At 68.4% G+C, this 57,013-nt stretch carries 50 protein-coding genes, 1 pseudogene and 1 riboswitch (1 of these 52 only partly in view); of the genes and pseudogenes, 22 read left to right on the top strand and 29 right to left on the bottom strand.

Annotated elements, in window-relative coordinates; genetic code table 11:
• Positions 1–643 carry the 5' portion of an NAD(+) diphosphatase gene (gene nudC / locus ABD243_RS14975; protein WP_344367243.1) on the bottom strand. It extends 434 nt beyond the left edge of the window, so the window shows 643 of its 1,077 coding nt (coding positions 1–643); its start codon is at positions 641–643; its stop codon lies off the left edge, out of view.
• Between the two features lie 200 nt (positions 644–843).
• Here nudC and ABD243_RS14970 point away from each other — a divergent pair.
• Positions 844–2,031: pseudogene (locus tag ABD243_RS14970) on the top strand (macrolide 2'-phosphotransferase); the annotation flags it as partial.
• A 495-nt stretch (positions 2,032–2,526) separates the two neighbouring features.
• Here the strand turns inward: ABD243_RS14970 and ABD243_RS14965 are convergent.
• The 3 genes from ABD243_RS14965 to ABD243_RS14955 all read right to left on the bottom strand — a co-directional run bounded on the left by ABD243_RS14965 (position 2,527) and on the right by ABD243_RS14955 (position 10,021).
• A complete protein-coding gene (locus ABD243_RS14965) occupies positions 2,527–6,060 on the bottom strand; it encodes an ATP-dependent helicase (protein ID WP_344367392.1) in 3,534 nt (1,177 codons plus the stop codon).
• A 110-nt stretch (positions 6,061–6,170) separates the two neighbouring features.
• A complete protein-coding gene (locus ABD243_RS14960) occupies positions 6,171–9,479 on the bottom strand; it encodes an ATP-dependent helicase (protein ID WP_344367391.1) in 3,309 nt (1,102 codons plus the stop codon).
• Positions 9,480–9,604: 125 nt separating this feature from the next.
• Positions 9,605–10,021: an MGMT family protein gene (locus ABD243_RS14955; RefSeq protein ID WP_344367240.1), complete on the bottom strand. Its 417-nt coding sequence runs from the start codon at positions 10,019–10,021 to the stop codon at positions 9,605–9,607.
• A 107-nt stretch (positions 10,022–10,128) separates the two neighbouring features.
• On the opposite strand from ABD243_RS14955, the gene ABD243_RS14950 reads away from it, so the two are divergent.
• From ABD243_RS14950 to ABD243_RS14935, 4 genes are all read left to right on the top strand, one after another.
• Positions 10,129–10,839 carry a 3'-5' exonuclease gene (locus tag ABD243_RS14950; RefSeq protein WP_116767366.1) on the top strand — a complete coding sequence of 237 codons (711 nt, stop codon included), beginning with the start codon at positions 10,129–10,131 and terminating at the stop codon, positions 10,837–10,839.
• A gap of 383 nt (positions 10,840–11,222) precedes the next feature.
• Positions 11,223–12,158, top strand: a complete 936-nt coding sequence (locus ABD243_RS14945) for an ABC transporter substrate-binding protein (protein ID WP_344367390.1) — start codon at positions 11,223–11,225, stop codon at positions 12,156–12,158.
• 3 nt (positions 12,159–12,161) lie between these two features.
• Positions 12,162–12,926, top strand: coding sequence for an amino acid ABC transporter permease (locus ABD243_RS14940; protein WP_344367237.1), 765 nt, complete (start codon positions 12,162–12,164; stop codon positions 12,924–12,926).
• A complete protein-coding gene (locus ABD243_RS14935; RefSeq protein WP_344367235.1) occupies positions 12,923–13,660 on the top strand; it encodes an amino acid ABC transporter ATP-binding protein in 738 nt (245 codons plus the stop codon). Before ABD243_RS14940 ends, ABD243_RS14935 begins: the two co-directional genes overlap by 4 nt.
• A 114-nt stretch (positions 13,661–13,774) precedes the next feature.
• Here ABD243_RS14935 and hemL read toward each other — a convergent pair whose 3' ends face one another.
• The 10 genes from hemL to hemE all read right to left on the bottom strand — a co-directional run bounded on the left by hemL (position 13,775) and on the right by hemE (position 25,009).
• Positions 13,775–15,106, bottom strand: a complete 1,332-nt coding sequence (gene hemL, locus ABD243_RS14930) for a glutamate-1-semialdehyde 2,1-aminomutase (RefSeq protein WP_344367233.1) — start codon at positions 15,104–15,106, stop codon at positions 13,775–13,777.
• A gap of 30 nt (positions 15,107–15,136) precedes the next feature.
• Positions 15,137–16,243, bottom strand: coding sequence for an LLM class flavin-dependent oxidoreductase (locus ABD243_RS14925; RefSeq protein WP_344367231.1), 1,107 nt, complete (start codon positions 16,241–16,243; stop codon positions 15,137–15,139).
• Positions 16,240–17,223: a porphobilinogen synthase gene (hemB, locus tag ABD243_RS14920; RefSeq protein ID WP_344367228.1), complete on the bottom strand. Its 984-nt coding sequence runs from the start codon at positions 17,221–17,223 to the stop codon at positions 16,240–16,242. The genes ABD243_RS14925 and hemB overlap by 4 nt, the downstream gene beginning before the upstream one ends.
• Positions 17,220–18,137, bottom strand: coding sequence for a uroporphyrinogen-III synthase (locus ABD243_RS14915; protein ID WP_344367226.1), 918 nt, complete (start codon positions 18,135–18,137; stop codon positions 17,220–17,222). Before ABD243_RS14915 ends, hemB begins: the two co-directional genes overlap by 4 nt.
• Positions 18,138–18,175: 38 nt before the next feature.
• Positions 18,176–19,174, bottom strand: coding sequence for a hydroxymethylbilane synthase (gene hemC, locus ABD243_RS14910; RefSeq protein WP_116767359.1), 999 nt, complete (start codon positions 19,172–19,174; stop codon positions 18,176–18,178).
• Entirely contained in the window at positions 19,171–20,457 is a 1,287-nt protein-coding gene (locus ABD243_RS14905) for a ferrochelatase (RefSeq protein ID WP_344367224.1), read from the bottom strand. Before ABD243_RS14905 ends, hemC begins: the two co-directional genes overlap by 4 nt.
• Positions 20,454–21,200, bottom strand: coding sequence for a hydrogen peroxide-dependent heme synthase (gene hemQ, locus ABD243_RS14900; protein WP_344367223.1), 747 nt, complete (start codon positions 21,198–21,200; stop codon positions 20,454–20,456). The genes ABD243_RS14905 and hemQ overlap by 4 nt, the downstream gene beginning before the upstream one ends.
• 121 nt (positions 21,201–21,321) lie before the next feature.
• On the bottom strand, positions 21,322–22,008 hold the full coding sequence (locus ABD243_RS14895) for a hypothetical protein (RefSeq protein WP_344367221.1): 687 nt from the start codon (positions 22,006–22,008) through the stop codon (positions 21,322–21,324).
• Positions 22,009–22,425: 417 nt separating this feature from the next.
• The gene (gene hemG, locus ABD243_RS14890; RefSeq protein WP_344367219.1) at positions 22,426–23,967 is read right to left on the bottom strand and encodes a protoporphyrinogen oxidase; all 1,542 of its coding nucleotides are present in this window, start codon (positions 23,965–23,967) and stop codon (positions 22,426–22,428) included.
• Positions 23,968–23,971: 4 nt separating this feature from the next.
• Positions 23,972–25,009: a uroporphyrinogen decarboxylase gene (hemE, locus tag ABD243_RS14885; protein WP_344367389.1), complete on the bottom strand. Its 1,038-nt coding sequence runs from the start codon at positions 25,007–25,009 to the stop codon at positions 23,972–23,974.
• 302 nt (positions 25,010–25,311) lie between these two features.
• On the opposite strand from hemE, the gene ABD243_RS14880 reads away from it, so the two are divergent.
• A complete protein-coding gene (locus ABD243_RS14880; protein ID WP_344367217.1) occupies positions 25,312–26,685 on the top strand; it encodes a glutamyl-tRNA reductase in 1,374 nt (457 codons plus the stop codon).
• Between the two features lie 158 nt (positions 26,686–26,843).
• Here the strand turns inward: ABD243_RS14880 and ABD243_RS14875 are convergent, their stop codons facing one another.
• Both ABD243_RS14875 and moeB read right to left on the bottom strand, forming a co-directional pair.
• Complete coding sequence (locus ABD243_RS14875) at positions 26,844–27,866, bottom strand: SDR family NAD(P)-dependent oxidoreductase (protein ID WP_344367215.1); 1,023 nt, start codon at positions 27,864–27,866, stop codon at positions 26,844–26,846.
• Between the two features lie 98 nt (positions 27,867–27,964).
• Positions 27,965–29,188 (bottom strand): molybdopterin-synthase adenylyltransferase MoeB, encoded by a 1,224-nt coding sequence (moeB, locus tag ABD243_RS14870; RefSeq protein WP_344367213.1) that lies wholly within the window; start codon positions 29,186–29,188, stop codon positions 27,965–27,967.
• An 81-nt stretch (positions 29,189–29,269) separates the two neighbouring features.
• Here moeB and ABD243_RS14865 point away from each other — a divergent pair, with 81 nt between their 5' ends.
• The 3 genes from ABD243_RS14865 (at position 29,270) to ABD243_RS14855 (ending at position 30,636) form a co-directional block, all read left to right on the top strand.
• The gene (locus ABD243_RS14865) at positions 29,270–29,989 is read left to right on the top strand and encodes a TetR/AcrR family transcriptional regulator (protein WP_425547217.1); all 720 of its coding nucleotides are present in this window, start codon (positions 29,270–29,272) and stop codon (positions 29,987–29,989) included.
• Positions 29,990–30,050: 61 nt separating this feature from the next.
• On the top strand, positions 30,051–30,275 hold the full coding sequence (locus ABD243_RS14860; RefSeq protein ID WP_091249068.1) for a DUF3107 domain-containing protein: 225 nt from the start codon (positions 30,051–30,053) through the stop codon (positions 30,273–30,275).
• A 58-nt stretch (positions 30,276–30,333) separates the two neighbouring features.
• Positions 30,334–30,636 (top strand): cytochrome c-type biogenesis protein, encoded by a 303-nt coding sequence (locus ABD243_RS14855; protein ID WP_344367210.1) that lies wholly within the window; start codon positions 30,334–30,336, stop codon positions 30,634–30,636.
• Between the two features lie 681 nt (positions 30,637–31,317).
• Here the strand turns inward: ABD243_RS14855 and ABD243_RS14850 are convergent.
• The 3 genes from ABD243_RS14850 to thiO all read right to left on the bottom strand — a co-directional run bounded on the left by ABD243_RS14850 (position 31,318) and on the right by thiO (position 33,742).
• Positions 31,318–32,142 (bottom strand): thiazole synthase, encoded by an 825-nt coding sequence (locus ABD243_RS14850; RefSeq protein ID WP_116767348.1) that lies wholly within the window; start codon positions 32,140–32,142, stop codon positions 31,318–31,320.
• Between the two features lie 5 nt (positions 32,143–32,147).
• On the bottom strand, positions 32,148–32,384 hold the full coding sequence (thiS, locus tag ABD243_RS14845) for a sulfur carrier protein ThiS (RefSeq protein WP_116767347.1): 237 nt from the start codon (positions 32,382–32,384) through the stop codon (positions 32,148–32,150).
• A complete protein-coding gene (thiO, locus tag ABD243_RS14840; RefSeq protein ID WP_344367208.1) occupies positions 32,381–33,742 on the bottom strand; it encodes a glycine oxidase ThiO in 1,362 nt (453 codons plus the stop codon). Before thiO ends, thiS begins: the two co-directional genes overlap by 4 nt.
• A riboswitch (TPP riboswitch) is annotated at positions 33,736–33,856 on the bottom strand. Its footprint overlaps the gene before it by 7 nt.
• Before the next feature lie 26 nt (positions 33,857–33,882).
• On the opposite strand from thiO, the gene thiE reads away from it, so the two are divergent.
• A complete protein-coding gene (thiE, locus tag ABD243_RS14835; protein WP_344367206.1) occupies positions 33,883–34,590 on the top strand; it encodes a thiamine phosphate synthase in 708 nt (235 codons plus the stop codon).
• A 36-nt stretch (positions 34,591–34,626) separates the two neighbouring features.
• On the opposite strand, the gene ABD243_RS14830 is transcribed toward thiE, so the two are convergent.
• Positions 34,627–35,298 (bottom strand): ferritin-like fold-containing protein, encoded by a 672-nt coding sequence (locus ABD243_RS14830; protein WP_344367205.1) that lies wholly within the window; start codon positions 35,296–35,298, stop codon positions 34,627–34,629.
• A gap of 41 nt (positions 35,299–35,339) precedes the next feature.
• Here ABD243_RS14830 and ABD243_RS14825 point away from each other — a divergent pair, with 41 nt between their 5' ends.
• The 3 genes from ABD243_RS14825 (at position 35,340) to ABD243_RS14815 (ending at position 39,796) form a co-directional block, all read left to right on the top strand.
• Positions 35,340–36,836, top strand: a complete 1,497-nt coding sequence (locus ABD243_RS14825; protein WP_344367203.1) for an RNB domain-containing ribonuclease — start codon at positions 35,340–35,342, stop codon at positions 36,834–36,836.
• 303 nt (positions 36,837–37,139) lie between these two features.
• Complete coding sequence (locus ABD243_RS14820) at positions 37,140–38,906, top strand: DEAD/DEAH box helicase (protein WP_344367201.1); 1,767 nt, start codon at positions 37,140–37,142, stop codon at positions 38,904–38,906.
• Positions 38,907–38,914: 8 nt separating this feature from the next.
• Positions 38,915–39,796 (top strand): DNA-methyltransferase, encoded by an 882-nt coding sequence (locus ABD243_RS14815; RefSeq protein WP_116767341.1) that lies wholly within the window; start codon positions 38,915–38,917, stop codon positions 39,794–39,796.
• A 104-nt stretch (positions 39,797–39,900) separates the two neighbouring features.
• Here the strand turns inward: ABD243_RS14815 and ABD243_RS14810 are convergent, their stop codons facing one another.
• The gene (locus tag ABD243_RS14810; RefSeq protein WP_344367199.1) at positions 39,901–40,746 is read right to left on the bottom strand and encodes a PHP domain-containing protein; all 846 of its coding nucleotides are present in this window, start codon (positions 40,744–40,746) and stop codon (positions 39,901–39,903) included.
• 135 nt (positions 40,747–40,881) lie between these two features.
• Here ABD243_RS14810 and ABD243_RS14805 point away from each other — a divergent pair, with 135 nt between their 5' ends.
• Positions 40,882–42,465: an aminopeptidase P family protein gene (locus ABD243_RS14805; protein ID WP_116767339.1), complete on the top strand. Its 1,584-nt coding sequence runs from the start codon at positions 40,882–40,884 to the stop codon at positions 42,463–42,465.
• 161 nt (positions 42,466–42,626) lie between these two features.
• On the opposite strand, the gene ABD243_RS14800 is transcribed toward ABD243_RS14805, so the two are convergent.
• Positions 42,627–43,499: a YflT domain-containing protein gene (locus tag ABD243_RS14800; protein ID WP_344367196.1), complete on the bottom strand. Its 873-nt coding sequence runs from the start codon at positions 43,497–43,499 to the stop codon at positions 42,627–42,629.
• A gap of 77 nt (positions 43,500–43,576) precedes the next feature.
• Between ABD243_RS14800 and ABD243_RS14795 the strand changes: the two genes are divergently transcribed.
• The 3 genes from ABD243_RS14795 to ABD243_RS14785 are packed head-to-tail and all read left to right on the top strand — an operon-like array spanning position 43,577 to position 46,813.
• Positions 43,577–44,860, top strand: a complete 1,284-nt coding sequence (locus ABD243_RS14795) for a magnesium transporter MgtE N-terminal domain-containing protein (RefSeq protein ID WP_091249035.1) — start codon at positions 43,577–43,579, stop codon at positions 44,858–44,860.
• Positions 44,841–45,674 (top strand): DUF1003 domain-containing protein, encoded by an 834-nt coding sequence (locus ABD243_RS14790; RefSeq protein ID WP_425547216.1) that lies wholly within the window; start codon positions 44,841–44,843, stop codon positions 45,672–45,674. Before ABD243_RS14795 ends, ABD243_RS14790 begins: the two co-directional genes overlap by 20 nt.
• 11 nt (positions 45,675–45,685) lie before the next feature.
• Complete coding sequence (locus tag ABD243_RS14785) at positions 45,686–46,813, top strand: Mrp/NBP35 family ATP-binding protein (RefSeq protein ID WP_344367193.1); 1,128 nt, start codon at positions 45,686–45,688, stop codon at positions 46,811–46,813.
• A 106-nt stretch (positions 46,814–46,919) separates the two neighbouring features.
• Here the strand turns inward: ABD243_RS14785 and ABD243_RS14780 are convergent, their stop codons facing one another.
• The 3 genes from ABD243_RS14780 to sigE all read right to left on the bottom strand — a co-directional run bounded on the left by ABD243_RS14780 (position 46,920) and on the right by sigE (position 49,453).
• A complete protein-coding gene (locus tag ABD243_RS14780; RefSeq protein ID WP_116767336.1) occupies positions 46,920–47,315 on the bottom strand; it encodes a twin-arginine translocase TatA/TatE family subunit in 396 nt (131 codons plus the stop codon).
• 81 nt (positions 47,316–47,396) lie between these two features.
• Positions 47,397–48,791: an anti-sigma factor gene (locus ABD243_RS14775; RefSeq protein WP_344367406.1), complete on the bottom strand. Its 1,395-nt coding sequence runs from the start codon at positions 48,789–48,791 to the stop codon at positions 47,397–47,399.
• A gap of 8 nt (positions 48,792–48,799) precedes the next feature.
• Positions 48,800–49,453 carry an RNA polymerase sigma factor SigE gene (gene sigE, locus ABD243_RS14770; RefSeq protein WP_116767334.1) on the bottom strand — a complete coding sequence of 218 codons (654 nt, stop codon included), beginning with the start codon at positions 49,451–49,453 and terminating at the stop codon, positions 48,800–48,802.
• A 292-nt stretch (positions 49,454–49,745) separates the two neighbouring features.
• On the opposite strand from sigE, the gene ABD243_RS14765 reads away from it, so the two are divergent.
• Positions 49,746–50,378: an O-methyltransferase gene (locus tag ABD243_RS14765; RefSeq protein ID WP_091249026.1), complete on the top strand. Its 633-nt coding sequence runs from the start codon at positions 49,746–49,748 to the stop codon at positions 50,376–50,378.
• A gap of 126 nt (positions 50,379–50,504) precedes the next feature.
• Here ABD243_RS14765 and ABD243_RS14760 read toward each other — a convergent pair whose 3' ends face one another.
• From ABD243_RS14760 to ABD243_RS14745, 4 genes are all read right to left on the bottom strand, one after another.
• Positions 50,505–50,672, bottom strand: coding sequence for a DUF3117 domain-containing protein (locus ABD243_RS14760; protein WP_079550332.1), 168 nt, complete (start codon positions 50,670–50,672; stop codon positions 50,505–50,507).
• A gap of 299 nt (positions 50,673–50,971) precedes the next feature.
• The gene (locus tag ABD243_RS14755) at positions 50,972–52,153 is read right to left on the bottom strand and encodes a hypothetical protein (protein ID WP_344367387.1); all 1,182 of its coding nucleotides are present in this window, start codon (positions 52,151–52,153) and stop codon (positions 50,972–50,974) included.
• 101 nt (positions 52,154–52,254) lie between these two features.
• Positions 52,255–52,611 (bottom strand): DivIVA domain-containing protein, encoded by a 357-nt coding sequence (locus ABD243_RS14750; protein WP_344367186.1) that lies wholly within the window; start codon positions 52,609–52,611, stop codon positions 52,255–52,257.
• A gap of 48 nt (positions 52,612–52,659) precedes the next feature.
• Positions 52,660–53,559: an LOG family protein gene (locus tag ABD243_RS14745; RefSeq protein ID WP_237563450.1), complete on the bottom strand. Its 900-nt coding sequence runs from the start codon at positions 53,557–53,559 to the stop codon at positions 52,660–52,662.
• Positions 53,560–53,776: 217 nt separating this feature from the next.
• On the opposite strand from ABD243_RS14745, the gene ABD243_RS14740 reads away from it, so the two are divergent.
• The 4 genes from ABD243_RS14740 to ABD243_RS14725 all read left to right on the top strand — a co-directional run.
• A complete protein-coding gene (locus tag ABD243_RS14740; RefSeq protein ID WP_091249018.1) occupies positions 53,777–54,532 on the top strand; it encodes an amino acid ABC transporter ATP-binding protein in 756 nt (251 codons plus the stop codon).
• 63 nt (positions 54,533–54,595) lie between these two features.
• Positions 54,596–55,480, top strand: coding sequence for a glutamate ABC transporter substrate-binding protein (locus ABD243_RS14735; protein WP_116767331.1), 885 nt, complete (start codon positions 54,596–54,598; stop codon positions 55,478–55,480).
• A gap of 99 nt (positions 55,481–55,579) precedes the next feature.
• Complete coding sequence (locus tag ABD243_RS14730; RefSeq protein WP_091249013.1) at positions 55,580–56,230, top strand: amino acid ABC transporter permease; 651 nt, start codon at positions 55,580–55,582, stop codon at positions 56,228–56,230.
• Positions 56,227–57,013: amino acid ABC transporter permease (locus ABD243_RS14725; protein WP_344367180.1), on the top strand; the 787-nt coding region annotated here is incomplete at its 3' end. The genes ABD243_RS14730 and ABD243_RS14725, both read left to right, overlap by 4 nt.

The raw sequence follows: 57,013 nt of genomic DNA, 5'->3' as shown, positions 1-57,013 counted from the left end.
GGGGATAGTGCTCGGAGTTGTCGGCCGGACAGCGGCGGACCCAGCCGCCGGCTTCCGCCTGCGTGGGCGTGCCGCACCGCGGGCAATGAGTGTGGGTGGCATGCCAGTTGGCGATGGCGCTGGCTTCGATGAACAGTGCCGTGTCCGTGGGGTTCAAGCGTGCGGCGACCTCGCGGAAGCCGGCCCACTGAGCATCGGCGGGGATTCCGCTGATGTGGGTTTCGAATTCCTCGGCCCGCACTTCGAACTGGGCCGGCAGTACAAACAGGACCAGCTCCGTGCCGGCTTCAAGGTCCGAACCTGCCAGGGCCGAGCCGAGGTAGATGACGTGCTCCGGGGCATACGGGGTATTGGCCAGATGTTCGCCGAGTTCGGCCGCATTGAGCAGGACGAGGCTGTGATCGCTGACCAGGGCCTGGCGGCCGGAGAGCACCATGGCCCGCGCCGACCCCGTGCCGAGCACCTCCGCGAGCATTCCGGGTTTCAGCCGGGCCGCGGACCCGCGGTCGATCAGGGCCGGGCGCACCGGAAGGACCGTATCCATCAGGTGGTTTGCCGGCAGAAGCTGCACCGGGGGTGCCGCGGGTTCAGTGGGCGTATTCCCTGACTTCGGGGACGGGGTTGGTGACTCCGCAAGACTCATGTACCCACCGTACTGACTCGGGCCGACAATTGACATTTGCCGCCCACGCGACCGGGCACTCCCGGGGGACGCCCGGGATATGCCGTTTGCCCCGGTGCTGGCACTGTTTTGTCCCTGTTTTCTCCCTTGTTTTTGCACCGATCTCAAGACTCGCCGGAGGGCATCGCTGTCTTGGGCGCCGCTCAATCTACCGTGGGAGGGTGAGAAGGAAACCAATCGAACTGGCAGCTGTAGCGACTGCGGCGGTACCCGGCCTGACCCCGACCGCCGTCAGCTCCGCGCCCGACGATCCGGCAGACTTTGACGCGGCCCTCCTGCTGGACTCGGAGGGCAAGCGTTGGCGCGTCCGTTCTCCCCGGCACGCCGAGGCCAGCGCCCGGCTGGAAACAGAATTCCTGGTGCTGCGGGCCTTCGCCCCCGGTATCCGGGCCGAGCTGCCGTTCCTCATGCCCACGGTGGCGGGGACAGTCCGGCAGGGCCAGCTCAGCACGTTCGTGTACTCCCACCTCGCCGGCGCCACCCGCTCCCTTGACGACCTCAGCAGCGGCTCCCCCGCCCTCGCCCGGGAAATCGGGGCGGCACTGGCTGCAATCCATGACCTTCCGCGGTCGATCGTGAGCAATGCCGATCTGCCGAGCTACACGCCCAACGAATTCCGTCAGCGGCGCCTCAACGAACTCGATCAGGCGGCCACTACGGGAAAGATCCCCCCGCTGCTGCTGCGGCGCTGGGAACACGCCATGGAAGACGTCTCCCTCTGGCGCTTCAATCCCTGCGTTGTTCACGGGGACCTCCACGAGGACAATCTGCTGGTGGACGGCGACCGCGTGACCGCCGTTACGGGCTGGACCGACCTGCGCATCGGCGACCCGGCTGACGATATGGCCTGGCTGGTCGCCTCGAACGAACAGGATTTTGTGAACGCCGTCCTGGATCACTACACCTCCAGCCGGCGCGACGTTCCCGATGCCCACCTGCTGCGGCGTGCGGCATTGTCCGCCGAATTCGCATTGGCCCAGTACCTCGTCAAGGGCATGGCGGCCGGCAACCAGGACATGATTGACGAAGCAGAGTCCATGCTCGCCGCGCTGGCCGACGACGTCGCAGAATACGGTGGCCAGCCCATCAGTGTGGAACCGCTGCCGCGGCCGGTCGAGGCACCCGAAACGGGCGCGGAACGAGGCGGCGTCAGTGCCGGTGCGCCCACGACGGCGTCAGCGGCTCCTGCCGCGCCTGCCGCGCCGGGCGCAGGAACGGCGCCTGCCGTCAGCAAGGTCACGCTGCTTCCTTTGGAGCCGGCACCCGCCCCGGATGCCTCTCCCGCTCCCAGTGCTTCGGCGCCTGGTCCGGGGACCGGTGCCAAGCCCGCCGTGCACGTCACGCCCATCCCCCGCGATGCGGACGCCGCTCCCCCCGGCCCTGCCGTGCAGACTCTCACCAACGCAGGAACAGACTCCCGGCCCGATGCCGACACCCCGGACGTTTCCAGCACCCCGGACGCGCCCGGGCCTGGCGCCGGCGGACAGGCCGCCGGCGAGGGCACGACGGCCACCAGTGCCGCACCGAACGACGCAAGCCCCGGTGACAACGCCGCCGCAGCTGTCCCGCAGGCTGATGTGGCGACGGCTGATGTGGCGACGGCTGATGCCACGACGGCTGATACCCGGGACGACGCCGGCGCGGCCGGGGACGACGGCGCTCAGGCGGCAGCCCCCGCTGCCGGAGACGCGTCGACGCAATCAATCGCCGTCGTGCAGCCGAGCTCGGGCAAGGAGCCGGACTCAGTGAAGGAACCGGAGTCCGGCGACAACACGTCAACCGCCGCCATCACCGTAGTGGACGTAACGTCCCGCTAGCCCGCCGGAACCAGTGGCGGATCCCGGCTAGGAATCCTTCGCCGTCGCCACCGGTGTCCTGCCCAGCGCCGCGGCCACGATTTCCTCAAGCTTCTCCGCTGATCCGAGGTCATGCGGACGGACCACCTGGTTGTCGGCCACGTAGTAGAACGCCGCCCGGACGTCCTCGAGCGGGACCCCTTTGAGCCGGGCCCAGGCCAGGCGGTACACGGCGAGCTGGACAGCCTTCACCTTCAGCTGGGCTGCAGACGGGCGCCGCCCGGTCTTCCAGTCCACAAGGTCCCAGCCGCCGTCAGCATCGCGGAACACGGCGTCGATCCGGCCCCGGACCACGACGTCGCCAATCCGAGTCTCGACCGGGACCTCGACGTGGGCCGGGGCGCGGTGTGCCCATTCGGACTGGCGGAAGGTTTCCACCATGGAATCCAGGCCGTAGGCCTCGTCGATGTGGTCATCAGCCCCGGCCGCCTCGCCCAGGTCCAGCATGCCGGCTGCGCCGAAGTATTCCTCCACCCAGGCGTGGAAGGCCGTGCCTTTTCGGGCTGACATCCCCGGTTCGCGCGGAACCGGCCGCCGCAGTCGGGCCACAACCGAGTCCGCATCATCGTCCAGGTCCACGAGGGTGGACGCCGAGATATGGCCGGGAAGATGCACATCCTGGACCACCGAACGCCGGGACCGTCGTTCGAGCAAAGTGGCCGCCTCCTTGGCCCACCCGGCCGCCGGTCCGCGCAGGGCAGGGCGCCGTTCCTCGTCACCGCCGGAACGTTCCCGGACCGGATCCGGGACGTTTTCCGGGCCGCCGTCAGGGCCGTCATGGGCGTCGAAGGCAGGGCCGGCCCCGGGGGCGTCGAGCATCGCCTGCAGGACCCGCGCCGCGGCTGATTCCATGGCCGCACGGCGTCCCCTGACAAGCCTCAGCCGTTTGCCCGTCCGGGGGTCAGACGGCCCTTCGAGGGGGTCGTACGGCCACGCGGCGACTTCAAGTTCGGAGGTCAGGGGGCTTTCCGCCGGCAGCGCGTCCTCGCTGACGGACAACGGATGAATTTCGGCGGCGCCTTCCGCCGTGAGGCCCTCGAGCTCGGCAAGGAAGGGTGACATTTCAGCCAGTCCGGCGCGCGATCCCACCCATGCGGCACTTGAAATCCAGAGCACATGTTTGGCCCGGGTGTAGGCCACGTAAGCTAGGCGCCGTTCCTCGGCTTCGCCGTGCACCTGGACGGCGGACTTGAACTCTTTCTCGGCGTCAAGCCAGCCTTTCTGGTCCGGCTGATCCAGGTCCCATTGGGGGAGGTCGGCGCGGTCACCGCGCAGCGGCCACGGCAACGCCGCGCTTCCGCTGCTCCACCGCGAGTCCCTGCTGCTGGGAAACGCCCCGGAGTTGAGCCCGGGAACGAACACGACATCCCATTCCAGGCCCTTGGAGGCGTGCACCGTCAGGAGCTGGACGGCTTCGTGGTTCACCTCGGGCGCTGCGGCATCGAGACCGTTTTCCTCTGCAGCCGCGGCTTCCAGCCAGGCAAGGAAAGCCAGGACGTCCACCCGCTGGGAGGTGTGCAGGAACCCGGCGGCGGCGTCCTGGAAGGCGTCCAGATTTCGGCGGGCCTGGTGGATGCTGATCCCGGGCCGCGCCGCGACTTCGATGTCCAGGAGCATGGCCCGTTCGACCTCGCCGAGCAAGGTGGTGAGGTCGTCCCCCATGTAGCTGCGCAATTGCCGGAGCTCATCGGAGAGCCGCTGCAGGCGGTCGCGGGCCTCGGGGCTCAGCCTGCGGCCATGCGCCGAGGTCCAGCCTTCGCGGGGCAGCCAGTCCAGAGCTTCGACCAGGCTGGCGGAGTCCGTGATGTCGCCTTCAATCACGGCGTCGTCGTCAGTATCCTCGGCGGCATGCCCCGCGTCGTCGGTATCGGGGCTGCCGGGGCGGCCCCGGCGGCGGGCCAGGAAACTGGACCAGTCCCGCAGTGCCATCAGGTCCGCCGGGCCGATCCGCCACCGCGCACCGGCCAGCAGGCGCATGAGGGAGTCCGAGCGGCCGGGGTCGGCCAGGACGCGGAGCGTGGCGACAAGATCGATGATTTCGGGGGTGTCCAGCAGCCCGCCGAGCCCGACGATTTCGTAGGGTATGCCGCGAAGTTCGAACTCGCGCCGGATACATTCCATCTGTGCCCGCCGCCGGCAGAGGACGGCCATGGCCGGAGGCACCGGATCGGCCTGCGCGGCATCGAAGTCCGTCACCCGGAACTTCAGGACGTCCCCCGCGATGGCGGCCGCCTCGGACTCGTCCGTGGCGAACCGTCCCATGACGACCCTGCCCTGGACTGCTGCCGGGCTGGGCTGCAGGGGCGGGACCTCGACGGCGTCGGGGGTGTCCCGGGCCCCGGCAGGCCCGAGGCTGGCCGCGGCCTTGCTCAGCGGCGCCGAAATGAGGTTGGCCGTGGCGAGGATGTTGCGCCCGTTGCGCCATGCGGTGGTCAGGTACGACGTCGGCGCCACGGCAAAGCGCGGGGCCTCGCCGGCCGCGCCCCTGCCCTGGTCTCCGCCGGAGCCTGCGCTGCCGGCATCTTCACCGCTGACACGGATCGGGAATTCGCGGACGAAGTGGAAAAGCTGTCCCGCAGATGCTCCCCGGAAGCCGTAGATGGACTGGTTCGGGTCCCCCACCGCGGTCACGGCATGCCCGTCGCCGAAGAGCCGGGAAAAGAGGACCAGCTGGGCGTGCGACGTGTCCTGGAATTCATCAAGCAGCACCACCTTGTAGCGCTGGCGCTCTGTTTGGGCGGCGACCGGAATCTCGCGGGCCACCCGTGCCGCCAGGGCCACGAGATCGCCAAAGTCCAGTGCACCGCGGGCCCGCTTCGCCTCGGAATAGCGGCCCACCATATCCGCGACGCTGGCCCGCGTGCGCAGCATCGCGCTGAGGTCGCCGGCGGCCTGGGTGGGGTTCTTCTTGGCGTCGGCGACGTAGGGAAGCGACTCGAACGCGGCGATCCGTTCCTGCAGCCAGCCCCGGACCCCGGCCGGGTCCTGCAGGTGCTCCGCGCACTCCCCCGCCAGTTGGATCACGGCCTTGACGAGGGTCGATTTGGCGGACCGGAAGTGTTCGTAGTCGCCGTCGAAGGCTTCCACCACTTCGCTGGCGAGCTGAAACGACTGCGCGCCGCCGAGCAGCACGACGTCGCGTTCGACGCCGAGCCGGAGGCCATAGTCGGAGACAATGCCGCTCGCGTACGAGTGGTACGTGGAGACCTTCGGTTCGAGCGCATCTGCGCTCAGCAGTCCGGCAGGAAAAACGGCATTCCCCGTGTCGGCCGCCGCGATGCGCTGCAGCGCGGCCAGCTTGGCCCGGATCCGGGAGGCGAGCTCACCGGCGGCCTTGCGGGTGAAAGTCACGCCGAGGACTTCCTCCGGCCTGACCCAGCCGTTGGCCACGAGCCACACCACCCGGTCCGCCATGGTGGCGGTCTTCCCGGAGCCCGCCCCGGCAATGACGAGCCGCGGCGTGAGGGGCGAGGAAATGATCAGGGACTGTTCGGCCGTGGGGCTGTTCTTCTCCCCCAGCATTGCAGACAGTTCCTCCGGGCTGAACCGAGGGTCGGGAAGCGGCCCGGTATTGCGGGCCGCGTCCGGTGCCGCATGTGGGTCTGCCAGGCCGGTCGGCGGCGCCTCGGGGGTCATTCAGTTACCTGCTTTCCCCGCACGCACAGCGGGCACACTTCGGGGAGCCGGCAGCCGTGGCCGCCGTGGCCTCCCTTGGATGGATCGTGGCGGGCCTGGAAGGTGCTGCCGGACATCACCTGGGCGGCGTCGCCGACCATCTCCAGCGCCCAGTTGTCCTGGGGGTCGAGCGGGGCCTGGGCCTGGACGCCCGGGCTTTTGGTTGTCGTGCCGAGCTGGGCCAGGACGGCACCGCCCGGCAGCGGCGGCGGACCGTCGTCGGGGCCGGCAAAGCCGCCGGCCAGCACGGCGGCCTGGTAGGCGCCGAGCTGCGGATGACGCTCCAGATCCGCCTTGCCCGGCTGGCGCTTACCGGTCTTGAGGTCCACGATCACCAGGCGGCCCTCGGCGTCGATCTCCAGCCTGTCCACCTGGCCCCGGAGCACGGCGGGCCGGGCCGGGCCCGCGCTCCCGCCGTCGCCGGATTCAGGTCCGGCGACGGGCTCCGCCGGAAGGTCCGGCAGCTTCACCTCGAAGTCCTGCTCGACGCCGACCAGACTACGGCCTTCGCTCCGCATGATCAGGACATACTGGGCGAGCTTGCGGACCATGGACTCGGCTCGCTGAAAATCCAGCTTGCCCTCCCAGTTGTCCTTCATCCCCAGGGTGGGCCAGCGCCGGACGAGTTCCGCCACATATTCGCTTCCAGAGGCATCGGGGAGGTCCTGCGCGATGGCATGGACCAAGGTTCCCAGGCTGCGGGCAAAATCCGTGGCGGCTTCTCCGCCGGCGGCCTGCACGAACCAGTCGAGCGGCGATTTCTGCACGGTTTCGACCTTCGAGGGCGAGACGAAGACTGTTCCGCCGGCAGGAACAACCGGCTCGTCGGAAGACAACCCGGCCAGTCCCCACCAGCTCGCGGGGTGTGCGCCCGGAACCGGCGGACGAGCGGTGGCCAGGACGCCCAGCACGGCCGCGGCTTCGGCCGATTCGGCAGCTTTGGGGTCCAGCTGTGCATACTGGCGCAGCTCCGCGACCAGGGCCCTGAGGGTCAGCGGACGCTCCACCGGGGTGAAGCCCCGGCGGTCCTGCCCCGGGCGCAGCGGCGCCACATAGTCCAGGAAGGAGGACGGTTGCTCGTCCTCCGAGGACACCGCCGTGCAGATCAGCACCTCGCGGGCGCGGGACACCGCGGTGGAAAAGCTCCTCAGTTCGTCATAACGGATTTCGCGCAGCCGGCTCAGCGGATCCAGTTGCAGGGCATACTCGACGCCGTGTTCGACGGCGTCGGCGAACAAGGTGCTGCCGAGCAGTTCGCCACGCAACCGGGTATTGGGCCACACGCCCTCTTGGAGCCCTGGCACAATCACCACAGGCCACTCCCGGCCGGCGGCACTGGCAGGGGTCATGAGTTCCACAGCGTCTTCCAGCTGCGCCCTGGCGGCCAGGGTATCCATGGGGAGCTCCTGGCTGAGCAGGTACTCGAGGAACTGCTCCGGTCCGGAACCGGGCAGCTGGTCGACGAAGCGCTCCGCGGTATGGAACAAGGCCATCATGGCATCGAGGTCACGGTCGGCCCGGGCACCGGCTGACCCTCCGGCCAGGGCGGCCTCGGTCCAGCGGGCGGCCAGTCCGGTCGAATGCCAGAGCGCCCACAGCACCGTCTCGGCGTTACCGCCGGGGGCCTCGGCGGCGTCGCGCCCGGCCCGGATCATCCGGGCAATGCGGCGGGCCGAATGCCCTTCGATGCCCAGTGTCGCCAACGCCCCGGGCTCCAGCAGGGCCTCGACAAGGAGGGCGTCGCTGGTCCGTCCGCCGCCGCCGAGAAGTTCCTCGCGGCGGAGCGATTGCCGCAGCCTCCGCAACTCAATCGAGGTGGCGCCGCCGATCCGGGACGTCAGCAAGGACACGGCCGCCTCTGGCGTGAGCGCGGCCGGGTCAAGGGCCACGGCGTAGGCATCCAGCAGCGGACGCACCGCGACCTCGTCCCGGACCGCCGATTCGGCCACGGGAATCCGGACCGGAATGCCCTGGCCGGCCAGGTACCGCTGCAGCTGGCTCAACTGACCGCCGTTGCGCACGATCACGGCGATATCCCCGAGGTCCCGGGCGTCGTTCAGCTGGGCTTCGAGGATCCGCTGCGCCACATACCGCAGTTCATGGACCGGAGACGGCAGCAGGTGTGCCTCGACCGTCCCCGGATTGACGTCGGCGCCACGGGACGGCCCGCCCGGAGCGGGGTCCGGCGTGGGATCCGGGGAGGGGTCCTGCGCGGGAAGGGGCTCAGGCTGTTCGAGCCGGCGTGCGGACAGGCCACCGGACCGCAGGGAGATGCGCCCGGCCACCGACAGCCACGACTCCGCCACGGCTGGGGCGTGCCGATGCGCAATCCAGAGGGGACGTTCCAGGATCACTCCGTCGGCGGCCAGGAGACGGGGAAGCTCGGCCACGAGATCCGGGCGCGCCCCGCGGAAGCCCTGAACCACGGTGTCCGGCGAGGCGGTGATGATGGCGTCCTTGCCGGCTGCGATGTCGGCAAGCAGTTCGAAGACCGCGGGGTTCGCTTCCTGGATGTCGTCCACGAGGATCAGCTGGAGGCGCTCGCGTTCGGCCGCGAGGAAATCCGGGGCGTCCTGGAAGATCTGGCGTGCTGCGGTGATGATGCCGGCGGGGTCGAAGGCCTCCGGCATGCGCAGGTCCAGGACGTCACGGTACTCGGAGTACAGGGCGGCCGCCGGAATCCAGTCGGGCCGGTTGCACCGCCGGGCCAGGGCCACGAGATCCTCCGCCGTCCGCCCGGATTCGATGATGCGGTCGAAGAGTTGGCGAACTTCCTGCCGGAAACCGCGGGTCTGCAGGGCGGCGCCCAGATCCTCCGGCCATGGCAGCTCGAGCCCGGGCATCGCATGCCCTTCGAGCAGTTCCTTGATGATGAGGTCCTGCTCCGGGCCGGAGAGCAGCTTCGGCTGGCGCGGCAGCGGCAGGATGCCTTCCGCTTTGGCGCGGCGGATCAGATCGAAGGCGTACGACGCCCAGGTGCGGGCCGGCGTCGTGCTCAGGCTCCGGTCCAGACGGGCTGTGAAGCGGTCGCGGAGAGTATCGGCGGCGAGCCTGCCGGGAGCCAGGATGAGCATCCGTTCCGGGTCCAGGCCGTCACGTTGGGTGCGGTGGACGGCGGCTTCGACGAGGACCGTCGACTTGCCCGTGCCCGGCGCGCCCGGCACCAGAACGGGGCCAGAGCCCGGCGGGACCTCGACGGCGGCGAGCTGGTCGGGCGACAGCACCGGGACCGCGCTGTGGTGGGTCCGGGGAGGCAACAACCGCAGCCCCACACCCGCTGCCTGCCCCGTTCCCGTTCCGTTTCCCGTGCCAGTTCCCTGATGGGGACGGGACGCGGACCGCTGCAGGCCCGGATCGAAGCTTTCGGGCTGCTGAACCTCGGTCACTTTACTCACACAGTCATCTCATCATCCGGTACCGACAATTTATGCAACTCCCGCTCGAGCCGCTCAGCGATGGCATCTATCCGGTCGAAGTCGGCGTCGCTGGGCACCCATCGGCCGGCGGCCAGGTTCACGCGCCAGCGTCCCTCGCCGGTCCGGAGGAAATCGGCGTGACTCCCCAGCAGCGGCGTGCCTTCCTGCAGATAGAGCGTCAATGCCTCGCGCTCATGTCCGGGAGGCGCATCCCCGCTGGCCTTCAGGACCCGCCACCACGGCACGTGGCTGCCATAGTGGCTCATGACGGAACCGACCTGGCGCGGACCGCCGGAGCCAAGCAGTTCCGCAACGTCGCCGTAGGCCACCGCGGTGCCGGCCGGGATCAACGCCACCAGCTCCAGCACCGCCTCCACATACTCCGTTCGCATCGATCCAGCCTAGCTGGCCACAGGTCGCGTCAGTGCAGGCCCCGCACCCGGACGGCACGCGCCGGGAGCGGTCAAGAACTGTCGGAGGCAGCAGGTAGCGTTGAAGCATGAGCACCTGGAACAGCCTTCCCCGCGCAGCCTTCGACCTCGAAACAACGGGCCGCAACTCCCGCTCGGCGCGGATCGTCACCGCATCCGTCACCGTCGTGGACGCCGGCGGCGAGGTGATCAAGGAGCATGAGTGGCTCGCCGATCCCGGCGTCGAGATTCCCACCGAGGCCAGCGACGTCCACGGCATCACCACGGAGCAGGCCCGCCGCGAGGGCAGACCAGCCGCCGAGGTGACACGCGAGCTCGCTGCCGTCTTGCAGGAACTGTTCGATGACGGCGTACCCGTCATCGCCTTCAACGCCAGCTACGACTTCACCGTGCTCGCGGCCGAGTCGGCCCGCTACGGCGTCCCGCAGTTGAGCCGCTTCCCCGTCCTGGACCCGTACATCATGAACAAGCAGGTGGACCGGTACCGCAAGGGAAAGCGCACGCTCACCGCCCTGTGTGAGGAATACGGCATCAATCTGGACAACGCCCACACCTCGGCCGCCGACGCCCTGGCAACCTTGCGCATGCTCGACGCCATGGCCGGAAAATTCCCCAAGCTCAGGATGCCGGCGGCCAACCTGCACCAGCTCCAGGTCGAATGGGCCTCGGCCCAGGCCGCGGATTTCCAGAGTTACCTGCGCAAGACCAAACCGGCCGCCGTCATTGAAGGCGACTGGCCCGTCCTGCCCCCGGAAGACGCCAGCCGCGGCGACTTCTAAACTGCCGGTCTGCCCTTCGCGAAAACTTCTTAATACGAAACGTTGGGCGGCAAAAAGACTTACTTAGTCTTCCACGGCGCCCAATTCCAGCCATTGAGACGGAACTCACACGCCCCGGGGCCCCCAACGGCCCGGCCCTTCCACGCCAATGATTCCGCCGTACCCGTCCGGCGCTACCCGGAACACTGACCATGACGCAGGAAGATGAAGATACTTCGCGGTGGGCGCAATCCCCCGCTGATTAATTCGGATTGAATCCGCGTCCACACCGGATGACACAATTATCTTTCGCGGCTTGCCTGCCCATCCGGCGCCCAAGCCAGCAGCCGGGGCCCGATGAGTCGCCCCGCGCCCACTGAATTTCAGACGAAAGTGATTGCGTGATGAAAAGCAAAGCCTTGAAGTGGCTGACAACCGTTCCCGTGGCACTCGCCGTGGCGGTCTCCCTTGCAGCGTGCGGCGGCGGGTCGGCGCAGACCACGGCGTCACCGACGGATGCGCTCCAGGGCAGTGACCAGAAATCCCTGGACAAGTACACCACCAAGGACGTCACTCCCCTGGACAAGATTGACAAGTCCAAGCTCGGCCTGATCAGCGACGGAACGCTCACCGTGGGAACCCTTTCGGACGCCCCGCCGAACATCTACATCGACAAGTCCGGCAAATTCACCGGCTACGACAACGAACTTCTGCGCGCCATCGCGGACAAGCTGGGCCTCAAGGTGGAGTTCAAGTCGACCGGCTTCGCCTCGCTGCTCGCCCAGGTCCAGAACAAGCAGTTCGACCTCGGGTCCTCCTCGATCTCCACCACTGACGCCCGCCGCAAGACCGTGGGCTTCACCAACGGTTACGACTTCGGCTACATGGCCGTGGTGGCCAAGAAGGACTCCAAGATCAAGGGGTTCAAGGACCTGACCAAGGACACCCGCATCGCCGTGGTCCAGGGCACGGTGCAGGATGACTACGTCACCAACACCCTCCAGATCGAGCCCGTCCGCTTCGAGGACTACAACACCGCCTACGCCAACCTGAAGAACGGCCAGGTTGACGCCTGGGTCGCACCGTCCCAGCAGGCCACCGGCCAGGTCAAGGAAGGTGACGGCACGGTTATCGCCGAGTCGGTTGTGAACACCCAGAACTTCACCGCCTACGCCGTGAACAAGGAAAACCAGCCGCTCATCGACGCGCTGAACTCCGGCCTCGACGCCGTGATCGCCGACGGCACCTGGTCCAAGCTGACCAAGGAATGGTACCCGGACCGCGAGACCCCGGCCACGTGGTCCCCGGGCTCCAAGGCCGTCACCGTTCCGAAGTCATAGTCCATGGATGCACTCGATCAACTCGTAAAGACCTTCTTTGACTGGGAGGCGATGGCAGCCGTCCTGCCGAACATGATTATGTTCGGCCTGCCCAACACCCTGATCCTGGCGGTTTCCTCGGGTGTGCTCGGGTGCATCCTGGGCATGGTCCTGGCCGTCATGGGCACGTCACGCATCACTGCGCTGCGTTGGCTCTCCCGGATCTACACGGACGTGTTCCGCGGCGTCCCCGCGATTGTGGTCATCCTCCTGATCGGCCTCGGGCTCGGACCCGTGGTGCGGGTAACGACCGGCTCCACGAACCCGTTCCCGCTCGCCATCTTCGCCCTGACCCTCATGGCGGCGGCCTATATCGGCGAGATCTTCCGCTCGGGCATCCAGAGCGTGGAAAAGGGCCAGTTGGAGGCTTCCCGTGCCCTGGGCTTCAGCTATGGCTCCTCCATGCGCCTCGTGGTGATTCCGCAGGGCATCCGCCGGGTGCTCCCGGCCCTGGTGAACCAGTTCATCACGCTGATCAAGGACTCCTCCCTGATCTACCTGCTGGGCCTGATCGCCAGCCAGCGTGAGATCTTCCGGATCGGTAACGATGCCGCCGCCAACACGGGGAACCTTTCGCCGCTGGTTGCCGCTGCGTTCATGTACCTCATCCTGACCGTTCCGCTCACCCACTTGGTCAACTACATCGACAACCGCCTGCGCACTGGCCGTCCGGAGAAACGGCAACCGGACGATGCAGCGGCCCTGATCGGGAAGGGAGCACAGCCATGAGCGAGTTCGCCTCCGGTTCTCTGACCGGCAAGAATCTGCACCTGTCCTTCGGCTCGAACCATGTCCTCCGCGGCATCGACCTGCACGTCGAGAAGGGCACCACCGCCTCGGTGATTGGCCCCTCCGGATCGGGGAAGTCCACGCTGTTGCGCGTCATGAACCGCCTGATCGAACCTGATCAGGGCGACATCCTGCTGGACGGCCGCTCGGTCCTGAAGGACAACCCGGACGAGCTGCGCCAGCGGATCGGCATGGTGTTCCAACAGTTCAACCTGTTCCCGCACAAGACCGTCGTGGACAACGTCTCGCTCGCGCTGCGGAAGCTGCGCAAGCTGCCGGCCGAGCAGGCCCGGGCCGAGGCACTCGAGCAGCTCGACCTCGTTGGGCTCAAGCACAAGGCCGACGCGCGCCCCGCCAACCTCTCCGGCGGCCAGCAACAGCGCGTCGCCATTGCGCGCGCCCTGGCCATGAAGCCGGAGGTGATGTTCTTCGACGAGGCCACCTCGGCCCTCGACCCGGAACTCGTCAAGGGTGTGCTGGCGCTGATGGCCGACCTCGCCAAGGGCGGCATGACCATGGTGGTAGTGACCCACGAGATGGGATTCTCCCGCAATGTCTCGGACACGGTCACGTTCATGGACGGCGGCGTCGTCGTGGAGTCCGGCCCGCCGGAACAGATCTTCACGAACCCGCAGACCGAACGGCTGCAGGGCTTCCTCTCTGACGTTCTCTAGTCCGCCGGCCGCACTTCCGGCGCTGCCGGCGTTTGCAGCCTTAACGACTGATGGCACCCGCCGCTGCGGGTGCCATCAGTCGTTAAGGCTTCGGTCGGCTAACGATCAGGGACCCTACGCCTTCACGGCGGCGGCCGCCTTTGCCGCGGCCGGCAGGGCATCGAAGATCCGGTTCATCGCGGCGTCGTCGTGCGCGGCGGAGAGGAACCAGGCTTCAAAGACCGACGGCGGCAGGTAGACGCCCGAGTCCAGCATCGAGTGGAAGAAGGGGGCGTAGCGGAACACTTCCTGGCCCTGGGCGTCGTCGTAGTTGTGCACGCCCCGGGCGCCCGTGCCGAAGGCCACGGAGAACAGGTTGCCGGCGCGCTGGATGGAGTGGTCCACGCCGGCGGCGTCGAGGGCGGAAGAGAGGGCCGCGGAGAGCTCCAGGGAGCGCGCGTTCACGAAGGAATAGACCTCGGGGGTTGCGTGGGTCAGCGTCGCGACGCCGGCGGCCATGGCCACCGGGTTACCGGAGAGGGTGCCGGCCTGGTAGACGGGGCCCAGCGGCGCCAGATAGTCCATGACCTCGGCGCGTCCGCCGAGGGCCGCCGTCGGCATGCCTCCGCCGATGACCTTTCCGAACGTCAGCAGGTCCGGGGTCCACGGCTCGGCGGCGTCGGCGGCCCCGCCGGTCAGGCCCCAGTAGCCGGAGTAGCCGGTGCGGAACCCGGTGAGGACCTCGTCGAGGATCAGCAGGGCGCCGTGCTCGCGGGTGATCCGGGAAAGACCTGCGTTGAAGCCCTCGCCGGGGGTGACCACGCCCATGTTGGCCGGGGCGGCCTCGGTGATGACAGCGGCGATGCTGTCACCGTGCTTGGCGAAGGCCGCCTCGACGGCGTCGAGGTCGTTGTAGGGCAGCACGAGGGTTTCGGCGGCGGTGGCGGCGGTGACGCCGGCCGAGCCGGGCAGCGCAAGGGTCGCCAGCCCGGAACCTGCCGCGGCGAGGAGGCCGTCGAGATGGCCGTGGTAGCAGCCGGCGAACTTGATGACGAGGTTCCGGCCGGTGAAGCCGCGGGCCAGCCGGATGGCGGTCATGGTGGCTTCGGTGCCGGTGGAGACCATCCGGACGCGTTCGGCGGCCGGGACGCGCTCCTTGACGATCGCGGCCAGGTTGGCCTCGTCGGGCGTGGACGCACCGAAGGACAGGCCGCGGTCGACGGCGGCATGCACGGCGGCGATGACCTCCGGGTGGGCGTGCCCCAGCAGCGCCGGACCCCATGAGCAGATGAGGTCGACATAGTCCGCGCCGTCGGCGTCGGTGAGATAGGCACCCTTGGCGGACACCATGAACCGCGGAGTCCCGCCCACGGAGCCGAAGGCGCGCACGGGTGAGTTCACGCCGCCCGGCATCAGCTGGCGGGCGCGGTCAAAGAGTTCCTCGTTGCGAGGCATGCTGGAAGTCATGGTTCCTATTCTTTCAGTTCTGCGGCCGAGTCATTTTCCTGCGGCCTTGGCCAGCAGTGCGGTGACGCGGGGCGCCACTTCGGTGCCAAACAGTTCGATCGAGCGCATCATGGCCGGGTGCGGCAGGGTGCCGTTGCTGTATTTGAGGTCAAAGCGGTCCACGCCCAGGTTCTTCTTCAGCAGCGCGATTTTTGCGGCCACGGTATCCGGAGACCCCACGTAGAGTGCTCCCTCGGGCGTGCACATGGCATCAAACTCGGCCCGGTTGCCTGGGCCCCAGCCCCGCTCCGCGCCAATCCGGTTGCGCATCGCGATCCAGTGCGGGAAGAACTCCTCCCGTGCTTCCTCGTCGGTAGCCGCGATGTGGCCGGGTGAATGCGTGGCCATCTGCTGCATCGGGTGCCCGTATTTGGCCATGGCCTCGCGGTAGAGGCCGGCCAGCGGGGCGAAGGACCGCGGCTGGCCGCCGATGATGGCGAAGATGATCGGGTAGCCGTATTCTGCGCAGCGCAGCACGGATTCGGGGGTGCCGCCGACGCCGATCCAGGTTGGCAGCAGGTGGTGTTCCAGGGGCGGGTAGACGCTCAGGCCGTTGATGGCGGGCCGGGTGCGCCCTTCCCAGTGGACCGGCTTCTGCGCCCGGACCTTGTCGAAGAGCTCGAGCTTTTCCTCGAAGAGGATGTCGTAGTCGGCCAGGTCCAGGCCGAACAGCGGGAAGGATTCGATGAACGAACCGCGGCCCAGCATGATTTCGGCCCGGCCGCTGGAGATGGCGTCCACCGTGGCAAAGCGCTGGAAGACCCGGATGGGGTCATCGGAGCTGAGGACGGTGACGGCCGAGCCGAGCCGGATGTGCTTGGTGCGGGCAGCCGCCGCGGCGAGGAAGACTTCCGGGGCCGAGACCGCGAAGTCGCGGCGGTGGTGTTCCCCCACGGCGAAGGCGTGCAGGCCGACCTCGTCCGCGAGCTCGGCCTGTTCCAAGAGCTGCCGCAGGACCTGGGCGTGCGGGACGGGATGGCCGTCGGGGAACACGCCGACGTCACCGAAAGTGTTCAGGCCAAGGAGGATGCGTTCCGGCCCGACCGGGGCCGTGGGGTTCTCCCCGGGTGCCGGCTCAGGCGTAGTCGCGGTGTTCACCGGGATTCCTTCAGCCAGCCGGCCAGCTCGCTGGCCCAGTAGGTCAGCACCATGTTGGCGCCCGCGCGCTTGATGCCCAGGACGGATTCGGTGATGGCGGCCCGGCGGTCGATCCAGCCGTTCGCTGCGGCAGCCTCGATCATCGAGTACTCGCCGGAAATCTGGTAGGCGGCCACCGGTACCGGGCTCATGGCGGCGACGTCGGCGAGGATGTCCAGGTAGCTCATGGCGGGCTTCACCATGACCATGTCGGCGCCTTCGGCCAGGTCCAGGTCCACCTCGAGGATGGCTTCCCGGCGGTTGGCGGCGTCCATTTGGTATGTGCGGCGGTCGCCGGTCAGCTGCGAGTCGACGGCCTCGCGGAACGGGCCGTAGAACGCCGAGGCGTACTTAGCGGCGTAAGCGACCACGGCGGTGGTGGCGTGCCCGGATTCCTCGAGGGCCTGCCGGATGACGGCGACCTGGCCGTCCATCATGCCGGACGGGCCCAGGACGTGGGCGCCGGCGTCGGCCTGTGCGACGGCCATCTGGCCGTAGATTTCCAGGGTCGCGTCGTTGTCCACGTAGCCGTTGGCGTCCAGGACGCCACAGTGGCCGTGGTCGGTGAATTCGTCGAGGCACACATCGCTCATGATCACGAGCTCGTCGCCAACTTCCGCGCGGACGTCCCTGATGGCTTTGTTCAGCACACCGTTGGGGTCCAGGGAGGCGGTGCCGCGCGCATCCCGGACAGCGGGGACACCGAACAGCATGATGCCGCCGACCCCCAGCTGCACGGCCTCGGCAGCGGCCCGCTTGAGCGAATCGGTGGTGTGCTGCTGCACGCCGGGCATCGAGGCAATCGGGTTGGGCTCGGTCAGGCCTTCGCGGATGAAGGCGGGAAGGATCAGTTCCGCAGCGGAGAGGCGGTGCTCCGCGGTCAGGCGCCGCATGGCGGGGGTGGTGCGAAGCCGGCGGGGCCGGTGGGTCGGGAAGCTCATGTGTTGTCCTTCGCTGGATGCTGGGATGGTTGGGAGCGGACGACGGCGGCGACGAGGCCTGACGCGGTGGGAGCTTCGGCGACGGCGGCGACGGTGAGTCCAAGACCGGCCGCCTCGCCCGCCGTCGAGCGCCCGATCGCAACGAACCGGCACGCGCCGAGCGGGGCGAGGTCCGTGTGGATGCGGCGGGCCGCGCTCGGCGAGGCGGCGACGACGGCGTCGAGCCGTCCGGCCCGGATCTCACGTTTCGCGTCGGCGGCCGTGAGGACTTCGGCCGGCGGCCCGGCGTCGGCTTCCTCCAGCGGGGGCCGGCAGGCCGGGAGGCTCAGGCCGGGATCGGCCGGGTAGTCCACCGTCCGGTAGGCGGTGACGGCCTGCACCGACGCGCCGCGGGCTTCCAACCCGCGGCGGAGCCTGGAATCGGCGATGTCCGCCTGGGGCAGGAACACGCTGTTGCGGCCTTCGGGCCAGACGCCGAGCAGGCCGGCGCCCGACTGCAGTGCCGTCGGTGCGAGGTCCACGCTGACACCCCGGGACTCGAGGATCTGCCGCGTCGCGGGGCCGATCGTGGCCACCTGGACGTGCCCGGGCAGCCAGGCGCCCAAGGTGGAGCCACGCTCCGCGGCCTTGGCCTCCAGCACCTGGACGGTGGTCGCGCTGCTGATGACGAGCCAGTTGTAGGCGCCGGCGCCCAAGGCATCGAAGGCGACGTCGAGGGAGTGCTGGTCGCGTGCCACCTCGAAGTCGATCAGGGGCAGCAGCACCGGCTCGGCGCCCAGGCGGCGCAGGGCCGCGACCAGCTCGCCGGCGCGGTCCGGGCTGCGGGCGATCAGGATCCGGGCTCCCGCGAGGGCCCCCTGGTCGTGGGTGGCCGGCCCGCTGCTGCCCTCATTCAGGGCATTGTCCCGTCCCATGATGCGGTCCCGTCCCATAATGCGCTGGATCCCCCGGTTCAGGATGCGGTCAGGTCCGCGATGTCGGCGGCGCCGCGGGCCAGCAGGACTTCCGCCAGTTCGATCCCGAGCAGGGTGGCCCCCACCTCGGTCAATCCGTCGGTGGCCTTCCGGTCCCGGACGGTGGCGGTGCCGTCGACGGCGCAGACCACGGCTTCGAGGTGCAGCATGCTTCCCTTGCGGTAGGCGTAGGCGCCCACCGGTGCGGCACAGCCTGCCTCAAGGCGGGCCAGGAGCGCCCGCTCGGCGGTGACGGCGAGCCGGGTGTCGTGATCGTCGAGGGCTGCGAGGGCCTGGGCGAGGACGCCCTGGGACCCTTCGGTGGACCCGGCCTTGCGGGGCGCGTCGGCCGTGCGGCATTCGATCGCGAGGGATCCCTGCCCGGCGGCCGGCAGCATAATGTCCGTCTCGAGGTATTCGCTGACCGTGTCCAGCCGCCCGATCCGGTGCAGCCCGGCTGCGGCGAGGACGACGGCGTCGAGGTCGCAGGACTTGCCGTCCACCATGGCGTCGGTCGTGTTGCCCGGCAAGCCGGGGACGCGTCCGAGCCGGGTGTCGACGTTGCCGCGGATGTCCCGGATGTCCAGGTCCGGACGGGCGGCGCGCAGCTGGGCTGCGCGTCGCGGGGAACCGGTGCCCACGCTGGCGCCGGCGGGCAGGTCCGCGAGCTTGAGCCCGTCGCGGGCGCAGAGCACATCGCGGACGTCGACGCGTTTCGGCGTCGCCGCGAGCGTCAGGCCAAGCGCCGGCCCGGTGGGCAGGTCCTTGAGCGAGTGCACGGCGACGTCGCATGCGTTCTGCAGCAGGGCGTCGCGCAGGGCCGCCACAAACACGCCGGTTCCGCCCATCTGGGACAGCGATCCGGTGAGGACATCACCGTCGGTCCGGATGTGGACAAGCTCCACGGCGAACCCGCCGACGGCGGCCAACTGGTCCGCGGTCTGCTGCGTCTGGGTGAGGGCCAGTTTGCTGGCGCGGGTTCCGATCCGGACGGTCACGGCGTTGCCTGACCAGCCGCCGGGGTCGCCATATCCGCGGCTGCGGGCGTTGCGGCGGGGTAGGGATCGTGGCCCGTGCCGATGCTGGTGTCAGCGCCCGCGATGGTGGGCTTTTCGCCGCGGAAGTTGGCGCAGCAGCCGGGCCGGCAGACGTCGTACCAGGGGCCGAGTTTGGTCAGGTGGGGCCGGTCCGCGATGTTGTTCGCCGCGGTCCGTTCGCAGATCAGGTCCACGATCCCGCCGACGAACTTCCGGTGCGTCCCGGGGGTGGGGACGCGGGTGGCCGCCAGGCCCAGCTTGCCGCAGGTCTCCAGTGCCTCGGTGTCCAGGTCCCAGACAACCTCCATGTGGTCGCTGACGAAGCCCAGCGGCACGATCACGACGCCCTTGACGCCCTGGCCGGCGAGCTCCTCGATGGCGTCGTTGATGTCGGGTTCGAGCCACGGGACGTGCGGGGCGCCGGAGCGGGACTGGTAGACGAGGGACCACGGTGCGGTCAGGCCGGTTTCGGCCTCGACGCGGCGGATGACCTCGGTTCCAGTGGCGAGGTGCTGGGCCACGTAGGCGGAGTCTTCCTCGAAGTGGCGGGGCTCGCCCTCGGAGCGGCCGGCGGCTTCGGCGTCGCGGGTAGGGATGGAGTGGGTGGCGAACAGGATGTGCACCGGGGCGTCGGGGGTGCCGGCCGCGGTGAGCTGTGCGCGGACGTCGGCCAGGCCGGCGGCGGTGCCCTCGATGAACGGCTCGACGAAGCCGGGGTGGTCAAAGTACTGCCGCACCTTGTCCACTTCGAGTTTTCCGTCCAGCCCGGTTTCGGTCAGGGCCATGCCAATGTCCTCGCGGTACTGGCGGCAGCTGGAGTAGCAGGAGTAGGCGCTCGTGGTGACCATAAGGACCTTGCGGTGCCCGGCGTCGTACATCTCCTGGAGCGTCTGCGGGATGTAGGGATCCCAGTTGCGGTTGCCCCAGAAGACCGGCAGTTCGATGCCGCGGGTGGCAAGTTCGGCCTCCATGGCGGCCTTGAGGGCGCGGTTCTGCTGGTTGATGGGGCTGATGCCGCCGTTGGCGCGGTAGTGGTGCGAGACCGCTTCGAGCCGCTCGTCCGGGATGCCGCGGCCACGGGTGACATTGCGGAGGAACGGGATGACGTCCTCCTGGCCTTCCGGGCCGCCGAAGGAGGCGAGGAGGACGGCGTCGTACTCCTTGGGAGCCATCCGGCCTGCCTCGGTGACGGGGTTCACGGCGGTCACCGCCGTGGCGGTCTCCTGGGGATCCAGCGGGCTCATGCAAGGACCTCGGCGATCTCGGCGGCGCTGACGCGCCGGCCGGTGTAGAAGGGGATTTCCTCGCGCACATGGTGACGCGCCTCGGTGGCGCGCAGGTGGCGCATCAGGTCGACGAGGTCCACGAGTTCCGGAGCTTCCAGACCGAGGATCCATTCCCAGTCGCCCAGGGCGAAGGAGGAGACGGTGTTGGAGATGACCTGCGGGAAGTCGCGGCCCAGGAGGCCGTGGTCGCGAAGCATCGCGCCGCGCTCGGCATCCGGCAGGAGGTACCACTCGTAGGAGCGGACGAACGGGTAGACGCACAGCCACTCTGCCGGTTCGACGCCGCGGGAGAAGGCGGGCGTGTGGTTCTTGGCGAACTCCGCCTCGCGGTGGACGCCCATGGCGGACCAGGCGATCTCGGTCCCGGTGAAGAGCTTGCTGCGGCGGATGTCCCGGACGGCCCGCTGCAGGGCCTCGGGCTTGGGCCCGTGGAGCCAGATCATGATGTCCGCGTCCGCGCGCATGGCGGAAACGTCGTAGCTGCCGCGGTGGACCACGCCGGCGTCAGCGAGGCGTGCCAGCAGGGACTCGAAGTCCAGGGCAGCATCCGCGTCGCGGGCGGTGTCCGCGGACCGCTTGAAAACGGTCCAGAGGGTGAAGAACTGCTCGGTTGAATCGTCGGGCGCCGAGGCCCCGGCGACTGATTCTCCGGGGACGGGCATTCCGGTTTTAGTGACAGATTCGGCAGAAGTGTGGCTCATGGTTACCAGTCTGCCTCCTCTCTCCAGCTAAGTCGAAAAAAAGCACTTCTACAACGCGTAGAAGTGCTTTATTTCACAAGCCGGGGGCGACTGCCCTGGAATCCGGGCCGCCGGGATGCCGTCAGGTCCTGCGCATCCGGACAGCGATGACGCCGGCGCCGACTGACAGCGCCACCAGGCCGATGCCCCAGCCGATCAGCGGGGACGGTCCGGCCGGTTCCACAGCGGACGTGGCCTGCAGCGACGTGCTGCCGGAGTGGCCCGCGGCTGTGGCCGGTGCTGTTTTCGAACCGGCCGCGTTCGAACCGGTGGAGGAGGGCCGGGGCGTTGCAGTATTCGATGCCGGCGCCGGCGTGCCAGCGCCGCTTCCGGCTTGCCCGGCAGTTCCTGGCCCGGTCCCGGCGGCAGGGACGGCAGCGCTGCCAGCGTTGCCACCTGCGGACGGCTGGCCGGGCACGGATCCAGTGATGGGGACCGATCCGGCTGCGGCCCCGTCCGCGGCCGGCGCTCCCGGCGCCGTGACCGGCGTGCCGGGGTTTTGCGGCGCGGAGGGCGGGGCCACGTTGGCCGACGGGGTGCCGGATGGCGGCGCGCTGGTGCCGGGAGCCGTGGACCCGGGGTTGCTGGGCTCCGGGCTGCCGGACTCGGGGATCGTGGGTTCCGGACTGCTGCTGCGGGACGGCGGTTGCGTCGGCTCGGCCATTTCGTCCGGGCCGGAGGACGGCGAGGGGCTCGGTGTGGGCGACGGACTCCGCGTCGGCGAGGAGCCGAGCAGGCTGTCCAGCACGTCACCCAGGCCGAGGGTCAAGGAACCCTGGGTCGACGGCGGGGTGGACGCCGCTGCGGATAAACCGGTGGCAGCATTCGAAGCAGGAACTCCTGCGGAAACAGCCAGTACCGCCCCGAGCGCGGCTGCTGCTGCGCCGCGTCGAAGGCTCCTATGGCGCCGGGTCGTCGTTGTTGACACGTTGGACCTGAAAATAACCATGGTCATCGAGCCTAGCCGGAATCAACCGCGAGGAAAAACCGGCGGAATTCCGCGGAATACCGGCTAGTAACCCAGGAGGTTGGAGAGGTTCAAGGTGCATTTGGGGCCGCTGTGACTCCTGCGGCTGAGGGGGCGTCAGGGACTCCGGAGTGGGTCCCCGAAGTGGCTGCAGGCGACGGTTCGACAGCGGCGTTTGGGGCATCAGCGTGTATGGAAACAGTGGTCGGGCGGCACCCTTTAGGCCAGGAGGGTGCGAACCTGCCGGGGGGTGTCGGCCACGATCGCGGCCAGCCCGTTGCCGGACAGCCATCCCCCCACGACGGCGAGGGTACCGTCCGCGGCACAGACGCTCCGGACGGCGGCGACACGCTGTTTGTGGCCGAGGGACGCAAACGGCAACGCACCGGCCCAGCGGACCACGTCCCAGCCCACCACGTCCCCGGCGGTGACCGGGACCGACAGCAGGGCCGAGGCGTCGGCCAGGGCTGCGCGGAACAGTTCCTGGTCTGAGCGCGGCGGTTCCGAGCGCGGCACAGCCGCTCCCGGGCTGCCGTATTCCGTGGTCCCGACGGGCGCAACTCCCCGCCCGTAGGAGAGCCGGAGCACGTGCCTGCCCGGTCCGGTCCGGTCCGCCAGCCAAGCCCATTTGGCGGTGCCGTGCGTCAACGCTTTGGCCTGTACCCCGGGACTCTGCGGGGCCACGAGCACTCCCGTACCGCGTGGCGCCGCGTCGAGCGCCGGGAGATCCACCACGAGGGTGACCAGGCTGACATCGGGTCCGGCTTCGGGGCGGAGGCCCGCAAGCTCCGGCAGGGATTCTTCAAGCAGCCCGGCGGCGGCGGGGCCTTCGACCGCAACCACGAGCAACCCGGCGTCGTACGTGTCCTGATCCGTGGTGACCCGCCAGCCGCCCGCTGTGCGCCGAACGGACCGGGCCGGGGTGGCGCTGAGCAGGGTGACGCCGCGCCGGCGCAGGTCGGCCAGCAGGGCGGTCACCAGGGTGTGCATCCCGCCTCGCAGGCCGGCGACGGCGGCGCCGGCTTTCTGGAGCCCGGCGGAGCTGCCCGTCCCCGGCGCGGCTGCGCCGGCGCTCGACTTGGCTCCTCCCCTGCGTTGGGCCGCGACGGCGGCGGCGAGGGAACCGTGCCGGCGGATACCGGCCCGCAGCCCGGGGGCCACCATGTCGACGTCGAGCACGGCGGGATCGGCCGAGTGGACGCCGCCGACCACCGGTGCAACGAGTCTGTCCAGCACGCGCCTGCCCATTCGCGCGCGGACCAGGGCTGACACACTGGTGGCCTCGTCGGCGGTGCCAAGCGAGGCAGGCAGCACGGCGTCCATGGAGGCGCGGAGGGAGCCCAGCAGTCCCAGGGACCGGCGGACTTCCGGGTCCCATGGGCTGGCCGGGATGCCCAACACCCCGGTCTTGGGCAGTTCCCGCGGGCCGTCGGGCAGTTGCACCCAGGCACCGCCGGGGTTCGGTGCGACGATGTCGCCGGCAATCCCAAGCTCGGCGGCGAGATCGGCCACCGCGGCCGTGCGGGTAGCGAAGGACTCCGCCCCGCTGTCCAGGGTCAGCCCCGCCACAGCATGGCTGCCGACGCAGCCACCCCAAGCGTCGCTGGCTTCCAGGACTGTGGTGCGGAGGCCCGCCCGGGCGAACTCCCTGGCCGCAAGCAAGCCGGAGATCCCTCCCCCGACCACGACGGCGGTCCCGTCACGGGAGGTGCCCTCTGCGGCGGTACCCGCCGCGGACGTTACGGCGGCGCCTGCGTCCATGTTCCTACTCCGGTGAAATGGAGTGGATGAGTTCGACGACGTGCGTCAGCACCTCGGGATCCGTCTCCGGAGGCACGCCGTGGCCAAGGTTCAACACGTGGCCGGGCGCTGCGGAGCCGGCTGCGATCACGTCGCGGACGTGCGCTTCCAGGATCTCCCAGGGCGCGGAGAGGAGTGCGGGATCGATGTTGCCCTGCAGCGGAACGGTCCCGCCGAGGCGGCGGTTGGCCTCGTCCAGCGGCAGCCGGTAGTCGACCCCCACGACGTCGACGCCGACGTCGCGCATGGCGACGAGCAGTTCCGAGGTGCCGGTGCCGAAGTGGATGAGCGGTGCGCCGAGGTCCCGGACGTGGTCCAGAGCCCGGGACGACGCCGGGGCCACGTAGCGCTGGTAGTCGGCCAACCCCAGCGAACCGGCCCAGGAGTCGAAGAGCTGCGCGGCGGAGGCTCCGGCTTCCAATTGCGCCCGAAGGAACATGCCGGAGGCGTCGGCGGCCCAGTTGGCCAATGCCGTCCAGGTTTCCGGGTCGGCGTGCATCATGGTGCGCGGGCCGAGGTGGTCGCGGGAAGGCTTGCCTTCCACCATGTACGCGGCGAGCGTGAAGGGTGCGCCGGCGAAGCCGATCAGCGGAGTGCTGCCGAGCTCGGCCACGGTCAGCCGGACGGCTTCACGAATGGGTTCCAGGGCCTCCCACGTCAGCTGCGGCAGGGCGGCGACGTCCGCCGCCGTGCGCACCGGCACGTCCAGGACAGGACCGACGCCGGGCACGATGTCCACGCCGACGCCGGCCAGCTTGAGCGGAATGACGATGTCGGAGAAAAAGATGGCGGCATCGACGTCGTGACGGCGGACCGGCTGCAGGGTGATCTCGGAAGCCAGTTCCGGGCGCAGGCACGAGTCCAGCATGGCGACGCCCTCGCGGACCTTGAGGTACTCGGGCAGCGAGCGGCCCGCCTGACGCATGAACCAGACGGGACGGCGGGAAGGCTTGCCGCCGCGGTAGGCGGTGATTAGCGGTGAGTCCGCGGTGCGGCCGTCCATCAGCGGGTGTCCGGCGTCTAGGCCGCCGGCGCCGGCCACTGCGCCGTCTACTGCGGCGGCGTCATCGGCTGCGCCATGATCGGACGTACTAAATTTTGTCGTGCCGGCATGTGCCGCAGCGCTTGGAGTCATGACTTCGATTGTGCCCAAATTTGCGCCCAAAAGATAACGACAGCCTGTCACGCGGGCTGTCACACTGGCCACGAGGGCCGCGGCGTGGCGGGGATCACAGCCTTGGGTGCCGGACCCCACGCCAGGATAGTTGTTCTACACGGACGCGAAAAAGCTATGATGGTCGTGCTGTGGTTCTTTTCTCATTGGTGGCTACACACGCCGACATCGACCTCGAAACCGTTGCTCAGTTGAGCACCGGCGCTTCCGGGCTTGCCACATCCGCCCTCGCCGGATCGCCGGCCGTGGCGGGTGCCGTTGTCCTTGCCACCTGCAACCGCTTCGAAATCTACGGGGAAGCCCCGCATCCGGACGCCGTCGACGCGGCCCGGGCTGCCCTCATCACCCAGATCAGCGGAGCCAGCGGACTCAACGACCAGCTGGTCTCCCGCGCCTTCAGCACCCGCACGGGTGCCGAAGTCAGCCAGCATCTCTTCGCGGTGAGCTCCGGACTGGACTCCGCCGTGGTGGGCGAACGCGAAATCGCCGGCCAGGTCCGCCGCGCCTTGATCACGGCCCAGCATGAAGGCACAGCCAGCTCCGGACTGGTGCGGCTCTTCCAGGCGGCGTCCAAGACCGCCAAGGACGTCGGCGCCCAGACGGCGCTTGGTTCCCGCGGCCTCTCCATCGTCTCCGTAGCACTGGATCTTGCCACCGACCTGTCGGAAAACCCGGACTGGTCCGCCAAGAAGGCCGTCGTGTTCGGGACCGGCGCCTACGCCGGGGCCACCATGTCACTGTTGCGCGAACGCGGCTGCACCGATGTCTCGGTCTACTCCTCCTCCGGCCGTGCGCCCGGTTTCGTCGCCACCCGGGGCGGCGCCGCCTTGGATGAGGACACCCTTCCGGCTGCCGTCGCCGCTGCCGACGTCATGATCGGCTGCAGCGGCTCGGACAGCCGGGTCGAAGCGGACGACCTCGCCCGGATCCGGTCGGGCTCGGCCCAGCCGCTCATCGCGATCGACCTCGCCCTGACGCACGACTTCGACCCCGCGGTCGGCGAGCTCGACGGCGTCGAACTCCTCACGCTGGAATCCGTCCGGCTCGCCGCGCCCCAGGAACAGGCCGAGTCGCTCGCGCAGGCCAGCAGCATTGTGTCCGGTGCGGCCAGCGCCTTCGAGCAGGAGCGCGAGGCACGCTCCGTGGACTCGGCGATCGTCGCGTTGCGGCGCCACACGATGAACGTCCTGGATGCGGAAATGGAAAAGGTCCGCGCCCGGCACGGCTGCACCGCCGCCGCCGAGGAAGTCGAGTTCGCCCTGCGCCGCATGGTGAAGCAATTGCTGCATGTCCCCACCGTCCGGGCCCGCGAACTCGCCGCCAACGGACAGCAGGACGCCTACGTTGCCGGTCTTGAGGCGCTGTACGGGATTACGGTGGAGCCCTCCACCGCGACGACCGCTGCGACGGTCCCGGGTTCTGCAGCCTCCGAGGCCGACTGCCCTGTGGAGCACAGCCACGCGGAGCACGGCCCCGCCGCCGGCGACATCCGCGAAACCGCGTAACTGCCCGCGGCCCTCATTCCTGCCCCTCGGTTATTGCCCCGCGTATTGCCCCGCGGCGCTGGCTCGTGATGGCGACGCTCGTTGTTGCCCGTTGGCTAGTTGCCAGTAGGGCTAGTTGCTTCCGACGGCGCCACCACGGCTCATATCCCTTAGGCGGCTTACCCGGCGAACGCGTTAATGCCGGTCATGTCGGCCGACACTTGCCACAGCTGTGCGGCAGCCTCCCGGTCCACGGCATGGGCATCCACGCCCCTGATCCTCGCCTCCGGCGAGCCCGGCACGGTGGGTTCGGCAATGTCGCAGTCCTCGCAGTAGACGCCGCCCATGCCCTCAAGGGCCGGTGACGTTGCGGCCCAGACCGAGGTGGCCGCGCCTTGCGCGGGGGTCTTGAACCGGGCGTCGACGTTGCCGTTCTCATCCATCCAGCCGGCGGCGATCATTTCCTCGCGCGGCAGGTGCCGCTGCAGTTCCGTCATGATGCCGCCGGGATGCACGGCGAAGGCCCGCACGCCAAAGTCCCGGCCCAGGGCGTCGAGCTGGACGGCGAAGAGCGCGTTGGCCGTCTTGGCCTGGCCGTACGCCCGCCATTTGTCGTAGCCGGCGTCGAAGTTGATGTCATCGAAACGGATCCCCGAGAGCTTGTGCCCGGTGGAGGACAACGAGACCACGCGGGCACCCTCCGCCGCGGTGAGCGCGGGCCACAGCAGGTTGGTGAGGGCATAGTGACCCAAGTGGTTTGTGGCGAACTGGGACTCCCAGCCGGGCCCCGCCCGGTGCTCCGGACTTGCCATGATGGCCGCGTTGTTGATGAGGATGTCCAGGCTGCGCCGGGTACCGGGTTCCGCGCCGGTCAGGAAGCCGGCGGCGAACTCCTTCACGCTGGCCTGGTCGGCAAGGTCCAGCTCGGCCACGCTGACATCGCCTCCGCGGGTTCCCGGCGTCAGCCCGGCCGCAGCGAGGACGTCGCGGGCGTGCTCCGGCCGTCGGGCCGGCACCACAACGGTGGCGCCGGCCGACGCCAGGGCCCGCACGGTCTCCAGGCCGAGCCCGGAATAGCCGCCCGTGACAATCGCGGTCTTCCCGGTCAGGTCGATTCCGCTAATGACCTCGGCCGCCGTCGAATCCCGGCCGAAGCGGGAGCCGATCTTCTGCTGGGGTGTCAGGGTGTTTTCCTCGCTCATGACCAAGCCTTTCGCTGGAGGTGCCGTTCGACGGACGGTGCTTGTCAGGTGCCGTGGATGGACGGCCCGAAGGCCGCGGCACCTGAGGGCCGGAAGCCTCAGTACACCGGTTTCCCGGGTTCCACGTCCCGCACCCAGGCGAGGATGCCGCCCTCGAGGTGGCTGACGCGCTCGTACCCGGCCGCGCGGGCCGCGGCCAGGACGGCCGCGGAACGTGTTCCGGCCTTGCAGTGGAAGACGATTTCCACGTCCTGGGGCAGGTCCTGCCAGGCTTCGCCGGCCAGGATGCGGCCCTGCGGGATCAGCACCGAGCCGTCGATGCGGACGATCTCGTACTCCCCGCTCTCCCGCACGTCCACTAGGTGGAAGTCCTTGAGGCCGGCTTTGCGCGAGGCCAGCATCGTGGCGAGCTGGGTCGCCGTCACGGTGTGTTCGGTGCCCGCATCCGCCGTGGGGGTGATCCCGCAGAACGCCTCGTAATCGGTAAGTTCCGTGATGCGCTCGGCTTCGGGGTCCCGGGCCACCTTGATCTCGCGCCAGGTGCCGCCCAGCGCGTCATAGAGCGCCAGCCTGCCTAGCAGGGACCGCCCGACGCCGGTGATCAGCTTGACGGCCTCGGTCACCATGAGCGCTCCGACGGCGGCGCACAGCATGCCGAACACTCCGCCTTCCCCACAGGACGGCACGGAGCCGGCCGGCGGCGCCTCCGGGTAGAGGTCCCGGTAGGTGGGCCCGTACTGTTGCCAGAAGACGCTGACCTGGCCGTCGAAGCGGAAGATCGACCCCCAGACGTAGGGCTTGCCGAGGATGGCGGCGGCATCGTTCACGAGGTAGCGGGTGGCGAAGTTGTCAGCGCCGTCGAGGATGAGGTCGTAGCCGGCGAAGAGCTCCAGGGCGTTGGATGCGTCGAGGCGGACGTTGTGGAGCCGGACGTCCACTAGCGGGTTTAGGGCCGCGATGGCATCACGGGCGGACTCGATCTTGGGCCGGCCCACGTCCGCGACGCCGTGGATGATCTGCCGCTGGAGGTTGCTGAGGTCGACGTCGTCGTCATCGACGATGCCGAGGGTGCCGACCCCGGCGGCGGCGAGGTAGAGGAGGGCCGGAGAACCGAGGCCGCCGGCTCCAATCACCAGGACTTTCGCGTTCTTGAGCCGGCGCTGCCCGATTGCGCCGATTTCCGGAATGATCAGGTGCCGCGAGTAGCGTTCCACCTCGTCCGGGCTGAGATCGATTGCCGGGTCAACCAGCGGTCCAGGCTGCGTATCCAGCTGCGTCTGGAGGGTTGCGGGGGCGCCGGTGGCGGTGAACTTGGAAGCCATACTTCAATCTATGCCCGAAGATACCACCAGGTCATATTACCCGCGCGTAAAGTGTAGTTCAGTGCAATGTAGTTCAGTGCAATGCAGCTGAGTGTACTTGCGCGTTATTGGGTGAAGAGGGAAAGAAGGCCGACAGTGGTTCATCAGGCACCGGTGGAGCGGGACGAGACCGGCAAGCCGCCGGCCGGGCAGACGCGGAGCGGACAGCGCTCGGCACGTCTCCCCCGTGACGAACGCCGGGCGCAGTTGCTGGCGGCGGCGCAGGAAGTCTTCGTGGCGAACGGTTACCACGGTGCCGCCATGGATGAGATCGCCGAGACCGCCCACGTCAGCAAGCCTGTCCTGTACCAGCACTTCCCGTCCAAGCGGGACCTCTACCTGGCCCTGCTGGACAGCCATCTCAGCAAGCTGATCGATCTCCTGCTGGGCGCCCTGAATTCCACCAGCGACAACGACGAGCGCGTCCAGGCGGTCATGCGCGCCTACTTCCGATTCATCGCCAACGACGACCAGGCACACCGGCTCGTCTTCGAATCGGACCTGATCAACGATCCCGACGTCAGCGCACGTTTGGAAACGTTCAACAAGACTTTTGCCGACGCCGTCGCCCGCGTGATCGCGGAGGACACCAAGCTGCCGGAGCTCGAGGCCCAGCTCCTGGGCCGCGGACTCGCCGGAATGGCCCATGTGAGTGCCCGGTACTGGCTGGAAACCGACGGAAACCTGGACCTCGATGTGGCCAGCGACCTCATCTACCGTTTAGCTTGGCGCGGAATCTCCCGCTTCCCCAAAGAGACCTAGACTACAACTAGAGATTGACCTTAGACATTTATTCGACTTTGACTGGCTGGGAGGCCCCGCTGTGGAAGTAAAGATTGGTATTCAGAACATTGGCCGCGAAATTGTGCTCGAATCGGCCCAAGACGCCGACGCCGTCGCCAAGGTGGTGGGCGACGCGATCGCCAAGGGCAGCGAGCTGCGGCTGACGGACGACAAGGGCCGCCTCGTCATCGTCCCCGCCAATGTGCTGGGTTACGTGGAAATCGGCGCAGAAGAGGCCCGCCGCGTCGGTTTCGGCGCCCTCTAGCCCCCGTTCTTCACTGCGGTTTCCTTCACTGTCGTTTTCTTAGCCCGAGGGGTCCTGAATGCTTTCCCTGATTGTGGTCGCCATGGTCACCGTTGCTGTGGGCTTTGTGGTGTGGGCCAACGACAAGCGGCACACGAAGTACGGCATCAGTGTGCCGGCCGGAGTGGCCGCCTTCGTCGGCATGCTGAGCTGGATCATCTTCATGGCGGCCGGGTTCGGCTACCAGCCGGGCCTGACCTGGATTCCGTGGATCCTGCCGCTGATCCTGGGTGCCGCAGCCTCCATCGCGGCCGTGGTGTACCTCGGCAGGACCCGGGCCCGGCACGACACCGAGCGTCTCACCGCCATCCTGAAGCTTTAGCGGGTCCTGGCCGGGAGCCAGCAGGACGGGGCCCATTTTCTCGTCAGGGCGGGCCCTCGTCCGCCCTCGTTGGACAGGCTCAGCCGGTTTACCTGCACCTCCGTGACCACGCGCCCAGCAGGGTGCGTGGTCACGTTTCGTTGAGCACCGGCGGCTCCGGCAGGCCGCCCGCCTTGATGAAGTCCACTCTTGTCGTACGCGGAGTTACATTGCCCGGCATCGTGCCGCCGTTGCCTGCCGGGGCGGCAGCCGGATGCGGCGTCGCGTCGCGGCCGCACCGGTTCGGTCTTTTTTGTCGGACCCCTCTGGGATCGTTGAGACATGAAAGCCGTTGGAGCGTTCATCCCGGAGTTGGCCCCGTGGGCCGGCCCGGTCATGCCCTCGGGGCGTTCCCGCCCGGCCGGCGAGGCCGGGGAGTCTGAAGCATCACACATCGGTGGCGCAGACCATGCCGGGAACGGTACTTTGGGCCGCGCCGCGAACGCTGCCGTGTACGGCGCTGCAGGCCATGGTGCCGGCGGCGCGGTGGAATCGGCGCTGGCGTTGCTGCGGTCCATGGGCCCGGCGGCGGCCGACGCGGCCCGGTTCCGCCTGGTGATGAGGATCTGTGATGAAGCGGTCCTGCTGGCGGAACCAGGTCAGACCTGCCAGCCTCACCGGCCTTTCAGAGGAACGCAGACGTTACAGGAACTCGGCCCGGCCTTCCATCGCGGAGGACGCCAGTGCGTGCTCGCGCCGCGGGATCCTGCCGGCCGCTTTCGCCAGTCTTCCGGCGATGACGGCGTGTTTGAAGGCCTCCCCCATGAGCGCGGGATTCTGGGCACGGGTCACGGCCGTGGCCAGCAGCACGGCGTCGCAGCCAAGTTCCATCGCCAAGGCCGCGTCCGAGGCCGTGCCGATTCCGGCATCGAGCACCACGGGCACGGACGCCCGCGAGACGATCAGCTCGATGTTGTGCGGGTTCAGGATGCCCAGGCCGGTGCCGATCGGGGCACCCAGCGGCATCACCGCCGTCGCCCCGAGGTTTTCGAGCCGCAGGGCCAGCACGGGGTCATCGTTGGTGTACGCGAAGACCTTGAAGCCGCGGGCCACCAGCTGCTCAGTTGCGTCCACGAGCTCGACCGCGTCCGGCAGCAGGGTGTGCTCGTCGGCAATGACTTCGAGCTTGACCCAGTCCGTCTCCAGGGCCTCGCGGGCCAGTTCGGCGGTGAGTACGGCGTCCTTGGCGGTGAAGCAACCGGCTGTGTTCGGCAGCACTCGGATGTTGTGGTCCACGAGCAGCTGGAACAGCGATCCCGTTTCCGCCGGTGAATAGCGGCGCATCGCCACGGTGGTCAGTTCCGTCCCGGAAGCCAAAAGCGCCGCGCCCAGCCCGTCCAGGCTCGGCGCACCGCCGGTGCCCATGATAAGCCGGGATCCGAGCGTCACGCCGTCCACCACGAACGGATCGGCGAGGGCCCCGGCAGCCGGCCGGGCCGGCGATCCTGCAAGAGTCGTTTCGTTCATGCTGGTCATCCTCCCTGGACTGCCGTAACAAGTTCGACGTCGTCGCCGTCGGCGAGCGCGGTGGCGTGCCACTGGCTGCGGGGCACCACTTCGGCGTTGCGGGCCACCGCGACACCGAGCTTCTGCCCGTCGGCAGCCCGGCCGTCGGGGCCGATGCTCCGGCCCGTGAGCTGGCTGACGAGTGTGCTGACGGAGGCGCCGTCGGCGACGCTCTGCTCCGTTCCGTTCAGTCTGATGTTCATGCTGCTTCCTTGTTGGGGCTGTCCCCGGACGCATCCGGGGTGCGGGAGAAACGGTCGGGGCGGAACCCGGCCCAGCGCGGGTCCGGCATACCGTCCATGAGTTGACGACAGACGACGGCGGCTGCCGGGGTCAGCAGGACACCGTGCCGGAAGAATCCCGTGGCGATGATGAGGCCCGGGACGTCCCCGCCTTCCGGGCGCGAGACGCGCCCCAGCATCGGGGCGTTGTCCGGTGTGCCGGGGCGGCCGCGCGCCGTGGCTTCGAGTAGTTCCAGCTCGGCTACAGCGGGCACCAGCTGCTGAGCGTCTCGGAGCAGCTGGTAGACGCCGCCGGCGGAAACAGCGTGCGGATCCGACGGGCCGTCTTCGCGCTGGGTGGCGCCGATCACCACAGTGCCGTCCTGCCGCGGGACGATATACACCGGCACCCCGCGCACCATGCCACGCACGGTGGCCGTAAGCAGTGGTTGCAGGTGCGCGGGCACGCGAAGCCGAAGGATGTCGCCGTAGACCGGCCGCAGCGGGAGTTTCAGTCCAGCGGGCAGCCCGTCAAGGTCGGGGGCGCCGAGCCCGTTGGCGACCACGGTTTCCGCGGCCCGCACGGAACCGCCGCCCGCGAGCCGGACACCGGCGACGCGTCCGTCCTCCCACAGCAGCCCCGCCGCGCGCCGACGGACGAATCTGCAGCGGCCCTCCGCGTCGAGCAGCCTGGTAAGCCGGGCAATCAGCATGCGGGGGTCCACCTGGTGGTCGGCCGGGATATCGAATGCGCACGAGATACCGGGGCTGAGCAAAGGTTCCCGGCTGCGGGCCTCGCGCACGGTCAGGGGCTCCACGGTGAGGCCGGAGTCCTGCTGGACTTCCCTCAGGTCCGCGAGCGCGCGCCGGTCCGCCGCGTCGGCACCGACGGCGAGGGTCGGCGTCGTCAGGTAGCCGGTACTGGACCCTGCCCGGGATCCCGGGCCGCTGGCGGCACTGGCATCGGCGTCGATCCCGGCACCGGCATCGATCCCGGCCACGAAGGCGGGCCACAGCCGGGAGGACTCGAGCATCAGTTCCAGGAGCTGTTCTTCCTGATAGTGCAGTTCGCTGACGGGGGCCAGCATTCCGGCGGCGGCCCAGCTGGCCCCGCTGCCGGGCGCGTCATCGATCAACACCACGGACCGGCCCGCACGGCTGGCCTCGAACGCGATGCCGTGGCCGATCACCCCGCCGCCGATCACCGCAACGTCAACAGCGACGTCCTGTGCGGATGTGTCCTGTGCGGTGAGGTCCTCTGCGGAACCGGGGCCCGTGTCACAAACCCGGTAGGCGGCGTCATCTGCGGCTTCGGCTTCACGGCTGGTTCTTGTGCCCATAAAAAATTCCTTCCCTACGCCGGTACTAGCCGGATCAGGTCAAGCGGTCGGCTCTGACGCCCTCTCAGCCGTGCAGCGATGACGTGGCCGCTGCGGGCTCCCGCGGTATGCGCCCAGTTTAGAGGAACTAGGCTGGTGTCATGAGCCAGGACTCCCTCCACACCACCGCCCGCCTCTACTTGTGCACCGACGCCCGGCAGGACCGCGGCGACTTCGAGGACTTTGTGGACGCCGCATTCGCCGGCGGGGTGGACATCATCCAGCTGCGCGACAAGTCGCTTGAGGCGGCCGAGGAACTGGAGCTCCTGGAGGTCCTGCACACCGCAGCGCAGCGGCACGGACGGCTCTGGGCCGTCAATGACCGGGCGGACATCGCCTCTTTGTCCGGGGCTCCGGTGTTCCACATCGGGCAGAAGGATATTTCGCTCGACGCCGCCCGCGGCCTCCTCGGCAAGAAAACCATAGTCGGATTGTCCACCCACAGCCCGGAGCAGGTGGACGCTGCCATTGCGTCCTCCCCCGGCCGCAAGGGACTCGACTACTTCTGTGTGGGACCCGTGTGGGCCACTCCCACCAAGCCTGGACGCGCCGCCGTCGGCCTCGACCTGGTGCGTTACGCCGCCGAGGCGACCGGCCGGGCGGATGGGGAGGGAACCGGCACGGTCGACGGCCGGGTCGAAAGCTTGTTGCCGTGGTTCGCGATCGGCGGCATCGACCTCGGCAATGTTGAGCAGGTAGTCGACGCCGGTGCCCGCCGGATCGTCGTGGTCCGGGCAATCACCGACGCCGATGATCCGGCCCACGCAGCCGGCGCACTGCTGGCGGCGCTGGATGCCGCCGATTCCTGAACAGGTTCCGTTCGGGTTTCCGCCCCGGCGGCGGAGCTACCCCGCCAGTCCCAGCGCGGCCATCCGGCGCGAGTGGTTTGTGGCGAGTTCGGCCGTCAGCGCCCTGACCAGTTCCCTGGCGCCGGCGTCGTCCAGGCCTGAGAGCCCGCCGAGGAAGGCGTGTTCGAGACTGACCCGCTGGGCCTGGGTCAGTGCCTCGCCCAGCAGGCGCCTGGCCCACAGCGCCAGGCGCGACGCCAGCCGGGGGTCATCGGCCAGGGCCGCCTTGAGCCGCTCCTGCAGCACGGCCGTGGCCTCCTCGGCGGACTGGATCTGCTCGATCAGTTCCCCCGTCGCGGCGTCGACGTGCCTGGCGACGGCACGGTAGAAGTCCGCGGAGACGGTGTCGATCACGTAGGCCTTCATGAGGGATTCGTACCAGTCCGCCGGGCGTGTGCGCTCATGGAAGTGGTCCACGGACGGCTGGAACGGCAGCATGGCGGCCTCCGTGTCCAGGCCCATGGCCTCGAGCCTGGCCCGGACGAGTTCGTAGTGCTGGAACTCGACCACCGCGATCCTGCCCAGCACCGCACGGTCATGCAGCGTGGGTGAATAGCGGGCGTCCGAGGACAGCCGTTCGAAGGCCGAAAGCTCCCCGTACGCCATCACTCCCAGCAGATCCGTGAGGAAGCTGTTGTAGCGGGCAGGATCGTCCGGGATTGGGCTCATAATCCAAGACTAATAGCGGAAATCGGGCTAACCTGATTTTCGTGTCCCATCATCGCCTGACCCCGAGTATCCACGAGCAGCAGAACCAGCTTGCCGGGGCTCTCAAGGCGTTGCGCACCACGCTGGAACTGCCCGGTCCGTTCCCCGAGGACGTGCTGCGCGACGCGCAGGCGGCGGTGGCCGAGCACAAGCTGCCGGACCTGGACTTCACCCATGTCGAGTTCGTGACGATCGATCCGGCGTCCTCCACCGACCTCGACCAGGCGCTGTTTATCGAGCGCAACGGCGAGGGCTACAACGTGCTTTACGCCATCGCCGATGTCCCGTCCTTCGTCGCGCCGGGCGGGGCGCTCGACGCCGAGACCCGCCGCCGCGGCCAGACCTTCTACACCCCGGACGGGCGGATCCCGCTGCATCCGGAGGTCATCAGCGAGGCTGCCGGTAGCCTGCTCGCCGGGCAGCTGTGCGCGGCATTCGTCTGGGAGTTCGAACTCGACGCCGCGGCGGAGGTGACCTCGGTGCTGGTGCGCCGGGCCCAGGTCCGCAGCCGCGCGAAGCTCAGCTACAAGGGTGTCCAGGCCGAGCTCGACGCCGGCACCGCAACGCCCCTGCTGCAGCTGCTGAAGGAGGTGGGCATCAAGCGCGTGGAGCTGGAACGCCTCCGCGGCGGCGCGAGCCTGAACATGCCGGAACAGGAGATCCAACAACTGCCCGACGGCGGCTACCGGATCGTGGCGGCCCCGCCGCTTCCGGTGGAGGACTGGAACGCCCAGATTTCCCTCATGACCGGGATGGCGGCGGCCGGGCTGATGCTCCAGGGCAAGGTCGGCATCCTGCGCACCATGCCAGCCCCGGACGAGGCGTCGCTGCGGCACTTCCACCGCCAGACGCACGCTCTCGGCAAGCCCTGGGACGGCGAAACGCCCTACGGCGAGTACCTGCGGACCCTCGACCCCACGGATCCCCGGCAGCTGGCCATCGTGCACTCGGCCGGCATGCTCTTCCGCGGGGCCGGCTACACGCCCTTCGACGGCACAGTGCCGCAGGCCGCCGTGCAGTCCGCCATCGGCGCGGCCTACGCCCACTCCACCGCGCCGTTGCGGCGGCTGATCGACCGTTTCGTGCTGGTGATCTGCGAGGCCCTGAGCAACGGCACCGAGGTTCCGTCCTGGGCCCGGGAAGCCCTGCCGTCCCTCCCGGCCATCATGGCCACCTCGGACCAGCTGGCCGCACGACTGGAGCGGCTCGCACTGGACACCGTGGAAGCAGCGCTGCTCGTCAACCACGTCGGCCAGGAGTTCGACGCCGTCGTGATCTCCGGCTCCAGACCGGCAAAGAGCGCCAGCGGCAGCGGCACCAACGGGAACGGCGGCAAGTCCAACGGTAACGGGAACGGCCCGTCCGGAATCGTGCAGATCGCCGAGCCCGCGGTGACCGCAAGGTGCCCCGGCGAGCTCGAACCGGGCACCCAGGTCCGGGTCCGGGTGGTGTCCTCGGACATCGCCACACGCGAAATCCGGCTGGAGCTGGTCGGCTGACGGACCGCCGCCGGGGCCCCTCTGCGGCGCGATCGCGCCTCCAGTCGAGGATCCGGGTCTCGTACAGCTAGACTGGAGAGGTAGATATGGATGCCCGGTCGTTGATTTCCATGATTTTCGAATTCAACAAGCCCGCCCCTACGCGATCTTGAGATACACCCGCTGGTCCCCAGTGCCAGCATTTAGATAGCCCGCGATCGGCTTCCACTGGAATTGCTTGCGCGCCTGAGCGTGCTCCGGAACGGCCACGGCCGGCCCCGTTGAGCAAGCAGCGCAGCCCAAAATGAATAAGGAAACTCACCTGTGAGTGAATTGCACACGCACCAGCTTCTGACCGATGAGTCGGGCACGGAGACCATCGAGCCCGAAGAAACCATCATTTCGGACGAAAAGCCGCACGAGATTGCCGAAAAGACGTTCGCCGATTACAACGTCCGCGCGGACATCGTGGAGTCCTTGGCCGACGCCGGCATCACCCACCCCTTCCCGATCCAGGCAATGACGCTGCCGGTCGCCCTGGCCGGACACGACATCATCGGCCAGGCCAAGACCGGCACGGGCAAGACCCTCGGCTTCGGCATCCCGGCGCTGCAGCGCGTCGTTGGCCGCGACGACGCCGGCTTCGACAAGCTGGCCGTGCCCGGCGCCCCGCAGGCCCTCGTGATCGTGCCCACCCGCGAACTCGCCGTCCAGGTAGCCAAGGACCTCGAGAACGCGGCCAAGAAGCGCAACGCCCGTATCGCCACCATCTACGGCGGCCGCGCCTACGAGCCGCAGGTCGATGCCCTGCAGAACGGCGTCGAGATCGTCGTCGGCACCCCCGGCCGCCTGATCGACCTCTACAAGCAGAAGCACCTGAGCCTGAAGAACGTCAAGATCGTCATCCTCGACGAGGCCGACGAAATGCTGGACCTCGGGTTCTTGCCGGACGTCGAAACCCTGATCGCCGGTACCCCCGCGGTCCGCCAGACGCTCCTGTTCTCGGCCACGATGCCCGGCCCGGTCATCGCCATGGCCCGCCGCTACATGACCCAGCCGACCCACATCCGCGCCGCGGACCCGGACGACGAAGGCCTGACCAAGCGCGACATCCGCCAGCTGATCTACCGTGCCCACAGCATGGACAAGGTCGAAGTTGTTGCCCGGATCCTGCAGGCCCGCGGACGCGGCCGCACCATCATCTTCACCAAGACCAAGCGCACCGCTGCCAAGGTGGCCGAGGAACTCGTGGACCGCGGTTTCGCGGCTGCCGCGATCCACGGCGACCTCGGCCAGGGCGCCCGCGAACAGGCGCTGCGCGCCTTCCGTAACAACAAGGTGGACGTCCTCGTGGCCACCGACGTCGCCGCCCGCGGCATCGACGTCGACGACGTCACGCACGTGATCAACTACCAGTGCGTCGAGGACGAGAAGATCTACCTGCACCGCGTCGGCCGCACCGGCCGCGCCGGCAACAAGGGCACCGCTGTGACCTTTGTCGACTGGGATGACATGCCGCGCTGGGGGCTCATCAACAAGGCCCTGGGCCTGAACTTCCCCGAGCCCGTGGAAACCTACTCCTCCTCGCCGCACCTGTTCGAGGAACTCGACATCCCCGAGGGCACCAAGGGCCGCCTGCCCCGCGACAAGCGCGTGCTGGCCGGCGTCGACGCGGAGGTTCTCGAGGACCTCGGCGAGACCGGCAAGAAGAACACCCGCAGCAGCGCAAAGGACAGCGGAAGGGACGGCACCCGTGAGGGCAGCCGCACCGGCGCCCGCGAAGGTAACCGCACCGCCAGCCGTGACGGCGCCCGCGAAGGCAGCCGCACCGGCAGCCGGGACACCCGCCGCAGCGGCGCCGAGGCAGGCGGACGCTCCGGCGACCGCCGTCGTCGTCCCGCCGACGCCGAAGCCGCTACCGTTTCCACTGCCGGCGGGCAGGGCCCCGAGGCTGCTGCCGGCGCCGCGCCGGCGAAGGCCCCGACCGAGGTGGACCGTGCAACCCGTGCGCGTCGCCGCACCCGTACGCGCCGCCGCAACGGTGAAGTCGTGGCCGGCGGCGACGCACAGCCGAGCGGCGCCGAGGCCTAATCCCCTCCATGACTGACACCGTCTGGGCGCCGGACGGCAGCAACCTGGTGGTTCACGCGGACAACGCGGAATACCTCCCCACGCTGCCGGACGGCGCCTTCACACTGATTTACGTGGACCCGCCCTTCAACACCGGCCGGGTGCAGCGGCGCCAGGAAACCCGGATGGTCCTCAACGCCGGCGGCGAGGGTGACCGCGTCGGGTTCAAGGGCCGGTCCTATGACACCATCAAGGGCGCGCTGCACAGCTACGACGACGCCTTCAGCGACTACTGGTCTTTCCTCGAGCCCCGGCTCGTGGAGGCCTGGCGGCTCCTGGCCGACGACGGCACCCTGTACCTGCACCTGGACTACCGCGAGGTGCACTACGCGAAGGTCATGCTGGACGCGATCTTTGGCCGCGAATGCTTCCTGAACGAGATCATCTGGGCGTACGACTACGGTGCACGGGCCAAATACCGCTGGCCCACCAAGCACGACAACATCCTTGTCTACGTCAAGAACCCGGCGAAGTACCACTTCGACAGCGCCGAGGTGGACCGTGAGCCGTACATGGCACCCGGGCTCGTCACCCCCGCCAAGCGCGAGCTCGGCAAGCTTCCCACCGACGTGTGGTGGCACACCATCGTCTCGCCCACCGGCAAGGAGAAGACCGGCTACCCGACGCAGAAGCCGGAGGGCCTCATCCGGCGCGTGGTCGCGGCCTCGAGCCGGCCGGGCGACTGGTGCCTGGACTTCTTCGCCGGTTCCGGCACGCTCGGCGCCGTGGCTGCGAAGCTGGACCGCAGGTTCGTGTGCGTGGACCAAAACCAGGCGGCCGTCGACGTCATGGCCAAACGACTGGCCGCGAAAGCGCAGTTCACCGCGTTCCCGCCGGACCCCGGGGCCTGACCCGCGGTCCCGCCCGCCTTTCGTCGCGATGCGCCATCACTTGTGGCGGGTAACCGGGCCTCTGACCGACCACAAGTGATAGCGCAATCAGGTTCGGGAAGGGCTCAGCGCACCACGGCGGAGCCGGTGCCCAGTTCCTCGATCCGGGCAAAGACTTCGGGCGAGGTCAGGTTTTCCCCCAGCAGGTTCGGCTTCCCGGCGCCGTGGTAGTCCGAGGACCCGGTGACCAGCAGGCCGTACCGTTTGGCGATGCGGCGCAGGAAGACCCTGCCCTCCTCGGGGTTGTCCCGGTGGTAGATTTCCAGGCCGGCCAGCCCGGCGTCGATCATTTCCCGGTACGTCCCCTCCCCCACGATCCGTCCGCGGGCAGACGCGACGGGGTGCGCAAAAACCGGCACGCCACCGGCTTCCCGGACCAGTTCGACGGCGAGCGCCGGATCCGGCGCGTAGTGCTGGACCCAGTAGCGCGAGTGTGAGGTAAGGATGGAGCTGAAGGCCTCGGCCCGGTCCTCCACCACGCCTGCGGCCACGAGGGCGTCGGCGATGTGCGGGCGGCCGAGGGTGGCGCCCGGCGCGACGTGGTGGATCACGTCGTCCCATGTCAGCGGGTAGTCCTCGGCCAGCAGGGTGACCATCTTTTGGGCCCTCGTGTGCCGGGCGTCCTTGGCCTTGGTGATTTCCTCAAGGAGTCCGGGGTGGGCCGGGTCATGCAGGTAGCTCAACAGGTGGACGCTGATGCCTTCCCGGGTCCGGCAGGAGATCTCCATGCCCGGGACCAGGGCGACCCCCGTTTTCCGGGCCGCGACGGCGGCCTCCGCCCACCCGTCCGTGGAGTCGTGATCGGTCAGCGCGACGACGTCCAGCCCGGCGCCGGCAGCGGACTCAACGACGTCGGCCGGCGCCTGGGTGCCGTCGGAAACGTTCGAGTGCGCATGCAGGTCAATTCTCACCTCACCAGCCTAGTAGATGGCCCGGTCCAATGCCCCGGCCCCGCGCGTCTATGCCCTGCGCCCGCGCGTTGCAGTTGCCGTGCGGCGGGAGCGCGCCGTTGGCCTAAGCCGCGGCGCTGGTGAGACTATTGGACGGTGAACGATGCAGATAACACCCAAGTCTCCGCTTCCCAGCCCCTCGAAGAGCGCGTCAACAACCGCTCGCAGCGGCCCAGTTCCGACGCTTTCAAGGCTTTTATGGCCAGCAACTGGGCGCCGGCCATGCAGCAGCTCCCCGAGCGGGACGCCGTCGCCGGCCACGCAGCAGCCCGGCGCCGCGCCATTTCAGGCCAGTTCAAAGGTGAACGCCTGGTCATCCCCGCCGGCCCGCTGAAGGTCCGCTCGAACGACTGCGACTACCGCTTCCGGCCGCACTCGGCCTTCGCGCACCTCACCGGCCTCGGCGTGGACCACGAGCCCGATGCGGTCCTGATCCTGGAGCCGGTGGCCGAGGGCACGGGCGACGACGGCGGCAACCACCACGCCACGCTGTACTTCCGCCCGCTGGCAGGCCGCGACACCGAGCAGTTCTACGCCGACTCCCGCTCCGGGGAGTTCTGGATCGGCGCACGCCCCACCCTGGCCGAGTTCAAGGCCCGGCTCGGGCTGGACACCGCGGACATCAGCGAACTCGAACTCGCCATCACCAAGAACGTCGGTGCGCCCGAGATCGGCGGCATCTCCATCCGGCTGGTCCGCAAGGTTGACGAGAACATCGACGCCCTCGTGGACACCGCCCGCTACAACACGGCCAAGGATCCTGACAACCTTGACCTGAGCGTCCTCGACGCCCTGGACGAGAAGCTCAGCGAGGCCCTCTCCGAGCTGCGCCTGCTGAAGGACGAGTGGGAAATCGAACAGATGAAGACCGCCGTGGCCGCCACCGTGGCAGGCTTCACGGAGGTCGTCAAGGCACTCCCGCGGGCGCTGACCCACCACCGCGGCGAGCGCGTCGTCGAAGGGGCGTTCTTCGCCCGGGCCCGCGAGGACGGCAACGAACTCGGCTACGACACCATCGCCGCGTCCGGCAACAACGCCACCATCCTGCACTGGACCCGGAACACCGGAAAGATCGCTGCCGGTGAACTGCTGCTCCTGGACGCCGGCGTCGAGGCCGATTCCCTGTACACGGCCGACGTCACCCGCACCCTGCCGGCGAACGGCAAGTTCACCGAGATCCAGCGCAAGGTCTATGAGGCCGTGCTCGACGCCGCCGACGCCGGCTTCGCGGCCGCCCAGCCGGGCACCAAATTCCGGGACATCCACACCGCAGCCACCACCGTTCTCGCGGAGCGGCTCGCCGAATGGGGCCTCCTGCCCGTCTCCGTGGAGGAAGCCGTCAGCGCCGAAGGGCAGCAGCACCGCCGATGGATGCCGCACGGCACCAGCCACCACCTCGGCCTCGACGTCCACGACTGCGCGCAGGCAAAGCGGGACCTGTACCTCGACGGCGTGCTCACACCCGGAATGGTGTTCACGATCGAACCCGGCCTGTACTTCAAGAACGAGGACATCGGCATCCCCGAGGAATACCGCGGCATCGGTGTCCGGATCGAGGACGACATCCTCATGACGGCCGACGGCCCGGTCAACCTCAGCGCTGCGTTGCCGCGCAAGGCGGACGACGTCGAGTCCTGGATGGCGGGCATCTACCTGGAATTCGACGGCCAGACGCCGTAACGTCCGCCAGACGAGCCGAAGAAGCACAGAAAAGGGAGGGCCCCTGGGACCCTCCCTTTTCTGCATCTGCAGCTTCTTGTGAGGCTAGCTTCTTGTGAGGCTTCTTTCGCCGATTGTCTCGTGCAGGCCTCTTCTCTTCTGAAGCTTTCTTCTGCCGCGGGTTAGTGCTGCTGGCCGTCGTGGCCCGGCGCGGGTTTGTCGCTGTCCGTGACTCTGACCCCGTACTGCGGGCGGCCGTCCGGGAGGTCGGGGTAGGTCACGCCGGAGACCCGGCCTGCCGGGCGGGCCGGCTCTTCCTCCGTGCCCGGGGCCGCCGGGGCGTGGCCCGGGGTCCCGGCCTGCTGGGGCTGGCCGCCTTGGTACTGTCCGGCCGGCTCGCTGCCGGGCTCCGGCGTTCTCTGGCCGTAGGGATCGTTCCAGCCCGCCGGGCGCTGGGGTGCATGGCCCAGCTGGCCTGGCTGCTGCGGGCCCGGCTGCTGCGGGTTGTGCTGCTGGGGTTCCTGCTGCCGGTAGCCGGAGGCGTCATGCGGCGTCATGGGCAACTGGTGGAGCAGGCGCCGCGCTTCGCCGGCGGCCTCGAAGGAGACCACCACGTCATAGTTGGTCGCCACCACCTGGCTGGTTGAGGTGAAGTCGCGCTTGCCGCGCTGCATGGCGTAGGTGACGATGCCAAACAGCATGAAGAATGCGGCGCCCATCAGCACGGACGTCACAATCGAGAAATACCCGGGGGTCGTGGAGAAGAAGGAGAGCATGACGCCGACGAATAGGCCGAACCACATGCCGCTGAGGGCGCCGGACAAGGCGACCCGCGGGTAGGTCAGGCGGCCGGTCACCCGCTCGACCATCTTCAGATCGTTGCCCACGATCGACACCATCTGCACGGGGAACTGCTGGTCCGCCAGGTAGTCCACCGCCTTCTGGGCATCCAGGTAGGAGTTGTAGGAACCGACGACGTCGCCTCTCGGGACGGCGCGGGCCTCGTCCGAGCCGTTGGGGGCACCGGCCCTGGGAGCACCAAAAATGTTTGACATACGCCCATTCTCACCCATCCGGCTGGTATACGGCTGGAAATTCAGCTAAAAGAGAGCAGACTGGGTAGCCTGTATGAGTGAGCACAAATCTTACGCGGGTGTTTGTCGCGCGCCTCCTCGGACTGGACGTCTTTGACCCACTGGGCGACCGTCTGGGACGGTTGCGCGATGTCGTGGTGCTCTCCCGCGGAACCAGGGGCGCCCCGCACGTGGTGGGTATCGTCGTCGAAGTCCCCGGGAAGAAGCGCGTGTTTGTGCCGATGACCCGGATTACGTCCATCGACCAGACCCAGATCATCTGCACCGGCCTGGTCAATCTGCGCCGCTTCGAACAACGCGGTGCGGAAACCCTTGTGGTCGCTGAAATGTTCGACCGCCGGGTGACCCTCGCGGACGGCAGCGGAGACGCGACCATCGAGGACATCGCCATGGACAAGCACCGCTCGGGCGACTGGTTCGTGAGCAAGCTTTTCGTACGCCGCGGCCACTCCCTCTCACCGCTGAGCCGGCTGCGCCGCAACGAAACCATGATCATCGACTGGGCCGATGCCCAACAGGGCGCCAAGACCGAGCCCCAGGCCGCCACCCAGTTCGTGGCGACGCACGAGGACCTCAAACCGGCCGACTTCGCCGAAGCACTCCAGGAAATGAGCGACAAGCGCCGCTTCGAGGTCGCCAGTGAACTCCAGGACGAACGGCTCGCCGACGTCCTGCAGGAGATGCCCGAAGGCGATCAGGTGGAGATCCTCTCCGCGCTGGACATCAACCGCGCCGCCGACGTCCTGGAGGAAATGGATCCCGACGACGCCGCGGACCTCCTCGCCGAACTTCCCAGCGCGCAGGCCGAGGAACTCCTGCAGCTGATGGAACCCGAAGGCGCCGAGGACGTCCGCCGCCTGCTCGAATACGACGAGGACACCGCCGGCGGCCTCATGACGCCGGTTCCGGTGATCCTTCCCCCGGAGGCAACCGTCGCCGAGGCACTAGCACACGTCCGCCGGGAGGAACTCTCGCCCGCGCTGGCGTCCTCAATCTTTGTTGCCCGTCCACCGCTGGAAACCCCCACCGGGCGTTTCCTCGGCGTCGTGCATATCCAGCAGCTGCTGCGCTACCCGCCGCCCGAGCCGCTGGGCAACCTCGTGGACAAGAGCCTGGAACCGGTTTCCGACCAGGCCCATATCAGTGAGGTGGCCCGGGCCCTGGCCACCTACAACCTCAATTCGCTCCCCGTGGTCAACTCGGACGGACGGCTTGTGGGGGCGGTGACTGTTGACGACGTGCTTGATCACCTGTTGCCGGACGACTGGCGCGCCCACGAGGACGACGCCCCGATAAGGAAGCTTGGAGGCCGCATTGGCTGATCCCACCGCACCCCGGACCTCCAACGTCCGCCCCGGCAGCAGGACATCCGGCGGCCTGGACACGCCTCTCAGCGGCCGGCAACGTATCCTGCCCAATTTCCGTCCCGACCCCGACGCCTTCGGCCACGCCACGGAAGGCTTCGCCCGTTTCATGGGCACCCCGCAGTTCCTGCTCTACATGACCGTGTTCTGTGTCTTCTGGCTGGGCTGGAACACGTGGGCCCCGGTTGAATGGCAGTTCGATTCACGGGCACTCGGCTTCACCCTGCTGACCCTCATGCTCTCCCTTCAGGCCTCCTACGCCGCTCCGCTGCTGCTGCTCGCGCAGAACCGCCAGGACGACCGGGACAAGGTCTCGCTCCAGCAGGACCGGCAGCGGGCTGAGCGCAACCTCTCCGACACCGAGTACCTGACCCGGGAACTTGCGTCCCTGCGCATCGCGCTGCGCGAGGTCGCCACCCGCGACTACGTCCGCGCCGAGCTGCGCAGCCTGCTGGAGGACATGCTGGAGGCGCAGGAGGAACTGCGCACGCATGATCCTTCTGCCGGCGCCCACGAGACCCCGCGGGACAAGGTCAAGGAGAAGCTGAAGGAGCGTCGCGACAAGCAGCGCGGGCCCCGGACCCAGCAGATCCCCCGCGTCAAGACCGGCGGCAAGCGGGACACAGCGCAGGAGGACCGGAAAGCGAACCCGCCACTGAACCCCTCCGCGAACCCGCCACTGAACGCCTCCGCGAACCCGCCGTCGAGCCTCACTGCCGATGCTGCCGACCCCGCCCGCCTGCCTGCACACCGCACCTTCCCCGAAAGCTGAGCATCGCCCGCATGAGCACCCCGCTGGAACAGGCAGTGCACGAGGCACTTGCCACCGTGATCGACCCTGAACTCCGCCGCCCCATCACCGAGCTCGGCATGGTGGAGTCGGTGCAGATCTCCGACGGCGGCAGGGTGCGGCTTGTGGTGCTTCTGACCATTGCGGGCTGCCCGCTGCGCGGCACCATCACCGCGGACGCCCAAGCTGCCCTGTCCGCCGTCCCGGGCGTCACCGGCGTCGATGTTGACTTGAAAGTCATGACGCAGGCGCAGCGCGACGCCCTCAAGGAGCAGTTGCGCGGCTCCGGCGGCCAGCGCGGCATCCCGTTCAACGCTCCCGGCTCCCTGACCAGGGTGTACGCCGTCGCGAGCGGCAAGGGCGGGGTGGGCAAGTCTTCGGTGACGGTCAACCTGGCGTGCGCGCTGGCGGCCCAGGGGCTTCGCGTGGGGATCGTGGACGCGGATGTGTACGGTTTCTCCGTCCCGGCGCTGATGGGCATCACCCGGGCCCCCACGCGGGTGGACGACATGATCCTGCCGCCGGTGGCCTACGGGGTCAAGGTCATCTCCATCGGCATGTTTGTCACCGGAAACCAGCCTGTCGCCTGGCGCGGGCCGATGCTGCACCGGGCGCTGGAGCAGTTCCTCACGGACGTGTACTTCGGCGACCTCGACGCCCTCTTCCTGGACCTGCCGCCGGGCACGGGCGACATCGCGATCTCCGTAGCCCAGCTGCTGCCCAAGGCCCAGATCCTGGTCGTGACCACCCCGCAGGCGGCCGCCGCGGATGTTGCCGAGCGGGCCGGGGCGATCGCCACGCAGACCGGCCAGACCGTGGCCGGCGTCGTGGAAAACATGTCCTATCTTGAAATGCCCGACGGCGGCAGGATGGAACTGTTCGGCAGCGGCGGCGGCGCCGTGCTCGCCGAGCGCCTCTCCGCCACCGTGGGTGAGGACGTCCCGTTGCTGGGCCAGATTCCCCTCGAAGTCCTGTTGCGTGAGGGCGGAGATGCCGGGGTGCCGCTCGTGCTGGGCCGTCCCGAGACGCCGGCTGCCCTTGCCTTGGCCGGGATCGCCGGGAAGCTGGCGTCGGTGCCCCGCGGGCTCAAGGGCATGCCGCTGGGTCTGCAGCCCCGCTGACCGCGGCGGCAGGTTGAGGCAGACGGCTGGCGCCGCTGTTGGCGTCCTCAGACCGGGGCAGGATCATTCGGGCCGGGCCGCATATTGGGCGGGGCCGCGTGAGGTCCTAGGTCGCTTCTGAGTCGAAGGGCGCTGATTCGCCCGCGGGCAGCCGCTCAAAGACCCGGGCCGGGCGGTGTTCGGCGACGGCAGTGGCGGCCGCAGCCGCGGAAACCGTTACGGGCGCCCCGGAGCTCACCGGCTTGGTGTCGTCCTCCAGGAGCGCTTCCTTGATGATCCGGCGCGGATCGTACTGCCGGGGGTCATACTTCTTCCAGTCGACCTCGTCGATATCGATGCCGACTTCTTCCTTGATCTGTTCCCGCGCACCCGACGCCATCCGGCGCACTTCCTTGACGATATTGGCAAGTTTCTGGGTGTATTCGGGCAGCCTGCTGGGACCAATCACCAGAAGGCCGATGATCAGCAGAAGTAAGAACTCCGGTCCATTGATTCCAAGCACTTTAGGAAGATTACCCTCTCGTTCGGGCTGGCGACGACTTCGCGAAGTCGGGATGCCTACGATGTCGACCCCGTTGCTGCCTCACGGGGCCAGGTGCTCCAGGATTCGGCTCAGCCCGCGCTCGATCCGTTCCGGGATTCCGTCGCGTGACGCGGGCGCCGAGGCTGGGCTGCTTACCCGGGTGAGGGCGGCAGCGCCGTCGCCGGCCTGATCGGCCGGCAGGTCCGACACGTACGTGTAGGTGGCCGCGGCGGTCTGGTAGATGGCCCGGTAGGGCGGGCCGGGGTTGACCCAGAGCGCATTGTCCCCGGGTCCGGCCCCGGGCCGGGCGTCAGGCCCGGATTCCGGGGCTGCGGCCGTACCGGCCTTCGCCACCGTGAAGCCGTCCGTCATGGCGGTGTGGCCCGTCAGCACGTTGATTGGCGAAGCATCCGCCCGGGCCTGTGCCGCTGGCGTTCCGGGCACCCGCGGCGCGGAATCGTGCTGTTCCAGGACCGTGGCGAAGTGCCGGCCGTCCGTGAGGCGAAGTTCCAGGACCGCGTCCCCGGACATGACACCGGCCCGGGCCCACATCAGGTGGAATCCTAGGTCCCGCAGTTCCGGACATGTCCATCCCTGCGCCCGCAAAGCCGCAAGCTGCCCGGCGCTCAACGCCCCGGCCGGGGTGAAATCGGGTTCGCCGCCCGGGCCGAGTCCAACCCAGGGTCCGCTTCCCGCGTCCCCCGGGACGCCGGCGGTGCCGGTTCCGCCGGCACTGGAGCCGTCGACATCAGACAGGTTCCCCGTGGTAAGCGGCTCTCCGGTGGCGAGCTGCCCTGCGGTGTCGGGGTGGGAGAGTTTGGAGGTCTCTGCGCCGTCAGCCAGGACTGTGGCGTCGCCTCCCATGAAGTATGCGGTGCCGGCCATGAGGGCGAGGGCAGCTACGGCCCCTCCAGCCGCCAGTGCGGGCAGGCGCGGGCCGCGGCGGCGGCCGCCTTGGGGATGCGCGGCCTCCGCCGCCCAACCGCCAAGCGGCCGGTCCGTCCCTGGCCGATCTGTCGTGAAGTCTTCTGCGGGCAAACGCTCTGGCGCCCGATGCGTGCCTCCCGGCGCTGTGTCCGCCCAGGCCGATTCCGCGCCTTCCGTGTCCGCCCGCGCGCTGCCTGCAGGGGCTGTGCCTGCACGGGCTGTGTCCGCCGGTGCCGTATCAGCTCGTGCTGAGTCTGTGCCTTCTGCGGCAGCGCGTTCGGCGGCCAACTGCTCGGTCCGTGCCAGGAGCCGTGCGGTCAGGTCCTCGCTGGCCTCGGGCACGGCGGCGCCGCGGAGCCTCTCCAGGTACTGGCGCTCGCGCTGCTGCCGGGCGCGGCATTCGGCGCAGGTCTCCATGTGATCGTGGTGGCCGGCGGACAGCTTCCGGGTGGCGCCGATGCGGCTACGGCCGGTCCTGCCCGAAAACCTGCAGCCGGAACCGCCCAGCAAACGTTTCAGTAGACCCATGGACCGCTTCAGAGGAGGCCGGCGATGCGCGGCATTTTGAGCCGCGGCTTGAGGGACTGCTTGGCCTGCTGTGCAGGGCGCGGGTCGCGGTGCGCGAGCTTTTCGCGCAGCATCGTCCGGCCGCGGTGGATGCGGGACCTGACGGTGCCGAGTTTGATGTCCAGCGCGGCGGCGACTTCGTCGTAGGACAGGCCCTCGAGGTCGCACAGCACGACGGCGGCCCGGAAGTCCGGGGGCAGTTCTTCAAGCGCGGCCTGAACATCGACGTCGAGGTTGTTGAATTCGAAGCTCTGCTCCGGGCCGGGTTCCCGGCCGGGGAGCCGCGACTCGGCGTCGTCGGCCAGGGCGTCAAAGCGGATCCGGCTCTTGCGCCGGGCCTGGTCCAGGAAAAGGTTGGTGGTGATCCGGTGCAGCCAGCCGTCCAGGGTGCCCGGCCTGAAGTTCTCCAGCGAACGGAACACCCGGACGAACACCTCCTGGGTGAGGTCCTCGGCGTCGTACTTGTTTCCGGTCAGCCGGTACGCAAGGCGGTAGACCTTGGCGGAGTGGTTCGTCACCACTTCCTCCCAGGTGGGCCGTACCCATTCGGCTTCCGCCGCGGTGCCGGGCTGGCCGGTTGGATCAGTTGCCTCAGTTGCCGGGACAGGTGTCAGAACCGACATCGTCCGCTCCCCTCATGGATGGTACCTACGCCTGAACGGTGCCTGCTCGCGCAGGTTCCTGCACTCTTCATTCGACGCCGATCACCACGCGGATGAGCGGATACCCATCATTTCAAAATAAGCTGGGAATTTCCTGACGCGACGCAGTCTTCCGCCGAAGGCAGAACGTCTGCCCCGAGGCGGATCGCCTGCCCGTCTGCCGGGGCCACGGCCCCGCCGCCTCCGTGTCGCGTCCCGTCGGACACAGTACGCTGTAGGGAGTACTCCCCTGCCGCCCAGAAAGCGATTACCCATGAGCGCCGATAAGTCCACGAGCTGGTCCTACGCAGAAGATCTGCCTGCCGAGGATGAGGTCCTGTTGCACGCGCGCGAACGGTCTTTCGAGCTTGGCGTGACGCCGATCGGCCCAGGCGTGGGTGCCGTGCTGACGGTGCTGGCAGCGGCGTCCAAGGCACAGACCGCCGTGGAGATCGGCACCGGCGCCGGGGTGTCCGGCGTGTGCATCCTGCGCGGGCTCGGTCCGCAGGCGGTCCTGACGACGATCGACGTCGACGTCGAACACCTCAAGGCGGCGCGCGAAGCGTTCCAGGAAGCCGGCAGCCCCGCCAACCGCACGCGCACCATTTCGGGCCGCGCCGGCGACGTCCTGCCGCGGCTGACGGACGGGGCCTACGATCTCGTGTTCATCGATGCCGACAAACCGAACTACCCCAGCTACGTGGAGCAGGCCGTGCGGCTGCTCAAGTCCGGCGGCCTGCTGATCGTCAACGACGCCCTCGACAAGGACCGTGTGGCGAACCCGGCCGCCCGGGACGCCACCACCGTGGTGCTCCGCCAGATCGGCAAGTCCATCCGCGACGACGACCGACTCGCCTCCGCCATGCTGCCCACCGGCGACGGCCTGCTCATCGCCGTCAAGAAGTAGGCGTCAGGAACCACGCGCCAGGCACAGGCAGGAGACGCACAAGCAGGGGACGCACAAGCAGAAAAGGGCGGGGTCCGCAGCCTGGTGGCTGGGACCCCGCCCTCTTGCGAAGCTCTTGGTGTGAAGCTATTCGGTGACGCCGACGAGGCATTCCTTGAGGTTTGTCGCCTCAGCAGCGTTGAGCTCGACCACGAGCCGCCCCCCGCCTTCGAGCGGAACACGCATGATCAAGCTTCGTCCCTCTTTCGTCACTTCCATAGGGCCGTCGCCGGTGCGTGGTTTCATTGCCGCCATAAGGAATATCCCCTCCATTAGTCCCTGACATACCAGCCCGGCCGGGCTGCGTCCGCTTGGTCAATCAAGCCGTCCGGCAGCGCTCCAGGAGGCCGCCGTGACAGACCCGCTCACAACCGCTTACGAATAAACCGCTTGCGAATCAACCGCTTGCCATCAAACCGCCCGCGATTAAACTCAGTGTGCTTCTTGTCCTTGCTTATCCTCTATTATCGCGTAACAATGCGCCCGGAGCTAATCGTTGGACTTTCCAGCGCGCCCCGGAAAGCCGGGGCGGCAACGCGAAATGGTGCCGTGGGTCACGGCGGATAGTCCCCTCCGCCCGGCAGCGGCGCCCACGCCCACAGCCACACAATCCAGACGATCTGCAGCAGGACGAACATGACCACCACGGCTCCCCGGTAGGCGCGGGAGCGCGAGAGCAGTGCGGCGCTGAGGGCGAGCGGGAACAGCGGCAGCAGCATCCGGAACGTGCTGGTCTGCGGTTGCAGGAAGGCCAGCAGGTAACCCATGTAGCAGCAGCACCAGAGCCTCAGTTCAGCGCCCAGCGCAACCACAGGCCGCGACATCATGAAAAGCGTAAAAGCGGCCACGAAAAGGAACGGGGCCAGCACTCCGAGCGTCGGCCCGAAGAGCATGATGCCGGTGTCGAACCATGGCTTGAACGGCACCAGGTCATCGCCGCGCCATGCGGTTTCGGTCTTGGTGTAGGCCCCGAGATCACCGGTTGCGGCCCAGGCGATGGCCGGCCACAGCAGCGCACCGACCCCGCTGACGGCTGTCAGCCCGCCCAGGGACCACAGCTGCGCGTTGGTGTGGACGGGAACCCCGCGCGGGGGGCGCCCTGCCAGGCGCTGCCAGAGTCGGTAGAGGAACAACAGCCCCATCATCACCGCAAACGGGACCCCGGTAGGCCGGGAAAGGCACATGAGGAGCACCACGGGCATGGCCCACAGGTATCGGCGCTCCATGACCGGCAGCAGCGCGGAGCCAAGGAGCAGCAGGTTGAGGGATTCGGCGTAGGGCACCTGCAGCACCGGCGCCACCGGGAATGCCGCCAGGAAGATGATCCCCCAGAGTGCCGTGCGGTGGGAGGCCCGGTGCCGGAAAATCCTGTAGGCCACGAGGGCTGCCCCCAGCCCGGCGGCCAGCGCAATGGCCGTCAGCGACCACGCCGGACCCGTGCCCGTCAGCCCGGACACCACCCTGCCCAGCACGGGAAACAGCGGGTAGAAAGCCCACGCGTTCTCCTGAACGGTGCCGGCCGCGTCTGTCGGCAGCAGCGCCGGATACCCGTTCTGCAGCGCTTCGGAGTACCAACGGGCGTCCCAGATGTTGATGAAGTTCCAGTAGTCCGGTTTCGCGGGAAACCAGGGATTCACGCCCTGGTGCAGCGCGGCGGCCATAAAGATGCAGGCGCTGACCAGACGGGCGGCGATGTACAGGCCGGCCACCTGGACCCACCACGGCCACCGCGACATCCGGGCGCCGGCCGCCGCGATGCTGCTCCACGCCGCCGCGTTCAGGCCCCTTTGTCCCCCGGCGTCAAGCGCCGGGACTGCCTCCGGGTCCTCCACGTGGCTCACGGACGCTGCTCTGTCGGCCGGCGGAGGCGTTCCAGTTCCTCCCCCAGCGCCTCGATCTTTTGGTCTTTGACGGTGATCTGGTCCCGCAGATCGTCAAGGACCTGGTCCACCTGGTCCATCCGGTAGCCGCGGAGCCCGACGGCAAATCGGAGATGGTCGATGTCCGTCGCGGCCGCACGGTCAGGCAGCAGGACCGGCGGCAGGGACGCGACCGGCTCATCGAAACCGTCCTCAAAGGGCACGTCAGCGCCGCCGGCCGTGTCCCGGCGGAAGATTTTCGGCGCCAGGCCGGTACCCAGAAGGATGGCGACGCCGATCAGCGCAATCGCAAGGAAGACCAGAAAGAGACTCACTAGACCATCGTGCCAGAAGCCGGACGCCGGTGCGCTCAGCCCGGCGCTTCAGCCCCGCGTTCCGCCGCCCTTTCCGTTGCCGTTTCCAGTGCCGTTCCCGTTGGTGGAGCCCCCGTTCGGGTTCCGATGACGGGCCGCGCCCTCGACGACGAGTTCGACGGCGAGCGCGGGATCGTCCACTACCTGCACGAGGTCAAGGTCCTCCTCGGACACCATGCCCTCGGTGACGAGGGTGTCCCGGACCCAGTCGAGCATCGGGGTCCAGAACGCGGTTCCCACGAGGACGATCGGGAAGGACGTGACCTTGCGGGTCTGGACCAGGACCATGGCCTCGAAGAGCTCGTCCAAGGTGCCCAGGCCGCCGGGGAGCACAATGAAGCCCTGGGCGTACTTGACGAACATGGTCTTGCGGGCGAAGAAGTACCGGAAGTTGATGCCCAGATCCACCCACTGGTTCATGCCCTGTTCGAAGGGCAGCTCGATCCCGAGCCCCACCGAAACGCCATTGCCCTGAACGGCACCCTTGTTGGCGGCCTCCATCGACCCCGGGCCGCCGCCCGTGATCACGGCCAGTCCGGCCTCGGCCAGTTTGCGCCCGACCTCGACGCCGAGCTCGTAGTTGAGGGTTCCGGGCACCGTGCGGGCGGAGCCGAATACGCTGACCGCCGGGCCCAGGTCGGCGAGGGCGCCGAACCCTTCCACGAACTCGCTCTGGATCCGCAGGACGCGCCAGGGATCGGTGTGGACGAACTGGCCCGGCCCCTTGGTGTCGAGCAGGGTCTGGTCCGACATTGTGACCTTGGCGGCCTTCCGGCGCAGCTCGAGCGGGCCTTTATGGCGGATCCCGTTCGGCGCCGGGGTGCTTCGGACCTCGCGGGCCGGCTTTCCGGCGGGGTTCTGTTCGGGGTTTTGCTCGGGGCCGTGCTGCGGATCGGTACTCATGCCCATAGGCTAGCGCGGAACACCGCGCCCGCGGCTTCGGCGCGGCGGCGCCACGCCCGGCGGCGGGCTGCGACCGCCTGCGGCCCAGAGGCGCAAAACAGCGGCCGGAGAGCGGGCAATGGCCGCGCCGGGGACCAGGGCGTACAGGTATCTCTTGAATCACGATCTGCACCAAACTGCGTGATTGCCGTCATATCTTGTCAATCTTCGTTAGATTCTTTATATGACTACTCAAGTGCCCGGCGATGCGCTCGTCTCCCTGAAGGCCGTGAACAAGCATTACGGCCAGTTGCACGTCCTGAAGGACATCAACCTGAATGTCCGCAAAGGTGAGGTTGTTGTTGTCATCGGCCCCTCGGGTTCCGGCAAGTCAACGCTCTGCCGCGCCATCAATCGCCTCGAGACAATCGACGACGGCGACATCAGGATCGATGGCAAGGAACTGCCTGCGGAGGGCAAGGAACTGGCGAAGCTGCGCGCCGACGTCGGCATGGTCTTCCAGTCCTTCAACCTGTTCGCCCACAAGACCATCCTGGAGAACGTCACCCTCGGCCCCATCAAGGTCAAGGGCGTTTCCAAGGCTGAGGCCGACAAAGACGCCATGGCACTGCTGGAGCGGGTCGGCGTCGGGCATCAGGCCCCCAAACTTCCCGCTCAGCTCTCCGGCGGCCAGCAGCAGCGTGTTGCCATCGCCCGCGCCCTGGCGATGAAGCCGAAGGTGATGCTTTTCGATGAGCCCACCTCCGCCCTCGACCCGGAAATGATCAACGAGGTCCTGGACGTCATGGTCCAGCTCGCCAAGGAGGGCATGACGATGATCGTGGTCACCCACGAAATGGGCTTCGCCCGCAAGGCTGCCGACCGCGTCGTGTTCATGGCCGACGGCCAGATCGTCGAGGACGCGACCCCCGAGGAATTCTTCACTAACCCCAAGAGCAGCCGGGCCAAAGACTTCCTGTCCAAACTTCTGACGCACTGAGTTCTTCACTCGCGAGTTCGCACCCCGGCCGCCGGAAGGCGGCCGACCAATGAAAGGAATGTCATGAAGGCATTTTTGACCCGGAGGAAATCCCTTCTGGTTGCGGCATCCGCAGCACTGGCGCTCACCCTGAGCGCCTGTGGCGGCAGCTCCTCCACTACCACCAACCCGCCTGTAGCCGAGAAGCCGAGCTTTGCTGCCGATTCCACCATGGCCAAGCTTTCATCCGCAGGAAAGATCACCATCGGCACCAAGTTCGACCAGCCGCTGTTCGGCCAGAAGGGCCTCGACGGCAAGCCTGTCGGCTTCGACGTCGAAATCGGCAAGCTGATTGCCGCCAAGCTGGGCATCCCCGCCGACAAGATCGAGTGGGTTGAAACGGTCTCTGCCAACCGCGAGGAGTTCCTCAAGCAGGGCAAGGTGGACATGATCGTCGCCACCTACACCATCAACGACAAGCGCAAGACCCAAGTTGACTTCGCCGGCCCGTACTACGAGGCCGGCCAGGCCCTCATGGTGAACAAGGACAACAACTCCATCACCAAGCCCGAGGACCTCAAGGGCAAGAACGTCTGCTCTGTGACCGGATCCACCCCGGCCGCCACGATCGTGGAAAAGTACGGAGCAGTCCTGGTTCCTGCCGCGACTTACTCCGCCTGCCTTGAGCCGCTGCGCAACCACCAGGTTGAAGCCGTCACCACGGACAACGTCATTCTGGCCGGGTTCGTATCCAAGGAACCGGATGCCTTCAAGCTGGCCTCCGACCAGACCTTCACCAAGGAGCCGTACGGCATCGGCCTGAAGAAGGACGACACGGCCTTCCGCATGTGGATCAACGACCAGCTGGAAGCCTTCGCCAAGGACGGGTCCTACAAGAAGGCCTGGGAAGACACCGCCGGCACCGTCATCAAGACCGCGCCCGAGCTTCCCACGATCGACCGCTACTAGCCGACTGTGGCGGCTGCCGGGCCCGCGGTTACCCCGCAGCCCGGCGGCCGCCACTGCCGTCTTTCGCTTGGAATCCCGTCAACGCAGCTGAAGGAACTTATGGACGTCATCATTGAAAACCTCCCCCAGTATTGGGACGGTTTTCTCAGAACCCTCTTCCTGTCCGTGGTCTCGGGGATCATTGCCCTGATCGTCGGCACCGTGCTCGCGGCGGCCCGAGTCTCCCCCGTCGCCGCGCTGCGCGGCTTCAGCATGGTGTACGTCGAGATCGTCCGGAACACCCCGCTGACCATTGCATTCTTTTTCGCGGCAGTGGTCCTGCCCCGCCTCGGCATCACGTTCCAACAGTTCGAGGTCGCCGCCATCATCGCCCTGAGCGCCTACACCTCGGCCTTCATTGCCGAGGCCGTGCGGTCCGGCGTCAACAGCGTCCCGGTGGGCCAGGCCGAAGCGGCCCGCAGCATCGGCATGAAGTTCAGCCAGGTGCTCACCCTCATAATCCTCCCCCAAGCCCTGCGCACCGTGATCCCGCCGCTGATCAACATCCTGATCGCTTTGGTCAAGAACTCCTCCGTTGCAGGCGCGTTCTATGTACTGGAACTCTTTGGCTACGGCAAGCAGCTGGCCAACGCCAACGGCGACGCCGTCGTGTGGGTCCTGGTCGGCATCGCATTCTTCTACCTGCTGATAACCGTCCCGCTTGGCTTCCTCGCCAACTTCGTTGAACGAAAGGTGGCAATCGCGCGATGAGCTCTGTTCTCTACGACGTCCCCGGCCCCAAAGCCCGCCGGATTTCGCTGATCGGCTCGATCATCGGCGTCATCGTGATCGGCGGCCTCCTCGTCCTGGCGGTCATGACCCTGGCCCAGCAGGGAATCTTCGACCCCAAACGCTGGGCGGTCTTCCAGATTCCCGATGTCTGGGTGCTGATCGGCAACGGCATCGGCGCGACGCTCGCCGCCGCGGCCGTGGCGGCCGTCATTGCCTTCCCGCTGGGCCTGCTCGTGTGCCTGCTGCGCATCTCGGACAACGCCTGGGTGCGGGTGCCCATCAGGGTGGTGCTGGAATTCCTGCGGGGCATGCCCGTGGTGCTCATGATGCTGTTCGTTCTGCTCGTCTTTGCCACGAGCTCGTTCGTCGCAGTCGTGGCCGGCCTGGTCCTGTACAACTCCGCAATTTTTGCCGAGATCATCCGCGCCGGCATCCAGTCGCTGCCCAAGGGCCAGCGCGAGGCCGGCCTGGCGATCGGCCTGACCAGTTTCCAGTCCCGGCTGACCATCGAGCTGCCGCAGGCCATCCGCCGCATGCTGCCCTCGCTGGTCGCGCAGCTCGTGGTGCTGCTCAAGGACACCTCGCTGGGCTACATCGTCGCCTACGGCGAGCTGCTCCGGGCCGTGCAGGTCATGGCCGACTTCCTCGGCCCGCAGTACCTGTTCCCGGTGTTCTTCGTCGCCGCGGCCATCTACATCGCGATCGACCTGGCGGTCTCCCGCCTGGCCATCTGGCTCGAACGCCGCGGCTCCAAGCGTGCCG

The organism is Arthrobacter humicola, from assembly GCF_039531445.1.
GTDB classification, from domain to species: Bacteria; Actinomycetota; Actinomycetes; order Actinomycetales; family Micrococcaceae; genus Arthrobacter; species Arthrobacter humicola.
Note: the sequence above shows the minus strand (reverse complement) of the source record. Positions and strands in the feature narration are given on the sequence as shown.

What these genes read in the sequence shown, in the direction of transcription:
- ABD243_RS14965 (WP_344367392.1), bottom strand. Translation starts at nt 6,060, where the DNA reads ATGCTGGGGGAGAAGAACAGCCCCACGGCCGAACAGTCCCTGATCATT.
- ABD243_RS14955 (WP_344367240.1), bottom strand. Translation starts at nt 10,021, where the DNA reads ATGCGAACGGAGTATGTGGAGGCGGTGCTGGAGCTGGTGGCGTTGATC.
- ABD243_RS14950 (WP_116767366.1), top strand. Translation starts at nt 10,129, where the DNA reads ATGAGCACCTGGAACAGCCTTCCCCGCGCAGCCTTCGACCTCGAAACA.
- ABD243_RS14945 (WP_344367390.1), top strand. Translation starts at nt 11,223, where the DNA reads ATGAAAAGCAAAGCCTTGAAGTGGCTGACAACCGTTCCCGTGGCACTC.
- ABD243_RS14940 (WP_344367237.1), top strand. Translation starts at nt 12,162, where the DNA reads ATGGATGCACTCGATCAACTCGTAAAGACCTTCTTTGACTGGGAGGCG.
- ABD243_RS14935 (WP_344367235.1), top strand. Translation starts at nt 12,923, where the DNA reads ATGAGCGAGTTCGCCTCCGGTTCTCTGACCGGCAAGAATCTGCACCTG.
- hemL (WP_344367233.1), bottom strand. Translation starts at nt 15,106, where the DNA reads ATGACTTCCAGCATGCCTCGCAACGAGGAACTCTTTGACCGCGCCCGC.
- hemB (WP_344367228.1), bottom strand. Translation starts at nt 17,223, where the DNA reads ATGAGCTTCCCGACCCACCGGCCCCGCCGGCTTCGCACCACCCCCGCC.
- ABD243_RS14915 (WP_344367226.1), bottom strand. Translation starts at nt 18,137, where the DNA reads ATGGGACGGGACAATGCCCTGAATGAGGGCAGCAGCGGGCCGGCCACC.
- ABD243_RS14905 (WP_344367224.1), bottom strand. Translation starts at nt 20,457, where the DNA reads ATGAGCCCGCTGGATCCCCAGGAGACCGCCACGGCGGTGACCGCCGTG.
- hemQ (WP_344367223.1), bottom strand. Translation starts at nt 21,200, where the DNA reads ATGAGCCACACTTCTGCCGAATCTGTCACTAAAACCGGAATGCCCGTC.
- hemG (WP_344367219.1), bottom strand. Translation starts at nt 23,967, where the DNA reads ATGGACGCAGGCGCCGCCGTAACGTCCGCGGCGGGTACCGCCGCAGAG.
- hemE (WP_344367389.1), bottom strand. Translation starts at nt 25,009, where the DNA reads ATGGACGGCCGCACCGCGGACTCACCGCTAATCACCGCCTACCGCGGC.
- ABD243_RS14875 (WP_344367215.1), bottom strand. Translation starts at nt 27,866, where the DNA reads ATGAGCGAGGAAAACACCCTGACACCCCAGCAGAAGATCGGCTCCCGC.
- moeB (WP_344367213.1), bottom strand. Translation starts at nt 29,188, where the DNA reads ATGGCTTCCAAGTTCACCGCCACCGGCGCCCCCGCAACCCTCCAGACG.
- ABD243_RS14865 (WP_425547217.1), top strand. Translation starts at nt 29,270, where the DNA reads ATGCAGCTGAGTGTACTTGCGCGTTATTGGGTGAAGAGGGAAAGAAGG.
- ABD243_RS14855 (WP_344367210.1), top strand. Translation starts at nt 30,334, where the DNA reads ATGCTTTCCCTGATTGTGGTCGCCATGGTCACCGTTGCTGTGGGCTTT.
- ABD243_RS14850 (WP_116767348.1), bottom strand. Translation starts at nt 32,142, where the DNA reads ATGAACGAAACGACTCTTGCAGGATCGCCGGCCCGGCCGGCTGCCGGG.
- thiS (WP_116767347.1), bottom strand. Translation starts at nt 32,384, where the DNA reads ATGAACATCAGACTGAACGGAACGGAGCAGAGCGTCGCCGACGGCGCC.
- thiO (WP_344367208.1), bottom strand. Translation starts at nt 33,742, where the DNA reads ATGGGCACAAGAACCAGCCGTGAAGCCGAAGCCGCAGATGACGCCGCC.
- thiE (WP_344367206.1), top strand. Translation starts at nt 33,883, where the DNA reads ATGAGCCAGGACTCCCTCCACACCACCGCCCGCCTCTACTTGTGCACC.
- ABD243_RS14830 (WP_344367205.1), bottom strand. Translation starts at nt 35,298, where the DNA reads ATGAGCCCAATCCCGGACGATCCTGCCCGCTACAACAGCTTCCTCACG.
- ABD243_RS14815 (WP_116767341.1), top strand. Translation starts at nt 38,915, where the DNA reads ATGACTGACACCGTCTGGGCGCCGGACGGCAGCAACCTGGTGGTTCAC.
- ABD243_RS14800 (WP_344367196.1), bottom strand. Translation starts at nt 43,499, where the DNA reads ATGTCAAACATTTTTGGTGCTCCCAGGGCCGGTGCCCCCAACGGCTCG.
- ABD243_RS14785 (WP_344367193.1), top strand. Translation starts at nt 45,686, where the DNA reads ATGAGCACCCCGCTGGAACAGGCAGTGCACGAGGCACTTGCCACCGTG.
- ABD243_RS14775 (WP_344367406.1), bottom strand. Translation starts at nt 48,791, where the DNA reads ATGGGTCTACTGAAACGTTTGCTGGGCGGTTCCGGCTGCAGGTTTTCG.
- sigE (WP_116767334.1), bottom strand. Translation starts at nt 49,453, where the DNA reads ATGTCGGTTCTGACACCTGTCCCGGCAACTGAGGCAACTGATCCAACC.
- ABD243_RS14765 (WP_091249026.1), top strand. Translation starts at nt 49,746, where the DNA reads ATGAGCGCCGATAAGTCCACGAGCTGGTCCTACGCAGAAGATCTGCCT.
- ABD243_RS14760 (WP_079550332.1), bottom strand. Translation starts at nt 50,672, where the DNA reads ATGGCGGCAATGAAACCACGCACCGGCGACGGCCCTATGGAAGTGACG.
- ABD243_RS14755 (WP_344367387.1), bottom strand. Translation starts at nt 52,153, where the DNA reads ATGTCGCGGTGGCCGTGGTGGGTCCAGGTGGCCGGCCTGTACATCGCC.
- ABD243_RS14745 (WP_237563450.1), bottom strand. Translation starts at nt 53,559, where the DNA reads ATGGGCATGAGTACCGATCCGCAGCACGGCCCCGAGCAAAACCCCGAA.
- ABD243_RS14740 (WP_091249018.1), top strand. Translation starts at nt 53,777, where the DNA reads ATGACTACTCAAGTGCCCGGCGATGCGCTCGTCTCCCTGAAGGCCGTG.
- ABD243_RS14735 (WP_116767331.1), top strand. Translation starts at nt 54,596, where the DNA reads ATGAAGGCATTTTTGACCCGGAGGAAATCCCTTCTGGTTGCGGCATCC.
- ABD243_RS14730 (WP_091249013.1), top strand. Translation starts at nt 55,580, where the DNA reads ATGGACGTCATCATTGAAAACCTCCCCCAGTATTGGGACGGTTTTCTC.